The 57,079-nt window shown below is 53.7% G+C and carries 54 protein-coding genes and 7 tRNA genes (1 of these 61 only partly in view); 42 read left to right on the top strand and 19 right to left on the bottom strand.

Going from position 1 to position 57,079, the window contains the following annotated elements; genetic code table 11:
• Positions 1 to 30: 30 nt before the first annotated feature.
• Positions 31 to 1,983 (bottom strand): PTS N-acetyl glucosamine transporter subunit IIABC, encoded by a 1,953-nt coding sequence (nagE, locus tag AC1UKS_RS15420; RefSeq protein WP_482434361.1) that lies wholly within the window; start codon positions 1,981 to 1,983, stop codon positions 31 to 33.
• A gap of 335 nt (positions 1,984 to 2,318) precedes the next feature.
• On the opposite strand from nagE, the gene nagB reads away from it, so the two are divergent.
• The 12 genes from nagB to AC1UKS_RS15480 all read left to right on the top strand — a co-directional run bounded on the left by nagB (position 2,319) and on the right by AC1UKS_RS15480 (position 9,172).
• Positions 2,319 to 3,119: a glucosamine-6-phosphate deaminase gene (nagB, locus tag AC1UKS_RS15425; RefSeq protein WP_013201295.1), complete on the top strand. Its 801-nt coding sequence runs from the start codon at positions 2,319 to 2,321 to the stop codon at positions 3,117 to 3,119.
• Positions 3,120 to 3,148: 29 nt separating this feature from the next.
• Entirely contained in the window at positions 3,149 to 4,297 is a 1,149-nt protein-coding gene (gene nagA, locus AC1UKS_RS15430; RefSeq protein WP_105759487.1) for an N-acetylglucosamine-6-phosphate deacetylase, read from the top strand.
• Between the two features lie 7 nt (positions 4,298 to 4,304).
• A complete protein-coding gene (gene nagC / locus AC1UKS_RS15435) occupies positions 4,305 to 5,525 on the top strand; it encodes a DNA-binding transcriptional regulator NagC (protein ID WP_013201293.1) in 1,221 nt (406 codons plus the stop codon).
• Positions 5,525 to 6,310, top strand: coding sequence for an HAD-IIA family hydrolase (locus AC1UKS_RS15440; protein WP_265911733.1), 786 nt, complete (start codon positions 5,525 to 5,527; stop codon positions 6,308 to 6,310). Before nagC ends, AC1UKS_RS15440 begins: the two co-directional genes overlap by 1 nt.
• A 282-nt stretch (positions 6,311 to 6,592) precedes the next feature.
• Complete coding sequence (gene asnB, locus AC1UKS_RS15445) at positions 6,593 to 8,260, top strand: asparagine synthase B (RefSeq protein WP_482434363.1); 1,668 nt, start codon at positions 6,593 to 6,595, stop codon at positions 8,258 to 8,260.
• Positions 8,261 to 8,479: 219 nt separating this feature from the next.
• Positions 8,480 to 8,556 (top strand) — tRNA-Met (locus AC1UKS_RS15450).
• An 8-nt stretch (positions 8,557 to 8,564) separates the two neighbouring features.
• Positions 8,565 to 8,649 (top strand) — tRNA-Leu (locus tag AC1UKS_RS15455).
• 23 nt (positions 8,650 to 8,672) lie between these two features.
• Positions 8,673 to 8,747, top strand: a tRNA-Gln gene (locus tag AC1UKS_RS15460).
• Positions 8,748 to 8,784: 37 nt separating this feature from the next.
• Positions 8,785 to 8,859: transfer RNA gene (locus tag AC1UKS_RS15465), tRNA-Gln, on the top strand.
• Positions 8,860 to 8,900: 41 nt separating this feature from the next.
• Positions 8,901 to 8,977: transfer RNA gene (locus AC1UKS_RS15470), tRNA-Met, on the top strand.
• 7 nt (positions 8,978 to 8,984) lie between these two features.
• A tRNA-Gln gene (locus tag AC1UKS_RS15475) sits at positions 8,985 to 9,059 on the top strand.
• Positions 9,060 to 9,097: 38 nt separating this feature from the next.
• Positions 9,098 to 9,172, top strand: a tRNA-Gln gene (locus tag AC1UKS_RS15480).
• A gap of 122 nt (positions 9,173 to 9,294) precedes the next feature.
• Here the strand turns inward: AC1UKS_RS15480 and ubiF are convergent.
• Positions 9,295 to 10,473: a 3-demethoxyubiquinol 3-hydroxylase gene (ubiF, locus tag AC1UKS_RS15485; protein ID WP_482434364.1), complete on the bottom strand. Its 1,179-nt coding sequence runs from the start codon at positions 10,471 to 10,473 to the stop codon at positions 9,295 to 9,297.
• 112 nt (positions 10,474 to 10,585) lie between these two features.
• Here ubiF and miaB point away from each other — a divergent pair, with 112 nt between their 5' ends.
• From miaB to AC1UKS_RS15530, 9 genes are all read left to right on the top strand, one after another.
• Positions 10,586 to 12,010, top strand: coding sequence for a tRNA (N6-isopentenyl adenosine(37)-C2)-methylthiotransferase MiaB (gene miaB, locus AC1UKS_RS15490; RefSeq protein WP_482434366.1), 1,425 nt, complete (start codon positions 10,586 to 10,588; stop codon positions 12,008 to 12,010).
• A 210-nt stretch (positions 12,011 to 12,220) separates the two neighbouring features.
• Entirely contained in the window at positions 12,221 to 13,282 is a 1,062-nt protein-coding gene (locus tag AC1UKS_RS15495; RefSeq protein WP_053146117.1) for a PhoH family protein, read from the top strand.
• Positions 13,279 to 13,752, top strand: a complete 474-nt coding sequence (ybeY, locus tag AC1UKS_RS15500) for an rRNA maturation RNase YbeY (RefSeq protein ID WP_265911729.1) — start codon at positions 13,279 to 13,281, stop codon at positions 13,750 to 13,752. Before AC1UKS_RS15495 ends, ybeY begins: the two co-directional genes overlap by 4 nt.
• 90 nt (positions 13,753 to 13,842) lie before the next feature.
• Entirely contained in the window at positions 13,843 to 14,721 is an 879-nt protein-coding gene (gene corC / locus AC1UKS_RS15505) for a CNNM family magnesium/cobalt transport protein CorC (protein WP_265911728.1), read from the top strand.
• A 7-nt stretch (positions 14,722 to 14,728) separates the two neighbouring features.
• Positions 14,729 to 16,261, top strand: coding sequence for an apolipoprotein N-acyltransferase (gene lnt / locus AC1UKS_RS15510; protein WP_482434368.1), 1,533 nt, complete (start codon positions 14,729 to 14,731; stop codon positions 16,259 to 16,261).
• 428 nt (positions 16,262 to 16,689) lie between these two features.
• Positions 16,690 to 17,592 carry an amino acid ABC transporter substrate-binding protein gene (locus AC1UKS_RS15515; RefSeq protein ID WP_013201284.1) on the top strand — a complete coding sequence of 301 codons (903 nt, stop codon included), beginning with the start codon at positions 16,690 to 16,692 and terminating at the stop codon, positions 17,590 to 17,592.
• 199 nt (positions 17,593 to 17,791) lie between these two features.
• Positions 17,792 to 18,532, top strand: a complete 741-nt coding sequence (locus AC1UKS_RS15520) for an amino acid ABC transporter permease (protein WP_265911725.1) — start codon at positions 17,792 to 17,794, stop codon at positions 18,530 to 18,532.
• Entirely contained in the window at positions 18,532 to 19,209 is a 678-nt protein-coding gene (gene gltK / locus AC1UKS_RS15525) for a glutamate/aspartate ABC transporter permease GltK (RefSeq protein WP_482434369.1), read from the top strand. The genes AC1UKS_RS15520 and gltK overlap by 1 nt, the downstream gene beginning before the upstream one ends.
• Positions 19,210 to 19,935, top strand: coding sequence for an amino acid ABC transporter ATP-binding protein (locus AC1UKS_RS15530; RefSeq protein ID WP_013201281.1), 726 nt, complete (start codon positions 19,210 to 19,212; stop codon positions 19,933 to 19,935).
• A 35-nt stretch (positions 19,936 to 19,970) separates the two neighbouring features.
• Here the strand turns inward: AC1UKS_RS15530 and AC1UKS_RS15535 are convergent, their stop codons facing one another.
• Positions 19,971 to 20,453, bottom strand: a complete 483-nt coding sequence (locus tag AC1UKS_RS15535; protein ID WP_013201280.1) for a zinc ribbon-containing protein — start codon at positions 20,451 to 20,453, stop codon at positions 19,971 to 19,973.
• Between the two features lie 212 nt (positions 20,454 to 20,665).
• Between AC1UKS_RS15535 and leuS the strand changes: the two genes are divergently transcribed.
• The 13 genes from leuS to lipA all read left to right on the top strand — a co-directional run bounded on the left by leuS (position 20,666) and on the right by lipA (position 34,296).
• Positions 20,666 to 23,248: a leucine--tRNA ligase gene (leuS, locus tag AC1UKS_RS15540; protein ID WP_265911723.1), complete on the top strand. Its 2,583-nt coding sequence runs from the start codon at positions 20,666 to 20,668 to the stop codon at positions 23,246 to 23,248.
• 14 nt (positions 23,249 to 23,262) lie between these two features.
• Entirely contained in the window at positions 23,263 to 23,883 is a 621-nt protein-coding gene (gene lptE / locus AC1UKS_RS15545) for an LPS assembly lipoprotein LptE (protein ID WP_482434371.1), read from the top strand.
• On the top strand, positions 23,880 to 24,911 hold the full coding sequence (holA, locus tag AC1UKS_RS15550; RefSeq protein WP_482434373.1) for a DNA polymerase III subunit delta: 1,032 nt from the start codon (positions 23,880 to 23,882) through the stop codon (positions 24,909 to 24,911). Before lptE ends, holA begins: the two co-directional genes overlap by 4 nt.
• On the top strand, positions 24,904 to 25,560 hold the full coding sequence (gene nadD / locus AC1UKS_RS15555) for a nicotinate-nucleotide adenylyltransferase (protein WP_482434374.1): 657 nt from the start codon (positions 24,904 to 24,906) through the stop codon (positions 25,558 to 25,560). Before holA ends, nadD begins: the two co-directional genes overlap by 8 nt.
• A 116-nt stretch (positions 25,561 to 25,676) precedes the next feature.
• Positions 25,677 to 25,994 carry a ribosome silencing factor gene (rsfS, locus tag AC1UKS_RS15560; protein WP_041691943.1) on the top strand — a complete coding sequence of 106 codons (318 nt, stop codon included), beginning with the start codon at positions 25,677 to 25,679 and terminating at the stop codon, positions 25,992 to 25,994.
• A 3-nt stretch (positions 25,995 to 25,997) separates the two neighbouring features.
• Positions 25,998 to 26,468, top strand: coding sequence for a 23S rRNA (pseudouridine(1915)-N(3))-methyltransferase RlmH (gene rlmH / locus AC1UKS_RS15565; RefSeq protein ID WP_013201274.1), 471 nt, complete (start codon positions 25,998 to 26,000; stop codon positions 26,466 to 26,468).
• 34 nt (positions 26,469 to 26,502) lie between these two features.
• Complete coding sequence (gene mrdA, locus AC1UKS_RS15570) at positions 26,503 to 28,407, top strand: peptidoglycan DD-transpeptidase MrdA (RefSeq protein WP_013201273.1); 1,905 nt, start codon at positions 26,503 to 26,505, stop codon at positions 28,405 to 28,407.
• Between the two features lie 2 nt (positions 28,408 to 28,409).
• Positions 28,410 to 29,522 carry a peptidoglycan glycosyltransferase MrdB gene (mrdB, locus tag AC1UKS_RS15575; protein ID WP_482434376.1) on the top strand — a complete coding sequence of 371 codons (1,113 nt, stop codon included), beginning with the start codon at positions 28,410 to 28,412 and terminating at the stop codon, positions 29,520 to 29,522.
• Positions 29,523 to 29,533: 11 nt separating this feature from the next.
• Positions 29,534 to 30,667 carry an endolytic peptidoglycan transglycosylase RlpA gene (gene rlpA / locus AC1UKS_RS15580; protein ID WP_482434377.1) on the top strand — a complete coding sequence of 378 codons (1,134 nt, stop codon included), beginning with the start codon at positions 29,534 to 29,536 and terminating at the stop codon, positions 30,665 to 30,667.
• A gap of 149 nt (positions 30,668 to 30,816) precedes the next feature.
• Positions 30,817 to 32,028: a D-alanyl-D-alanine carboxypeptidase DacA gene (gene dacA / locus AC1UKS_RS15585; RefSeq protein WP_013201270.1), complete on the top strand. Its 1,212-nt coding sequence runs from the start codon at positions 30,817 to 30,819 to the stop codon at positions 32,026 to 32,028.
• A gap of 133 nt (positions 32,029 to 32,161) precedes the next feature.
• A complete protein-coding gene (ybeD, locus tag AC1UKS_RS15590) occupies positions 32,162 to 32,425 on the top strand; it encodes a DUF493 family protein YbeD (protein ID WP_013201269.1) in 264 nt (87 codons plus the stop codon).
• Between the two features lie 79 nt (positions 32,426 to 32,504).
• Positions 32,505 to 33,164 carry a lipoyl(octanoyl) transferase LipB gene (gene lipB / locus AC1UKS_RS15595; RefSeq protein WP_482434380.1) on the top strand — a complete coding sequence of 220 codons (660 nt, stop codon included), beginning with the start codon at positions 32,505 to 32,507 and terminating at the stop codon, positions 33,162 to 33,164.
• Positions 33,165 to 33,330: 166 nt separating this feature from the next.
• On the top strand, positions 33,331 to 34,296 hold the full coding sequence (lipA, locus tag AC1UKS_RS15600) for a lipoyl synthase (protein ID WP_013201267.1): 966 nt from the start codon (positions 33,331 to 33,333) through the stop codon (positions 34,294 to 34,296).
• A gap of 107 nt (positions 34,297 to 34,403) precedes the next feature.
• Here lipA and tatE read toward each other — a convergent pair whose 3' ends face one another.
• The 6 genes from tatE to AC1UKS_RS15630 all read right to left on the bottom strand — a co-directional run bounded on the left by tatE (position 34,404) and on the right by AC1UKS_RS15630 (position 39,142).
• Complete coding sequence (tatE, locus tag AC1UKS_RS15605) at positions 34,404 to 34,610, bottom strand: twin-arginine translocase subunit TatE (protein ID WP_013201266.1); 207 nt, start codon at positions 34,608 to 34,610, stop codon at positions 34,404 to 34,406.
• A 130-nt stretch (positions 34,611 to 34,740) separates the two neighbouring features.
• Entirely contained in the window at positions 34,741 to 35,511 is a 771-nt protein-coding gene (locus tag AC1UKS_RS15610; RefSeq protein ID WP_265911717.1) for an amino acid ABC transporter ATP-binding protein, read from the bottom strand.
• The gene (locus tag AC1UKS_RS15615) at positions 35,508 to 36,482 is read right to left on the bottom strand and encodes an amino acid ABC transporter permease (RefSeq protein ID WP_482434382.1); all 975 of its coding nucleotides are present in this window, start codon (positions 36,480 to 36,482) and stop codon (positions 35,508 to 35,510) included. Before AC1UKS_RS15615 ends, AC1UKS_RS15610 begins: the two co-directional genes overlap by 4 nt.
• Positions 36,479 to 37,366, bottom strand: coding sequence for an ABC transporter substrate-binding protein (locus AC1UKS_RS15620; RefSeq protein ID WP_482434384.1), 888 nt, complete (start codon positions 37,364 to 37,366; stop codon positions 36,479 to 36,481). Before AC1UKS_RS15620 ends, AC1UKS_RS15615 begins: the two co-directional genes overlap by 4 nt.
• A gap of 19 nt (positions 37,367 to 37,385) precedes the next feature.
• Positions 37,386 to 38,180 carry a deaminated glutathione amidase gene (locus AC1UKS_RS15625; RefSeq protein ID WP_482434386.1) on the bottom strand — a complete coding sequence of 265 codons (795 nt, stop codon included), beginning with the start codon at positions 38,178 to 38,180 and terminating at the stop codon, positions 37,386 to 37,388.
• Positions 38,177 to 39,142, bottom strand: a complete 966-nt coding sequence (locus tag AC1UKS_RS15630; RefSeq protein WP_482434388.1) for a substrate-binding domain-containing protein — start codon at positions 39,140 to 39,142, stop codon at positions 38,177 to 38,179. Before AC1UKS_RS15630 ends, AC1UKS_RS15625 begins: the two co-directional genes overlap by 4 nt.
• Before the next feature lie 134 nt (positions 39,143 to 39,276).
• Between AC1UKS_RS15630 and AC1UKS_RS15635 the strand changes: the two genes are divergently transcribed.
• Positions 39,277 to 40,626: an aminotransferase-like domain-containing protein gene (locus AC1UKS_RS15635; RefSeq protein WP_482434390.1), complete on the top strand. Its 1,350-nt coding sequence runs from the start codon at positions 39,277 to 39,279 to the stop codon at positions 40,624 to 40,626.
• Here the strand turns inward: AC1UKS_RS15635 and AC1UKS_RS15640 are convergent.
• The 4 genes from AC1UKS_RS15640 to AC1UKS_RS15655 form a co-directional block, all read right to left on the bottom strand.
• Complete coding sequence (locus tag AC1UKS_RS15640; protein WP_482437010.1) at positions 40,616 to 41,044, bottom strand: GNAT family N-acetyltransferase; 429 nt, start codon at positions 41,042 to 41,044, stop codon at positions 40,616 to 40,618. The two genes, AC1UKS_RS15635 and AC1UKS_RS15640, sit on opposite strands and share 11 nt — an antisense overlap.
• Positions 41,045 to 41,465: 421 nt before the next feature.
• A complete protein-coding gene (gene cspE, locus AC1UKS_RS15645) occupies positions 41,466 to 41,675 on the bottom strand; it encodes a transcription antiterminator/RNA stability regulator CspE (protein ID WP_004156612.1) in 210 nt (69 codons plus the stop codon).
• Positions 41,676 to 41,826: 151 nt separating this feature from the next.
• A complete protein-coding gene (gene pagP / locus AC1UKS_RS15650; RefSeq protein WP_482434394.1) occupies positions 41,827 to 42,399 on the bottom strand; it encodes a lipid IV(A) palmitoyltransferase PagP in 573 nt (190 codons plus the stop codon).
• Between the two features lie 689 nt (positions 42,400 to 43,088).
• Positions 43,089 to 43,172 carry a small membrane protein YohP gene (locus tag AC1UKS_RS15655; RefSeq protein WP_441316267.1) on the bottom strand — a complete coding sequence of 28 codons (84 nt, stop codon included), beginning with the start codon at positions 43,170 to 43,172 and terminating at the stop codon, positions 43,089 to 43,091.
• 339 nt (positions 43,173 to 43,511) lie between these two features.
• Here AC1UKS_RS15655 and AC1UKS_RS15660 point away from each other — a divergent pair, with 339 nt between their 5' ends.
• The gene (locus AC1UKS_RS15660) at positions 43,512 to 43,757 is read left to right on the top strand and encodes a hypothetical protein (RefSeq protein ID WP_265911708.1); all 246 of its coding nucleotides are present in this window, start codon (positions 43,512 to 43,514) and stop codon (positions 43,755 to 43,757) included.
• 103 nt (positions 43,758 to 43,860) lie between these two features.
• Here the strand turns inward: AC1UKS_RS15660 and AC1UKS_RS15665 are convergent, their stop codons facing one another.
• From AC1UKS_RS15665 to gntT, 5 genes are all read right to left on the bottom strand, one after another.
• Complete coding sequence (locus AC1UKS_RS15665; protein ID WP_482434395.1) at positions 43,861 to 44,502, bottom strand: glutathione S-transferase family protein; 642 nt, start codon at positions 44,500 to 44,502, stop codon at positions 43,861 to 43,863.
• A gap of 37 nt (positions 44,503 to 44,539) precedes the next feature.
• Complete coding sequence (locus AC1UKS_RS15670; RefSeq protein WP_482434397.1) at positions 44,540 to 45,646, bottom strand: hypothetical protein; 1,107 nt, start codon at positions 45,644 to 45,646, stop codon at positions 44,540 to 44,542.
• A 310-nt stretch (positions 45,647 to 45,956) separates the two neighbouring features.
• Positions 45,957 to 46,883, bottom strand: a complete 927-nt coding sequence (locus AC1UKS_RS15675) for a formyltransferase family protein (protein ID WP_482434398.1) — start codon at positions 46,881 to 46,883, stop codon at positions 45,957 to 45,959.
• Positions 46,884 to 46,901: 18 nt separating this feature from the next.
• The gene (gene eptA / locus AC1UKS_RS15680) at positions 46,902 to 48,536 is read right to left on the bottom strand and encodes a phosphoethanolamine transferase EptA (protein WP_482434399.1); all 1,635 of its coding nucleotides are present in this window, start codon (positions 48,534 to 48,536) and stop codon (positions 46,902 to 46,904) included.
• Positions 48,537 to 48,822: 286 nt separating this feature from the next.
• Entirely contained in the window at positions 48,823 to 50,139 is a 1,317-nt protein-coding gene (gene gntT, locus AC1UKS_RS15685) for a gluconate transporter (RefSeq protein ID WP_053146165.1), read from the bottom strand.
• A 309-nt stretch (positions 50,140 to 50,448) separates the two neighbouring features.
• Between gntT and AC1UKS_RS15690 the strand changes: the two genes are divergently transcribed.
• The 6 genes from AC1UKS_RS15690 (at position 50,449) to AC1UKS_RS15715 (ending at position 56,498) form a co-directional block, all read left to right on the top strand.
• The gene (locus tag AC1UKS_RS15690) at positions 50,449 to 50,961 is read left to right on the top strand and encodes a GNAT family N-acetyltransferase (RefSeq protein WP_482434401.1); all 513 of its coding nucleotides are present in this window, start codon (positions 50,449 to 50,451) and stop codon (positions 50,959 to 50,961) included.
• Positions 50,962 to 51,667: 706 nt separating this feature from the next.
• Complete coding sequence (locus AC1UKS_RS15695; RefSeq protein WP_013201252.1) at positions 51,668 to 53,092, top strand: cytochrome ubiquinol oxidase subunit I; 1,425 nt, start codon at positions 51,668 to 51,670, stop codon at positions 53,090 to 53,092.
• 1 nt (position 53,093) lies between these two features.
• Complete coding sequence (gene cydB / locus AC1UKS_RS15700) at positions 53,094 to 54,101, top strand: cytochrome d ubiquinol oxidase subunit II (protein WP_013201251.1); 1,008 nt, start codon at positions 53,094 to 53,096, stop codon at positions 54,099 to 54,101.
• A 97-nt stretch (positions 54,102 to 54,198) separates the two neighbouring features.
• Positions 54,199 to 54,357, top strand: coding sequence for a DUF2474 domain-containing protein (locus AC1UKS_RS15705; RefSeq protein ID WP_482437011.1), 159 nt, complete (start codon positions 54,199 to 54,201; stop codon positions 54,355 to 54,357).
• Between the two features lie 158 nt (positions 54,358 to 54,515).
• Complete coding sequence (locus tag AC1UKS_RS15710) at positions 54,516 to 54,770, top strand: CsbD family protein (protein ID WP_013201249.1); 255 nt, start codon at positions 54,516 to 54,518, stop codon at positions 54,768 to 54,770.
• A gap of 387 nt (positions 54,771 to 55,157) precedes the next feature.
• Positions 55,158 to 56,498 carry a carbohydrate porin gene (locus tag AC1UKS_RS15715; RefSeq protein WP_410173072.1) on the top strand — a complete coding sequence of 447 codons (1,341 nt, stop codon included), beginning with the start codon at positions 55,158 to 55,160 and terminating at the stop codon, positions 56,496 to 56,498.
• Positions 56,499 to 56,598: 100 nt separating this feature from the next.
• Here AC1UKS_RS15715 and fetB read toward each other — a convergent pair whose 3' ends face one another.
• On the bottom strand, positions 56,599 to 57,079 hold the 3' portion of the coding sequence (gene fetB / locus AC1UKS_RS15720) for an iron efflux ABC transporter permease subunit FetB (protein WP_482434404.1). 278 nt of this gene lie beyond the right edge of the window; 481 of the gene's 759 nt are visible here — the last part of the coding sequence; its start codon lies off the right edge, out of view; it ends in the stop codon at positions 56,599 to 56,601.

Below are 57,079 nucleotides of genomic sequence, written 5' to 3' on the forward strand. Positions count from 1 at the left end.
CCCGCCCGTTCATTGTAACGCAATCAGCGTTTAGCCGTTAATATCGAACAGGCGACTTTCACCTGCCACGACGGTTTGACCGGCTACCAGCGTGATGCCGCTGTAGTCATCGATATTGCTGACCACCACCGGGCTGATCATCGAGCGGGCGTTGGCATTAAGGAAGGCCAGATCCATCTCGAGTACCGGCTGACCGGCAGTCACCTGAGCACCTTCTTCCACCAGACGGGTAAAGCCTTTGCCTTCCAGTCCCACGGTATCCAGCCCCATATGCACCACAATCTCAGCGCCGTTCTCTGTTTCCAGACAGAAGGCATGGTTGGTGTTGAAGATTTTCACCACGGTACCGGCAGCAGGAGACAGCACCGTGCTGCTGGTTGGCCTGATCGCCAGGCCATCACCGACCGCTTTGCTGGCGAAGGCTTCATCCGGGACCTGTTCCAGTGCCACAACCTCACCGCTTACCGGCGCAACCAGCGAAGCAATGATGCCTTTAGGGGCGTTAGGCACTGCCTGAGGCGCCACTTTCACCGCCTGAGGAGCAGGTGCTGTGGTGGAGGACCAGGCCGCAATCGGGCCTTTAGCAATCAGTTTCTTCATCACTTCCGCGATGGATTCAGCTTTCGCACCAACAATAACCTGAACGGTTTGTTTGTTCAGCTTAACAATACCGGAAGCACCCAGGCGCTTACAGGCGGCATCGTTGACCAGGCCAGCATCTTTCACCGACAGACGCAGACGGGTAATACAGGCATCAATGATTTGCAGGTTATCGGAACCGCCAATCGCGGCAATATACTGCTGGGAAAGCTGGTTCAGCCCTTCTTCGGTATTGCTGTTGGCTTCACTGTCGACCACGTCCGCGCTGGTATCTTCACGACCCGGGGTTTTCAGGTTGAACATGCGGATCACCGCGGTGAACAGCACAAAGTAGATACCAAATGCCACCACGCCCATCACCAACAGCATCCAGACGTTTTTGCTGGCCGCCGGCAGGTTGTACATTAACGCGTAGTCAATCGCACCTGCTGAGAAGGAGAAGCCGGCATGGATACCCAGTGCGGTCGCAATATACAGGCTGATACCGGTTAACAGCGCATGGATCAGATACAGCATCGGCGCCAGGAACATGAACAGGAATTCCAGCGGCTCGGTCACACCGGTCAGGAAGGCGGTAATCGCCACTGACAGCAGCATGCCACCCACCATTGGACGACGCTCTTTCGGTGCAGCCAGGTACATCGCTAACGCGGCGCCAGGCAGACCAAACATCATGATTGGGAAGAAACCAGACATAAACATGCCCGCGGTGCCATCACCGGCGTAGAAGCGGTTGATATCACCGTGGAATACTGCACCTGCCGCATTATGGAACTCACCAATCTGGAACCAGGCGATGGTATTCAGCACCTGATGCAGACCGGTTGGGATCAGCAGACGGTTAACGAAGCCGAACACGCCAGCACCAAACGCCCCTTCAGACACAATCCATTCACCACCGGCGTGGATAGCGGCCTGAACCGGTGGCCAGATGTAGCCAAACACGGCGGCCAGAATCAGACAGAAGAAGCCGGTCGCGATCGGGACAAAGCGTCGGCCACCGAAGAAGCTCAGGAAGTCAGGCAGCTTGATATCGGACCAACGGTTGTAGGTTGCACCGGCAACCAGCCCGGTAATGATACCGGCCAACACACCCATATTGATCGCTGGGTTGATGGTGACCATTGATTTGGTCAGGATAAAGTAACCTACCGCACCCGCCAGAGCCGCAGCACCGGCATTGTCTTTCGACCAGGTTGACGCAACACCGATGGCGAAAATTAGTGCGAGGTTGTCAAAAATCGCGCCGCCACCTTGAGCGATGAACGGCATATTGAGTAAATCTGGCTGGCCGAAGCGTAGCATCAACGCTGCGACCGGCAGTACAGCGATTGGCAGCTGTAACGACCGCCCTAACCTTTGAAAGAACCCGAGTATATTCACATTTCCCCCTTTGAGATCCGCTAAGCGCAAATAGCCGCTTTCTGTTTTTATCACGGCTAGTTGGTTTCTGTAAGACAGTTTAACCACGGTACGGAGTGTAAAAAGAAATTAATTCGCTTCGCAAATTAATTCGCTCTGTTTGTGACTTTTATCACCTAATCACAGACAAAAATAGCTGTCAGGCTGGCTATCACCTCAAACTTATTTTATGATCCGAATTATCAAGACGGATTTATTCCTCGCCGATACCGGACAGGGCGCGTTACGCTTAAGCCTAACTGATCCCCGGACACCGTCTGACTCCCTTAAAACTGCTTGTTACTATGAGGTGAAACATGAGACTGATTCCTTTAGCTACCCCGACCCAGGTTGGAAAATGGGCCGCCCGCCATATCGTCAATCGCATTAACGCTTTCAACCCGACCGCGGACCGTCCTTTCGTCCTCGGTCTGCCAACCGGTGGGACCCCACTGGAAGCGTACAAGCATTTAATCGATATGCATAAAGCAGGCCAGGTTAGCTTTAAAAATGTGGTGACCTTTAATATGGACGAATATGTCGGCCTGCCAAAAGAGCACCCGGAAAGCTATCACAGCTTCATGTACCGCAACTTTTTCGATCACGTTGATATTAAACCGGAAAACATCAACCTTCTGAATGGCAATGCGCCAGATATTGACGCAGAATGTCGCCAGTATGAAGAGAAGATCCGTTCCTACGGTAAAATTAATTTGTTTATGGGCGGTGTCGGCAACGACGGTCACATTGCTTTTAACGAACCTGCTTCATCTCTGGCTTCACGTACCCGCATCAAAACCCTGACGCATGACACGCGCGTGGCCAACTCACGCTTCTTCGATGGCGATGTGGATCAGGTGCCGAAATATGCGCTGACTGTCGGCGTGGGTACGCTGTTAGATGCCGAAGAAGTGATGATTCTGGTGATTGGCCATGTTAAAGCGCAGGCGCTGCAGGCCGCGGTTGAAGGCAATGTGAACCATATGTGGACTATCAGCTGCCTTCAGCTGCACGCCAAATCTGTGGTGGTCTGTGATGAGCCAGCAACCATGGAACTGAAAGTCAAAACTGTTAAATATTTCCGCGAGATGGAAGCAGAAAACGTCAAAAATCTGTAAACCACGTTGGAATTAGCCGGGAGAAAATTATGTACGCATTAACCCATGGCCGAATCTATACCGGCCACGAAATACTGGATAATCATGCTGTTATCATTGCAGATGGCATGATTGAGCGCGTTTGCGCCCTGAGTGATATTCCTGCTGGCGTTACAACGCGTGACGTGGGTGGTGCGATAATTGCTCCCGGCTTTATCGATCTGCAGCTGAACGGCTGTGGTGGCGTCCAGTTTAATGATGATATCAACGCGCTGAGCGTCGAAACGCTGACCACCATGCAGCAGGCCAATGAACGCTCTGGTTGCACCAGCTATCTGCCAACCCTGATTACCAGCACCGACGAGATGATGAAGCGTGCGGTGGAAGTGATGCGTGCTTATCTGGCGCAAAATGCCAATAAAGCGCTGGGTTTACATCTTGAAGGCCCATGGTTAAGCCCAAGAAAACCGGGCACCCATGACCCTAAATTGATCCGCACGCCCGAGCCGGCGCTGGTGGAGTTTCTTTGCGCTAATGCGGATGTGATCGGTAAAATCACCCTGGCGCCTGAGCAGGTTGACAGTGCGGTGATCCGTCAGCTCAGCGAAGCCGGTATCGTTATCTCCGCCGGGCACTCGCATGCGACCCATGATGAAGCGCGCATCGGCATCAGCGCCGGCGTCAGCTTCGCGACCCATCTATATAACGCCATGCCAACCATTACCGGCCGTGAGCCGGGCCTGATTGGGGCGCTGTTTGATTCGCCTAATGTCTACTGCGGTATCATTGCTGACGGTTTACATGTTCACTACGCTAACATCCGTAATGCCAAACGCATCAAAGGCGACAAACTGATCCTGGTGACCGATGCCACCGCACCGGCGGGTGCATCCATTGACCAGTTCATTTTTGCAGGAAAAACAATATACTATCGCGATGGACTCTGCGTTGACGAGAACGGTACGCTCAGTGGTTCGGCGCTGACTATGATTGAAGCTGTCGCGAACAGCGTTGAACATGTTGGTATCTCACTGGACGAAACGCTGCGAATGGCAACGTTGTACCCTGCACGGGCTATGGGTGTTGAGAAAAAGTTAGGATCGATCGAAGCCGGAAAAGTGGCTAACCTGACTGTTTTCACCCGTGACTACAAAATAATCCAGACTATCGTTAATGGTGACGAAGTCTTAAGCGAGTAGATACTGTATGACCACTGGCGGCCAGGCTCAAATAGGAAATGTCGATTTAGTTAAGCAACTCAACAGCGCGGCCGTTTACCGGCTTATCGACCAGCAAGGGCCGATTTCGCGCATCCAGATTGCTGAGCATAGCCAGTTAGCCCCCGCCAGCGTCACCAAAATCACCCGCCAACTGATTGAACGTGGGCTGATCAAAGAAGTCGATCAGCAGGCCTCTACCGGAGGCCGCCGCGCGATTTCCATCATTACTGAAACCCGCGGCTTCCACACCATCGGTGTGCGTCTTGGCCGCAGCGATGCCACCCTGACCTTATTCGACCTGAGCGGAAAATCGCTGGCGCAGGAAGACTACGCGCTGCCGGAACGCACCCAGGAAACGCTGGAAAATGCCCTCTTCAATGCCATCGCCAGCTTCAGCGAGCAGCACCAGCGCAAGGTGCGTGAACTGATCGCCATCTCGGTCATTCTTCCCGGCCTGGTTGATCCAAATAACGGTGTGATTAAATACATGCCGCATATCCATGTTCATCACTGGCCGTTAGTGGCGAATCTGCAAAAGCGCTTTAACGTCACCAGCTTTGTCGGTCACGATATCCGCAGCCTCGCCCTCGCAGAGCACTACTTTGGTGCATCACGCGATTGTGCCGACTCCATTTTGGTGCGCGTTCACCGTGGAACCGGCGCCGGCATTATCGCCAATGGCCATATTTTCCTCGGCAGCAACGGCAATGTTGGCGAGTTGGGACATATTCAGGTCGATGCGCTCGGTGAACGCTGCCACTGTGGCAACTTTGGCTGTCTGGAAACCATCGCCGCCAATGGTGCTATTGAAAACAGGGTGCGCCATCTGCTCACACAGGGCTACCCCAGCTCGCTGACGCTGGATGACTGTCAGATGCCGAAGATTTGCAAAGCCGCCAACCGGGGCGATGCGTTGGCAGTGGAAGTTATCGATTACGTTGGGCGGCACCTTGGCAAGGCGATTGCGATTGCCATCAACCTGTTCAATCCGCAGAAAGTGGTGATTGCCGGTGAAATTACCGAAGCCGATAAAGTGCTGTTGGCGGCCATAGAGGGCTGTATCAATACTCAGGTTCTGAAAGCTTTCCGCAAGAATCTGCCGGTGGTACGCTCAGAGATTGATCATCGTTCTGCCATTGGCGCGTTTGCGCTGGCGAAACGGGCCATGCTTAACGGCATCTTATTACAACATTTACTGGAAGGTTAATGAGCGCTTTGACCCTGTCGGACAGTGAAACTGCCACAATAAAAAATGTCATCTGCGATATCGATGGCGTACTAATGCATGACAACACCGCCGTGCCTGGCGCCAATGAGTTCCTGCAGCGGATCATGGAAAAAGGCATGCCGCTGGTGGTGCTGACCAACTACCCTTCCCAGACCTCAATGGATCTTGCGAACCGTTTTGCTTCTGCCGGGATCGATCTGCCGGATAGCGTCTTTTATACCTCCGCAATGGCAACGGCCGATTTCCTGCGCCGCCAGGAAGGGAAAAAAGCCTATGTTGTTGGTGAAGGCGCGCTGATCCATGAGCTGTATAAAGCCGGTTTTACCATTACTGACGTCAACCCGGATTTCGTTATCGTGGGCGAAACGCGTTCCTTTAACTGGGATATGATGCATAAGGCCGCCTTCCATGTTGCCAATGGCGCGCGCTTTATTGCCACCAATCCCGACACCCATGCACGCGGCTTTGTCCCTGCCTGTGGCGCCCTTTGCGCCGGGATTGAGAAGATCTCCGGCCGCCAGCCGTTCTATGTCGGCAAGCCCAGCCCATGGATTATCCGCGCTGCCTTAAACAAGATGCAGGCCCATTCGGAAGAAACGGTGATCGTCGGAGACAACCTGCGCACGGATATTCTGGCCGGCTTCCAGGCGGGTCTGGAAACCATCCTGGTGCTGTCAGGGGTTTCCACCCTCAGTGACGTGGACGCCATGCCGTTCCGACCGAGCTGGATTTATCCCTCGGTTGCCGATATCGACATTATCTGAATATCAGCCCGGCCAGCGCGTCGGGCTTTTTATTGCCCTGCCCCTGCTCAAAATTCAGCCACCCCCATCAAATAATTATCGATTCAACAATAAACACCGCGATTCTTTGTGGATCCATCAACATTTACCGCAGGTCAACAGACTATTTTTCAGAGAAAAGCTAAAACGCTTGCTCACATCGATGATATAGAGCATTTTCTTATACATCGGCGATAACTGTCGCTCTGGTTTATTCACGAATCATCATCATCACCGTTCAGGGATGTCGTTAGGGAGTTAGCTATGTGTTCTATTTTTGGTGTACTGGATCTCAAAAGCGATCCTGTTGAACTGCGTAAGAAAGCCCTCGAGCTTTCCCGTCTGATGCGTCACCGTGGCCCGGACTGGTCCGGCGTCTATGCCAATGATAACGCGATTCTGGCGCACGAGCGTCTGTCGATTGTTGACGTCAACAACGGTGCTCAGCCACTTTATAACGCAGCCCATACCCATGTTCTGGCCGTGAACGGTGAGATTTATAACCATCAGGCGCTGCGTGCAGAGCTGAGCGATCGCTACGAATTCCAGACAGAATCAGACTGTGAAGTGATTCTGGCGCTGTATCAGGAAAAGGGCGTTGATTTCCTCGACGATCTGCAAGGCATGTTCGCGTTTATCCTGTATGACAGCGTGAAAAACACCTACCTGATTGGTCGTGACCATATTGGTATTATCCCGCTTTATATGGGCAACGATGAGCACGGCAACCTGTTCGTTGCTTCAGAAATGAAAGCGCTGGTGCCGGTGTGCAAATCAATCAAAGAGTTCCCTCCAGGAAGCTACATGTCCAGCACCGACGGGGAAATCCGCCGTTACTGGCAGCGTGACTGGTTCAGCTATGAAGCCGTTGAACACAATAAAACCGACGCCGTTGAGCTGAAAGATGCGCTGGAAGAAGCAGTTAAAAGCCACCTGATGTCAGACGTGCCTTACGGCGTGCTGCTGTCTGGCGGTCTGGACTCGTCCATCATCTCTGCTGTGACCAAAAAATACGCCGCCAAGCGTGTAGAGGATCAGGATAAAAGCGAAGCCTGGTGGCCGCAGCTGCACTCCTTTGCCGTCGGTCTGGAAGGTTCGCCGGATTTGAAAGCGGCTAAATCTGTTGCTGAACATCTGGGTACCGTGCACCACGAGATCCATTTCACCGTGCAGGAAGGTCTGGATGCGATCCGCGATGTGATCTATCACATTGAAACCTATGACGTGACCACTATCCGTGCTTCCACGCCGATGTACCTGATGTCACGTAAGATCAAAGCGATGGGCATTAAGATGGTGTTGTCTGGCGAAGGGGCTGATGAAGTGTTTGGCGGCTACCTGTACTTCCATAAGGCGCCGAACGCCAAAGAATTCCATGAAGAAAACGTCCGTAAACTGCTGGCGCTGCATATGTTTGACTGTGCGCGTGCCAACAAAGCGATGTCGGCCTGGGGCGTGGAAGCGCGCGTTCCTTTCCTGGATAAAAAATTCCTCGACGTGGCGATGCGCATCAACCCTGCGGACAAGCTGTGCGGCACCAACGGCAAAATGGAAAAACACATTCTGCGCGAATGCTTCTCCTCTTATCTGCCGGAAAGCGTTGCCTGGCGCCAGAAAGAGCAGTTCTCTGACGGCGTTGGCTACAGCTGGATTGATACGCTGAAAGAAGTCGCGGCGAAGCAGGTCAGCGATCAGCAACTGCAGACGGCTCACTTCCGTTTCCCTTACAACACGCCGACCTCAAAAGAAGGCTATTTGTACCGTGAAATCTTTGAAGAGCAGTTCCCTCTGGCAAGCGCTGCTGAATGCGTGCCTGGCGGCCCGTCAGTGGCCTGTTCGTCAGCAAAAGCTATTGAGTGGGACGAAGCGTTCAAAACCATGGACGATCCGTCTGGGCGCGCGGTAGGCGTTCACCAGTCAGCTTACAAATAAGCGACTGCTTTGGGTGAGAAAACGGGCCGCCAGCGGCCCGTTATTTTTGAGAAATTCGCTGATTACCTTCATATTTTGCTGATTTATTCGCCAGGCTGGTTATAAGCCAGACAAACGACAGGTTTCTGGGAAAAAACGCTAAAAAAATTGTTGACGCTAACAGGTCAACTCCGCATAATGCGCCCCGCAACGCCGATGAAGGTAACGCGAAAAAAAGATGGCTACGTAGCTCAGCTGGTTAGAGCACAGCACTCATAATGCTGGGGTCACAGGTTCGATTCCCGTCGTAGCCACCATCTTTTTTGCGGGAGTGGCGAAATTGGTAGACGCACCAGATTTAGGTTCTGGCGCCGCAAGGTGTGCGAGTTCAAGTCTCGCCTCCCGCACCATTTCCAAAACGGTTTTGCACGGATGGGGTATCGCCAAGCGGTAAGGCACCGGTTTTTGATACCGGCATTCCCTGGTTCGAATCCAGGTACCCCAGCCAGTTTTTTCTGATGGTTTTTGTGCTTTGAAACGGACATTGGGATATCGCCAAGCGGTAAGGCACCGGTTTTTGATACCGGCATTCCCTGGTTCGAATCCAGGTATCCCAGCCAGACTGAAAGAACACGATGTACAGTTAGACGCAGTAAAATTAGGCTACTTAGCTCAGCTGGTTAGAGCACAGCACTCATAATGCTGGGGTCACAGGTTCGATTCCCGTAGTAGCCACCAATTTTATTGGGGTGTCGCCAAGCGGTAAGGCACTGGTTTCTGATACCAGCATTCCGGGGTTCGAATCCCTGCACCCCAGCCATAAAAAGACGATTTGCAGCGCAGATCGCAACACCTAATTGGGGTGTCGCCAAGCGGTAAGGCACTGGTTTCTGATACCAGCATTCCGGGGTTCGAATCCCTGCACCCCAGCCAGTAAGTGAAGAAGCCCGCTAAAGCGGGCTTTTTTACGTCTGACGTTTGTCTCTTCTCAAAGACATTTACCAGCACGGAGTGGTGACAACCTGCCACCACAACCCATGAATCTCGCCCGAGAGTTACAATCCCAGCGCGTACTTCAATGCCTGACGTTTCAACACGCCCGAACGTTCTGCCACCATCAGCCCCAGGTTACGCACAATCCGTAAAGGCGCAACCGGCGTGCTGAATGCGAAGTAGAACAGGTCCATGCCACTTTGCATCAGCAGATTATCAGTCTGACGCTTACGTTGATAACGCTTGAGTACCCCTTCCGATGCCCAGTCTTCCGCGCGGTCGCGTGATGCCACCAGCGTATCAATCAGCGCATCCACGTCGCGATAGCCCAGATTAACGCCCTGCCCGGCCAGCGGGTTGATGGTATGCGCGGCATCACCGACCAGCGCCAGCCCCGACAGCACATAGCGCGTGGCGTGGCGGCGAACCAGGGGGAAAGAGCCTGCTGAAACCGGCGTGACCTTTCCCAGACGCGCCGGGAAATGGGTGGCGATCTGCTGGCCAAGCTGCGCCATATTCATCGCCTGAAGCTGGCGTATTCTGGCCGGGCTGTCGTACCAGACCAGCGATGCCCAACGGTCGAACAACGGCAGAAATGCCCGTGGGCCATCCGGCGTAAACTGCTGCCAGGTGCAGTCGCCCGCATCCTGTTCACAGCGCACGCTGATCAACATACAGGACTGTGCGTAATTCCAGCCACGGATCCCCATTCCCGCCAGCTGGCGAACCTGCGAGTTGGCCCCGTCCGCGCCCACCACCAACTTCGTCAACAGCCTGTCACCATTCTCTAAGGTTAACTGCCATCCGCCGTTACCAGGCTGCATCGCCTGCAATCTGGCCGGAGAAATCAGCTCCACCCCCTCCTGCTGCAAGCGTTGCCACAACGCCCGCTGCAATACGCTGTTCTCAACCATATAGCCCAGCTCTGGCAGACCCAGTGACTGCGCATCAAAATTCACCTGCGCCGTGTGCCACTCCCAGGTTTCGAGTTTGCGATAAGGGGTGCAGCGCATTCTTTGTATCAACGGCCATACTTCAAGCTGCTTCAGCAGCGCAACAGACGCGGCACCAATCGCCGAGATCCGCACATCCGGATTGCTGTCGGCGTCAAACTCAGCAGGTTCATGTGGCTCCAGCACTGCGACCTTGAATCCCTGCGCGGCCAGCCCACTGGCCAAAGCCGCACCCACCATTCCGCCACCGACTACGGTGACATCCCATTTTTGCGTCATTTCTGTCATAAAATTCCTGTCCTTGAGGCCATCCGAACGCCCTTCACCTGGCCTTGCCAGGGCTAATTCTGTTACCCTTAGTGTACCGGATTTTTCCAGGCCTATTAGCGGTTACGAGCAGATGACAAAAAAACTTCTTATTAAAACCTGGGGCTGCCAGATGAATGAATATGATTCATCAAAAATGGCGGACCTGTTAAACAGCACGCATGGCTACACCCTGACAGAGGTTGCTGAAGAGGCCGATGTCCTGCTGCTCAATACCTGTTCAATTCGTGAGAAGGCGCAGGAAAAAGTGTTCCATCAGCTTGGGCGCTGGAAACTGCTGAAAGAGAAAAATCCTGAACTGGTGATCGGCGTCGGTGGCTGCGTGGCGTCACAGGAAGGCGATCTGATTCGCCAGCGTGCGCCCTGTGTGGACATTGTCTTTGGCCCGCAGACGCTGCACCGCCTGCCTGAAATGATCAACACCGTGCAAGGCACCAAAAGCCCGGTCGTCGATATCAGCTTCCCGGAAATTGAGAAGTTTGACCGTCTGCCAGAGCCGCGCGCCGATGGCCCGTCGGCTTTTGTTTCGATCATGGAAGGCTGCAACAAATATTGTACCTTCTGCGTGGTGCCTTACACGCGTGGCGAAGAGGTTAGCCGTCCAAGCGATGACATCCTGTTTGAAATCGCTCAGCTGGCGTCTCAGGGCGTCCGAGAGGTCAACCTGCTTGGCCAGAACGTGAATGCCTATCGTGGGGAAACGTTCGACGGCGGGATCTGCTGTTTCGCCGACCTGCTGCGTCTGGTTGCCGCGATTGATGGCATTGACCGCATTCGCTTCACCACCAGCCACCCAATTGAATTCACCGACGACATTATTGATGTCTATCGTGATACGCCAGAGCTGGTGAGCTTCCTGCATCTGCCGGTGCAAAGTGGTTCGGACCGCATTCTGACCTTGATGAAGCGCTCCCATACTGCGCTGGAATACAAGTCCACGATCCGTAAACTGTTGGCTGCGCGTCCGGCGATGCAGATGAGTTCGGACTTTATCATCGGCTTCCCTGGTGAAACCCAGCAGGACTTCGAGCAAACCATGAAGCTGATTGGCGAAATAAATTTCGATACCAGCTTCAGCTTTATCTACTCTGCCCGTCCAGGCACGCCGGCTGCGGATTTACCGGACGACGTCAGTGATGAAGAGAAAAAAGAGCGCCTGTGGCTGCTGCAGCAGCGCATTAACCAGCAGGTGATGAACTGGAGCCGTAGTAAGCTGGGCACGGTTCAGCGTATCCTGGTGGAAAGACTCTCGCGCAGAAACGTGATGGAGCTGGCCGGACGCACCGAATGTAACCGAGTGGTGAACTTCGAAGGGACGCCAGAGATGATTGGTAAGTTCGTCGATGTTGAAATCGTCGAGGTTCATACCAACTCAATGCGCGGCGTGGTGGTGCTGAAAGAAGAACAGATGACCCTGCGTTCGGTCGAGACCCCGTCAGCCGTGATTGCCCGCACACGCAAAGAAAATGAGCTTGGCGTCGGGACTTTCCAGCCTTGAACCCGCGAATAATTGCGGCGGACCTCGCAGGTTCGCCGCAACAAATCATCGGCTTACCCTTGCTTTCCGCAAGCGCAGCCCAAATATCTCCTTCAGTGCTTGCGCCTTTCGGTTGCGCCATAAATACTTTCGTTATGGCCCGGCACCCGACGGCGTTGATAGCCTCTGATTATTCTCCTCAACTGGCCCTGAGCGACCCAAAGGATTAGTTTGAATATTGAAACACGCGAAATTACGTTAGAGCCAACAGACAACACCCGCCTGCTGAGCCTGTGTGGTCCCTTTGATGACAACATCAAACAGCTTGAGCGCCGTCTGGGGATCGAGATCAACCGCCGTGACAACGCTTTTAAGCTGGTGGGTAAAGCGCTGATTGTTGATGCGGCTGCCCGTATACTGCGCGACCTGTATGTGGACACCGCGCCGGTGCGTGGCCATATTCCGGATATCGACCCTGAGCAAATTCACCTGGCGATCAAAGAGAGCCGCGTGCTGGAGCAAAGTGCCGAAAGCATTCCTGAGTTCGGCAAGTCGGTCAATATCAAGACCAAGCGTGGCGTGATCAAGCCCCGCACGCAGAACCAGGCGCAGTATGTCGCCAATGTCCTCGACCACGATATCACCTTCGGCATCGGCCCGGCGGGTACGGGGAAAACCTATCTGGCCGTGGCTGCAGCGGTTGATGCGCTGGAGCGTCAGGAAGTTCGTCGCATCATGTTGACGCGTCCGGCGGTGGAAGCGGGCGAAAAGCTGGGCTTCCTGCCGGGTGATTTGAGCCAGAAGGTCGATCCCTACCTGCGCCCGCTTTATGATGCCCTGTTCGAAATGCTGGGCTTTGAGCGCGTAGAGAAACTGATCGAACGTAACGTGATTGAGGTCGCGCCGCTCGCCTATATGCGTGGGCGTACCCTGAACGATGCTTTTATCATTCTCGATGAAAGCCAAAACACCACTATCGAACAGATGAAGATGTTCCTGACCCGTATTGGCTTCAACTCCAAAGCGGTGATTACCGGCGACGTCACGCAAATTGACCTGCCGCGTAACCTTAAGTCTGGCCTGCGTCATGCGATTGAAGTGCTTTCCGGTGTAGAAGAGATCAGCTTTAACTTCTTCCACAGTGAAGATGTGGTCCGTCACCCGGTGGTGGCAAGAGTGGTAATTGCTTATGAAGCCTGGGAAGCCGCCGATCAAAAACGGCGAGATGCGCAGGCAGAAGAGCGCAAACGTGACGCGCTGGCCCTGCAACAGGCTGCGCAGGAGCAGAAATGAGCACCGTAATTCTCGATTTACAACTTGCCTGCGAAAAACCCGCCGGCTTACCGGCAGAATCTGATTTTCGCCGCTGGCTGGAAGCGGTTTTGCCGCAGTTCCAGGAAGAGAGCGAAGTCACGGTGCGCGTGGTGGATGAAGCTGAAAGCCATGAGCTGAATCACACCTATCGCGGCAAAGATAAACCGACCAATGTGCTCTCTTTTCCGTTCGAAGCCCCGCCGGGGATTGAGCTTCCGCTGCTGGGCGACCTGATTATTTGTCGCCAGGTAGTGGAGAAAGAAGCGGCCGAGCAGGAGAAGCCGGTACTGGCACACTGGGCCCATATGGTGGTGCATGGCAGTCTGCATTTACTGGGCTATGACCATATTGAAGATGACGAAGCTGACGAGATGGAATCGATCGAGACCGAGATAATGCTTGCTCTTGGTTATGACGATCCGTACATTTCGGAGAAAGAGTTCCCCTAAGCAGGCCACTGGCCTGATATGTCCCTGGCCTGTGCAACCGGCAGGCAGGGATACCCCAACACATGACAAGAGTGACCAAACCAAAACGCCATGAGCGATGACCATTCACAGAACAACGACAGTCCCAGTACCAAAAAGGGATTTTTCACCCTTATCCTCAACCAGCTGTTCCACGGTGAGCCTAAAAACCGCGACGAACTGCTGGAGCTGATCCGCGATTCCGAACAGAACGATCTGATCGATCCGGACACGCGCGACATGCTTGAAGGCGTGATGGATATTGCCGAGCAGCGCGTTCGCGACATCATGATCCCCCGCTCGCAGATGGTAACCCTGAAGCGCAACCAGTCACTGGAAGAGTGCCTGGACGTGATCATTGAATCCGCCCATTCCCGTTACCCGGTGATCAGCGAAGACAAAGATCATGTTGAAGGCATTCTGATGGCCAAAGATTTGCTGCCGTTTATGAGCAGCGGATCGTCCCCGTTCAGCGTGGAAAAAGTGCTGCGTCAGGCGGTCGTGGTGCCTGAGAGCAAGCGCGTTGACCGCATGCTGAAAGAGTTCCGCTCCCAACGCTACCATATGGCGATTGTGATCGATGAATTCGGCGGCGTCTCAGGACTGGTCACCATTGAAGATATTCTGGAGCTGATCGTTGGCGAAATCGAAGATGAGTATGACGATGAAGAAGATCGTGATATTCGCCAGCTGAGTCGTCATACCTACACCATTCGTGCGCTCACGCCGATTGAAGACTTCAATGACGTGTTTGAAACCAGCTTCAGCGATGAAGAGGTCGACACTATCGGCGGTCTTGTGATGCAGGCCTTTGGTCATTTGCCTGCCCGCGGGGAGAGCATTGAGATCGATGGCTATCAGTTCAAGGTCGCTATGGCCGACAGCCGCCGCATCATTCAGGTCCACGTCAGAATTCCGGAAAACGCGCCGCAACCGACACTGGAAGAATAATTTTCTTATGGCTATTGCCTCACTGTACCAGCGCCAGCGGGTTCGCCTGCTTTTAGCGCTGATCACGGGTGCCCTTGGTACCCTGGCGTTTTCGCCTTACGATTTTTGGCCTGCCGCGCTGGTGTCACTGGCCGGTTTACTGGCTCTGACCCTCAACCGCTCTACCCGTCAGGCGACGGCGATTGGTTTTGTCTGGGGCATGGGGCTGTTTGGTAGCGGCATAAACTGGGTCTATGTCAGTATCGCTACCTTTGGTGGCATGCCGGGGCCGGTCAACGTGTTCCTGGTGGTGCTGCTGGCGGCGTATTTGTCGCTGTTCACCATGCTGTTTGCCGCCCTGCTTAACCGCTTATTCCCAAAAACCTCGCTGATTCGGCTGGTGGTTGCTGCGCCGGTTTTATGGCAGATAACCGAGTTCCTGCGCGGGTGGATCCTGACCGGTTTTCCATGGCTGCAGTTTGGTTACAGCCAGATTGATGGGCCACTGAAAGGTCTGGGACCGCTATCAGGCGTTGAAGGCATTACCTTCGCGTTGATGGTTATCTCCGGACTGGCGGTGTTTGCTGCGGTAAAACGTCACTGGGTCGCCGGAGTGATTGCGTTGGCGCTGCTGGTGCTTCCCTGGCCGCTGCGTCAGGTTAGCTGGTATCAGCCAATGCCCGAGCGTGAAGTGAATATTGCGCTGGTGCAGGGCAACATACCGCAGTCGATGAAGTGGGATCCGAATCAGCTGATCAACTCGCTGAAAACCTATACCTCACTCAGTCGGCCTTACGTAGGCAAAGCGCCGATTATTATCTGGCCTGAATCTGCCATTTCCGATCTGGAATCTAACCAGCAGCCGTTCCTGAAATCTCTGGATGCAGAACTGCGGGCAAAGGGTAGCAGCCTGATCACCGGGATTGTCGATTCACGTCTGGAACAGAATCGCTACCACGATTACAACTCGATTATTGTGCTCGGCGGGGAAAAACCTTACGACTACTTCAGCACTAACCGCTATCAGAAAAATCATCTGGTGCCGTTTGGCGAGTTTGTTCCGCTGGAAGCGTTACTGCGTCCGCTGGCACCGTTTTTCGATTTGCCGATGTCCTCCTTTAGCCGTGGCGCCTATGTTCAGCCTCAGTTAAAGGTGGCCGGTTACAATCTGACTGCGGCAATCTGCTATGAGATCGTATTGGGCCAGCAGGTCCGGGATAATTTCCGTCCGGATACTGACTTCCTGCTGACCATCTCCAACGATGCGTGGTTTGGCCACTCTATTGGCCCATGGCAGCATTTCCAAATGGCGCGGATGCGTGCCCTGGAATTGGGCAGGCCACTGCTGCGCGACACCAACAACGGCGTCACGGCGGTGATCAATGCTGATGGCGATGCCGAAGAGATGATCCCGCAATTCCAGGCGACGGTGCTTTCCACCAAGCTCACGCCGACTCAGGGCCTGACGCCCTATGCGCGTTTTGGTAACTGGCCAGTATGGATCGTTACCCTGCTGTTTGCGGTGTGTGCGGTGAATACCGGCTTCAGACGTCGCGGTTAGGCGTTAAAGCACGACATCAAAACGCTGAACCTTTGGGTTCGGCGTTTTTTTTTTGCCCTTCTCCTACTCCTGCCTCTAAAAGCAGATCCTGCTGCTAAATGTTTCACCAAAAACATTTTGGCACGACGATTGCAAAACATTACCAGCGAACTCGCTGATTAGTCTGCATAAAGCTTTGCATAAGCGTTATCGCACCATTGTGGCTCAATCATTGCCCCAGGGCGGAGCATTGCTTTTAACAATGCCTTTATTTGGTGCGGCACGCTTCGCAAAAAAGAAACTTTCTTGTTTCATCGTTTTAACATTCGGCTATGTTATGACTATTCAGGGGGCGGTTACGTCCTGGGATAAAAAGAAAAGCAGCAGTTAATAAACATAACATCACAATCGGCGCAATTTTATGACGCCATTAAACGAAGGAGTTGGAGATGAAATTACGGAAATTAGGCTTGTGCCTGGCACTGGCTGGCCTTGCATCCGGTATCGCCCATGCAGAAGACGCATCACAATCTCCCACGTTAGACAAAATCGCTAAAAATGGCGTCATTGTCGTGGGACACCGTGAGTCTTCTGTTCCTTTCTCTTACTACGATAATCAGCAAAAAGTGGTCGGCTACTCGCAGGATTATTCCAACGCCATCGTGGCCGCGATCAAAGCCAAACTGAACAAACCCGATCTGCAGGTGAAAATGCTGCCGGTCACCTCACAGAACCGTATTCCACTGTTGCAAAACGGCACCTACGATTTTGAGTGTGGTTCAACCACCAATAACCTTGAGCGCCAGAAACAGGCCGCTTTCTCGGACACTATCTTTGTTATCGGCACCCGTTTGCTGGTGAAGAAAGGCAGCCCGATTAAAGACTTCCCGGATCTGAAAGGCAAAACGGTTGTCGTCACTTCCGGTACCACTTCCGAAATTCTGCTGAACAAGCTGAATGACGAGAAGAAAATGGACATGCGCATCATCAGCGCCAAAGACCATGGCGACTCCTTCCGTACGCTGGAAAGTGGTCGTGCCGTTGCCTTTATGATGGATGATGCCCTGCTGGCTGGCGAACGTGCTAAAGCTAAAAAACCTGATAACTGGGTGATCGTGGGTACGCCGCAGTCGAAAGAAGCTTACGGCTGTATGCTGCGCAAAGACGACGCCGGCTTCAAACAGCTGATGGATGACACCATTGCGAAAGCGCAGACCTCAGGTGAAGCGTCGAAGTGGTTTGATAAGTGGTTCAGCAACCCGATCCCACCTAAAAACCTCAACATGAACTTTGCCCTGTCTGACGACATGAAAGCGACATTCAAAACGCCAAATGACAAGGCACTGAACTAATAATGAAAATAAGGGTGACCGCTGGTTGCCCTATGATTGTTGAAAACAGGCTCGGACAGACAACAGCCTGAATCATCCGGAACACACATCCGGATAGTCAGGCAAAGGTACGAAGTGGTCGTTCCCCATAACGTGCAAATGAGCCTCTCATCAATCTTCAGGGTAGCTTCGCTACCCTTTTTTTCTTCCGGAGTTATTTATGTCAATCGATTGGAACTGGGGTATTTTCCTGCAACAGGCCCCCTTCGGTAATACCACCTATCTGGGGTGGCTGTGGTCCGGCTTTCAGGTCACCATTGCTGTGTCAGTCTGCGCGTGGATTATCGCCCTTTTGGTCGGTTCGCTGTTTGGTATTCTGCGCACCGTGCCCAACCGTCTGCTCTCCTCTCTCGGCACCTGTTACGTTGAGCTATTCCGTAATATCCCGCTGATAGTGCAATTCTTTATCTGGTATCTGGTGATCCCTGAACTGCTGCCTGAAAGCATTGGCACCTGGTTCAAATCCGAGCTGGATCCCAATATTCAGTTCTTTATCTGCTCGGTGCTGTGCCTCGGCCTGTTTACCGCCGCGCGCGTGTGCGAACAGGTTCGCGCGGCGATCCAGTCGCTGCCATCAGGCCAGAAGAATGCCGGTCTGGCGATGGGCCTGACGCTGCCACAAACCTACCGCTATGTGCTGTTACCAAACGCCTATCGCGTGATTGTGCCGCCAATGACCTCAGAGATGCTGAACCTGGTGAAGAACTCCGCCATCGCCTCGACCATTGGTCTGGTCGATATGGCCGCACAAGCAGGCAAGCTGCTGGATTACTCGGCGCACGCTTATGAATCCTTTACCGCGATTACGCTGGCCTACGTTGGCATCAATATTGTGATTATGCTGCTGATGAGCCTGGTCGAACGTAAGGTTCGCCTGCCTGGCGGCATGGGAGGCAAATAATGTACGAATTTGACTGGAGCACCATTGCTCCTAACCTGCCGTATCTGATGAACGGCATGGTGATCACCCTCAAAATTACCGTGACGGCCATCATTTTTGGCATCGTCTGGGGAACGCTGCTGGCGGTGATGCGTCTGTCGAGCTTCAAGCCTGTCAGCTGGTTTGCCCGCCTTTACGTCAACCTGTTCCGCTCGGTGCCGTTAGTGATGGTGCTGTTGTGGTTCTATCTGGTGGTGCCGAGCTTCCTGCAGAACGTGCTTGGCCTGTCGCCGAAAACCGATATCCGCCTGATCTCGGCGATGGTCGCCTTCTCTCTGTTTGAAGCTGCTTATTACTCTGAAATCATTCGTGCCGGTATTGTCAGTATTGCCGGTGGTCAGGGGAAAGCGGCGCTGGCATTAGGGATGACGCGCTGGCAGTCGATGCAGTTGATTATCCTGCCTCAGGCGTTCCGTGCCATGGTGCCGTTGCTGCTGACTCAGGGCATCGTGCTGTTCCAGGATACCTCTCTGGTTTACGTGCTCAGCCTGGCCGACTTCTTCAGGACGGCCGACACCATCGGTATCAACAACGGCACCGAAATTGAAATGGTGCTGTTTGCCGGTGCTGTCTACTTCGTTATCAGCCTTAGTGCTTCGCTGTTGGTCAGCTATTTAAAGAAAAAAAGGACGGTTTAAATGATTACCCTGAAAAATGTTTCTAAGTGGTATGGTCACTTTCAGGTGCTGACCGACTGCTCAACCGAAGTGAAAAAAGGCGAAGTGGTGGTGGTGTGCGGCCCATCGGGTTCCGGTAAATCCACGCTGATCAAAACGGTCAATGGTTTAGAGCCGATTCAGGAAGGTAAGATTGAAGTCAACGGCACTGCCGTCAACGACAAAAAGACCAATCTGGCGCAATTGCGTTCCAAAGTCGGCATGGTCTTCCAGCATTTCGAGCTGTTCCCGCATCTGACCATCGTTGAGAACCTGACGCTGGCGCAGGTAAAAGTGCTGAAACGTAACAAAGAAGAAGCCCGTCAGAAGGGGCTGAAACTGTTAGAGCGCGTGGGCCTGTCAGCCCATGCTAACAAGCACCCAGGTCAGCTTTCCGGTGGTCAGCAGCAGCGTGTGGCTATCGCCCGAGCGCTGTGCATGGATCCGATCGCCATGCTGTTCGATGAGCCCACCTCGGCACTGGATCCAGAGATGATCAACGAAGTGCTGGATGTCATGGTGGAACTGGCGAATGAAGGGATGACCATGATGGTGGTGACCCACGAAATGGGCTTCGCCCGTAAGGTGGCAAACCGGGTGATCTTTATGGATGAGGGGAAAATCGTGGAGGATTCGCCGAAAGACGACTTCTTTAACAATCCACAGTCCGATCGTGCGAAAGACTTCCTCGCCAAAATCCTGCATTAATCAGCATAGCGGGGCGGAACCTTCCGCCCCGATTTCTACGGTTCAAAAGGTTGTCGCTGGAACTGATCGTTACCGCATTCAGGACAGCGGGTCAGCGTTTCAGGAGTGTAAATCGCCCGGGTAAACTGACATTTCTCACAAACTAAATTCCCCAGTCCCACCACCTCACCGCTTTGATAAACGCCATGATGATTCAGGTCCTGAAAAACTTCGCGCCACTCTAACTGACTTTTATCGGTGATATCGGCCAGCTCTTTCCACACGCTTTCGCGAATAATGCGCATAAACACGCTATCCCCTGCATCATCCTGATTCTCGGTATAGCTGCGGGCAAACTCTTCTAAATCCCTGCGCACGGCTCGGGTGACATCCTCGATCTGGCTGCGGGTCAATTCACCGCGATTGTTCATCCGTTGTCGGGCACTCTCCACAAGAGCATCAATATCATGCTCTCCCCGGTTGATCCTTTCGGTCAGAGAAGAGACCAGTTCCCGATAGTACTGAGCAACCTTGTTCATTTTTTCTCCTAAACGTTCCAATACGTTATGTAGTAATTCTAGCGTCGATCAAAAAAATGCACCCAACCCGCTGTCAAAAATGCCTGCTCTCTTCCAGCTTGTAGAGAAATGCCGTTTGTCAGGGCGGTTACTGTTGTTGCTGCGGGGGCGGATCAGCTATGCTATGCGGATCTGAACGAACTCATAAAGTTTACAAAGGACCACTGGCTGCCATGCAAGAGCAATACCGCCCGGAAGAGATAGAATCCCACGTCCAACAGCACTGGGATGAGAAGCAAACGTTCAAAGTGACCGAAGAGGAAGGTAAAGAGAAGTACTACTGCCTCTCCATGCTGCCCTATCCTTCTGGCCGCCTACATATGGGCCACGTTCGTAACTACACCATCGGTGATGTGATCTCCCGCTACCAGCGTATGCTGGGCAAAAACGTCCTGCAGCCGATCGGCTGGGATGCATTTGGCCTGCCTGCAGAAGGCGCAGCGGTAAAAAACAACACCGCACCGGCGCCATGGACCTACGACAACATTGCCTACATGAAGAACCAGCTGAAATTGCTGGGCTTCGGCTATGACTGGAACCGTGAACTGGCCACCTGTCAGCCTGAGTACTATCGCTGGGAACAGTGGTTCTTCACCAAGCTGTACGAAAAAGGCCTGGTCTATAAGAAAACCTCGGCAGTTAACTGGTGCCCAACCGACCAGACCGTGCTGGCTAATGAACAGGTTATTGACGGTTGTTGCTGGCGCTGCGATACCAAAGTTGAACGCAAAGAGATCCCACAGTGGTTTGTTAAAATCACCGATTACGCTGATGAACTGTTAAATGACCTGGACACGCTGGAAAGCTGGCCTGAGCAGGTTAAAACCATGCAGCGTAACTGGATCGGCCGTTCTGAAGGGGTGGAAATCACCTTTGACGTGGCAGAAAGCACCGAAAAACTGAGCGTTTATACCACCCGTCCAGACACCTTTATGGGTGTGACCTATCTGGCCGTGGCAGCGGGCCATCCGCTGGCTGCGCAGGCCGCCGCGTCGAATCCTGCGCTGGCCGACTTTATTGCCGAATGCCGTAATACCAAGGTTGCCGAAGCGGAAATGGCGACCATGGAGAAAAAAGGCATGGCCACCGGCAAATTTGCCGTGCACCCACTGTCTGGCGAGAAAGTGCCGGTCTGGGTCGCCAACTTTGTGCTGATGGAATACGGTACCGGTGCGGTGATGGCCGTTCCTGGCCACGACCAGCGTGACTGGGAGTTCGCCACCAAGTACAACCTTACTATCAAGCCAGTGATCCTTCATGCTGACGGAAGCGAGCCGGATCTGACCGACGCGGCCATGACCGATAAAGGCACGCTGTTTAACTCAGGCGAGTTTGACGGTCTGTCTTACGAAGCAGGCTTTAACGCCATTGCTGAGAAGCTGGCGGCCAAAGGCGTTGGCGAGCGTAAAGTTAACTACCGTCTGCGCGATTGGGGTGTTTCACGCCAGCGTTACTGGGGCGCACCGATCCCAATGGTGACCCTGGAAGACGGCACCGTGATGCCGACGCCAGAAGATCAGCTGCCGGTTATCCTGCCGGAAGACGTGGTAATGGACGGGATCACCAGCCCAATCAAAGCCGATCCTGAGTGGGCAAAAACCACCGTCAACGGTCAGCCTGCGCTGCGCGAAACCGACACCTTTGACACCTTTATGGAGTCTTCCTGGTACTACGCGCGCTATACCTGCCCGGACTATGACAAAGGCATGCTGGACCCGGCTGCGGCTAACTACTGGTTGCCGGTCGATCAGTATGTCGGCGGTATCGAACACGCCATCATGCACCTGCTCTACTTCCGCTTCTTCCATAAGCTGCTGCGTGATGCTGGCCTGGTGACCTCCAATGAGCCAGCCAAACGCCTGCTTTGCCAGGGCATGGTTCTGGCTGATGCCTTCTACTATCTTGGTGCCAGCGGTGAGCGTAACTGGGTTTCCCCGGTAGACGTGACCCTTGAGCGTGATGAGAAAGGCCGCGTGACCAAAGCTACCGATGCAACCGGCCGTGAGCTGGTTTACGCCGGTATGAGCAAAATGTCGAAGTCGAAAAACAACGGCATTGACCCACAGGTGATGGTTGAGCGCTACGGTGCCGATACCGTGCGTCTGTTTATGATGTTCGCTTCGCCGGCAGAAATGACCCTCGAATGGCAGGAATCTGGTGTGGAAGGCGCTAACCGCTTCCTGAAACGCGTCTGGCGACTGGCCTTCGAACACAGCGAAAAAGGACCGACCGTTGCACTGGATATCGCCAGCCTCAACGACGATCAAAAATCGCTGCGTCGCGAGCTGCATAAAACCATCGCCAAAGTATCCGACGACATCGGCCGTCGTCAGACCTTCAACACTGCCATTGCGGCGATTATGGAGCTGATGAACAAGCTGGCCCGTGCCCCGCAGGAAAGCGAGCAGGACCGTGCACTGATGCAGGAAGCGCTGCAATCCGTGGTGCGTCTGCTGTATCCGTTTACCCCGCATGCCTGCTTCTCATTGTGGCAGGCGCTGGGTGGCGAAGGCGACGTCGACAACGCACCATGGCCGCAGGCAGATGAAGAGGCCATGGTGGAAGATTCTCTGCTGGTGGTGGTGCAGGTTAATGGTAAAGTGCGTGGCAAAATCACCGTTCCGGCTGATGCCACTGCGGAACAGGTTAAGGCTCGTGCGTTGCAGGAGCATCTGGTTGCCAAGTACGTCGATGGCACCACCATTCGTAAAGAGATTTACGTACCGGGCAAATTGCTTAACCTGGTCGTGGGTTGATGTCAGGAGGAATTGTGCGACATCCGATTTTATGTGTGATGCTGGGTCTTGCGGTGTTAATCACCGCAGGTTGTGGCTTTCATCTTCGCGGGACCACGTCGGTCCCGAAAGAAATGAAAACGATGATTCTGGACACCTCCGATCCTTATGGTCCGCTGACGCGTACCGTACGTGAAGAGCTGCGCCTGAATAACGTGACGGTGCTGGATGACAGCAACACCACGGCGATGAGCAAAGGGACGCTGCACAAAACCGTTCCTTCCCTGCGTCTGATGGGTGAGGTTCAGGGTCGTGACACGGCCTCCATCTTCCAGGACGGTAAAACGGCCGAGTACTCGATGTACATGACCGTTAATGCGCAGGTGCTGGTGCCGAATAAAGGCATCTATCCCATCAGCGCGACCGTGTATCGTTCATTCTTTGATAACCCGCTGGCGGCACTGGCGAAGGACTCCGAGCAAAATATTATCGTGAGTGAAATGCGTACCCAGGCGGCTCAACAGCTGGTGCGTAAGTTACTGACGGTACATGCGGCAGAGGACGATCCTTCCATCAATACGCTGGACAGCACGCCTGAAGCCATCGATCAGACCAATCCTGCATCCGGCCTGACAGACAGCTCTCTGGCAAGATGATCAGGATTTACCCTGAGCAACTCAGCGCGCAGCTCCATGAGGGGCTGCGCGCTTGTTACATTCTGGCCGGTAACGAACCGCTTCTGTTACAGGAATCTCAGGATGCGGTGCGGGCTGCTGCGCAAAAGCAGGAATTTACCGAGCACTTCAGCGTGGTCATTGATGCCCATACTGACTGGGATGCAATCTTCTCGACCTGCCAGGCCCTAAGCCTGTTTGCCAGCCGGCAAACGCTGCTGCTAACGCTTCCTGAAAATGGTCCCAACGCGGCGATGGCGGAACAGCTTGTTACCCTCTCCTCACTGCTCCATACCGATATTCTGCTGATATTGCGGGCGTCGAAACTGACTAAAGCGCAGGAAAACAGTGCCTGGTTTAAAGCGCTGAGCGCCAATGCGGTGATCGTGCCCTGCCAGACACCTGAGCAGGCGCAGTTGCCTCGCTGGGTGATCGCGCGTGCCAAAAGCCTCAAGCTGAGCGTGGACGATGCGGCTGTTCAGCTGCTTTGCTACTGTTATGAAGGGAATCTGCTGGCGCTGGCCCAGGCGCTGGAACGGCTGTCGCTGCTCTGGCCAGACGGAAAGCTGACCCTGCCAAGGGTTGAGCAGGCCGTTAACGATGCGGCGCACTTTACGCCGTTCCACTGGGTGGATGCCCTGTTGGCTGGCAAAAGTAAACGTGCTCAGCATATTTTGCGTCAGATGCAGGCAGAAGAGAGCGAGCCGGTGATCTTATTGCGCACCGTGCAAAGAGAGCTGATGATGCTACTGACCTTACAACGCCAGAGGGTGAAAACACCGATCAGAACGCTGTTTGACCAGCATCGCGTCTGGCAAAACCGCCGTCCACTGTTCAGCGAAGCGCTGCAACGTCTTTCTGCACGGCAGCTGAGTCAGGCGATCCATCTGCTGACGCGCATTGAGCTGACGCTCAAGCAGGATTATGGTCAGTCGGTCTGGTCCGATCTTGAAACGCTGTCGTTGCTGATTTGCCAGCGCGGTTTCCCTGAGCATTTCTGCGATGTCTGAATCCCACACGCTGGAAGCGCTGTTCGGCGGCACCTTTGATCCGATCCATTTTGGCCATCTGAAGCCGGTTGAGGTTTTGGCCGCGCAGGTCGGGCTGAAAAAGGTGACGTTATTGCCGAATAACGTGCCGCCTCATCGCCCGCAGCCTGAGGCCAGCCCGTCACAGCGGGTGGAAATGGTGAGGCTGGCGATTGCCAACCTGCCGTTGTTCGACCTGGATCGGCGTGAAATGCAGCGCGATACGCCTTCTTTCACTTTTGAGACGCTTACGGAGTTGCGTGCTGAGCGGGGCGACAAACAGCCGCTGGCGTTTATCATTGGCCAGGATTCTTTGCTAACCTTACACAAGTGGCATCGCTGGGAAGAACTGCTTAGCCTGTGCCATTTGCTGGTCTGTAAACGTCCGGGTTATGACAGCACCATGGAAACCCCGGCGTTACAGCGCTGGCTGGAACAGCATCAAACCCGCCAGGCAGAAACACTGCATCAGCATCCCTGCGGCAGGATTTTTCTGGCAGACACGCCGCTGGTCTCAATCTCTGCGACAGAAATACGCGATCGATTGCACAGCGGGCAATCGTGTGACGATCTGATCCCTCCGGCAGTTTCGGCCTACATCCTTGCTGCAGGTTTATATCGCAAGCCCTGAGCACGTGGTATACTTCGCCGCTAAATTTTCTGGAGCAATCCGGGAACATCTTTTTTCGGTTAGCCACGCCGCCGGCGCAGCACAACCGCTCCGACTCAAAACCCAAGGGGAACCTTTTGCAAGGTAAAGCACTCCAAGACTTCGTCATTGATAAATTAGACGATTTAAAAGGCCAGGACATTGTTGCTGTAGATGTCCAGGGCAAATCAAGTATCACCGATTGCATGATTATCTGCACCGGCACTTCAACGCGTCATGTGGCGTCGATTGCTGACCACGTGGTTCAGGAATCTCGTGCTGCTGGCGTAGAAACCTTTGCCGTTGCAGGTAAAGCTGCCGCTGACTGGGTTGTTGTCGATCTGGGTGAAGTGATTGTTCACGTCATGCAGGAAGAGAGCCGCCAGCTTTACGAACTCGAAAAACTCTGGAACTAAGCTGTGAAATTGCAGTTGGTTGCCGTCGGCACAAAAATGCCGGATTGGGTGCAAACCGGGTTTCTGGAGTATTTGCGTCGTTTTCCTAAAGATATGCCGCTGGAACTGACTGAAGTTCAGGCTGGCAAGCGCGGCAAAAATGCCGACATCAAACGCATTCTTGAAAAAGAGGGCGAAATGATGCTGGCTGCGACTGGCAAAGGGAACCGCATTGTTACCCTGGATATTCCAGGGCAGCCGTGGGAAACGCCCCATTTAGCCACTCAGCTTGAACGTTGGAAGCTGGATGGCCGTGATGTCAGCCTGCTGATTGGTGGACCGGAAGGTCTGTCGCCAGCCTGCAAAGCTGCCGCTGAGCAAAGCTGGTCTCTTTCCGCGCTGACCCTGCCCCATCCGCTGGTACGGGTGCTGGTTGCGGAGAGTTTGTATCGTGCATGGAGCATCACAGCAAATCACCCTTACCATCGGGAATAGGCCATAGGATCAACCGGATACACTGAAACAGCGGATGAAATTACAACGTAACTCTTTTCGTGACTACACTGCCGAACAGTCTCTCTTTGTTCGTCGGGCGCTGATCGCCTTTATCGGCATTATCGTGCTTTCCGGTATCCTGGTGGTCAATCTGTACCACCTGCAAATTATCCGCTACACCGATTACAGTACCCGCTCAAACGAAAACCGCATCAAACTGGTGCCCGTCGCGCCCAGCCGCGGCATTATTTTTGATCGTAACGGCCTGCCCCTTGCGCTCAACCGCACGATTTATCAGATTGAGCTGGTGCCCGAAAAGGTCGATGACCTTGAAAAAACCCTGCTTGCTCTGCGCCCCATTGTCGACTTAAGTGACGAAGACCTTGTCGCCTTTGAAAAAGAGCGTAAGCGCTCACGCCGCTTTACCTCCATCGCGGTTAAAACTGGCCTGAACGATGTGCAGGTCGCCCGCTTCGCCGTCAATCAATATGCTTTCCCCGGCGTGGAAGTGAAAGGCTATCAACGCCGCTATTACCCGTACAACTCTGCGCTGACTCACGTGTTGGGCTATGTATCCAAAATTAACGATCGTGATGTCGAGCGGCTGGATAATGAAGGTAAGTGGCCCAATTATGCCGCCACGCATGATATCGGCAAGCTGGGCATCGAACGTTATTACGAAGAGATGCTGCACGGCAAAACCGGCTACGAAGAAGTCGAAGTCAACAACCGTGGCCGGGTGATCCGTCAGCTTCATGAACAGTCACCTCAGGCCGGCCAGGATATCTACCTGACCATCGACCTGAAGCTGCAGCAATATATTGAGACGCTGCTGGCGGGCAGTCGTGCCGCAGTGGTGGTGACCGATCCGCGCAACGGTGACATTCTGGCGATGGTGTCGATGCCCAGCTACGATCCCAATCTGTTCGTTGATGGCATCAGCAGCACCGATTACAACATGCTGTTGAATGACCCCAACCGGCCGCTGATTAACCGTGCGACGCAGGGCGCCTATCCGCCGGCATCAACGGTGAAACCCTATATTGCCGTCTCAGCGCTGACCGCTGGCGTGATCAACAAAAACACCAGCCTGTTTGACCCAGGTTGGTGGCAGCTGCCGGGCTCCGAAAAGCGCTTTCGTGACTGGAAGCATTGGGGCCACGGCCGCCTGAACGTCACCAAATCCCTGGAAGAGTCTGCGGATACCTTTTTCTATCAGGTGGCTTACGATATGGGTATCGATCGCCTCGGCGAATGGATGAACAAGTTTGGCTACGGGCACCTGACCGGTATTGACCTGGTGGAAGAAACGCCGGGTAATATGCCTACCCGCGAATGGAAACAGAAGCGCTTTAAAAAGCCGTGGTATCAGGGTGACACCATTCCGGTGGGGATTGGCCAGGGTTACTGGACCGCCACGCCGGTGCAAATGAACAAAGCGATGATGACCCTGATTAACGACGGCATCGTGAAAACACCGCACCTGATGCAGTCCAACGTGGTGAATAATGTGCGGGTGCCTTATCGTCAGCCCGACTCACCACCGATTGCGGATATTCACTCAGGCTATTGGGAAATCGCCAAAGACGGCATGTACGGTGTTGCAAACCGGCCTAACGGCACGGCCAGAAAAAGCTTTTCTGACGCACCTTACAAGATTGCCGCCAAATCCGGTACGGCTCAGGTCTATGGCCTGAAAGCCAACGAAACTTACAATGCGCATAAAATCGCTGAACACCTGCGAGACCACAAGCTGATGACCGCCTTTGCTCCGTATGACAAGCCGCGTGTGGCCGTCACCATGATTTTGGAGAATGGCGGCGCAGGCCCGGCCGTAGGGACTATCATGCGCCAGATTTTGGACCATATTATGCTTGGTGATAACAATACCAACCTGCCGGACGCTGCCCCCGTGCCGCCCGGTTATGAGGGTGAATAGACATGAACGATCGTCACCATAAACGCACCATCTGGACCCGAATTCATGTCGATCCGACATTCTTTATTCTGATTTTTGCCCTGCTGGTTTACAGCGCCTTAGTGATCTGGAGCGCCAGTGGCCAGGATCCGGGCATGATGGAACGTAAAATCGGCCAGATCGCCATGGGTGTGGTGATCATGCTGGTGATGGCGCAGATCCCCCCGCGGGTTTACGAAGGTTGGGCACCCTATCTGTATATCATTACGGTGATCCTGCTGGTCGCCGTGGATGCGTTTGGCCACATCAGTAAAGGTGCGCAGCGTTGGCTGGATCTGGGCTTTGTGCGCTTCCAGCCCTCAGAGATTGCCAAAATCGCCGTGCCGCTAATGGTGGCGCGCTTTATTAACCGCGATGTCTGTCCGCCGACGCTGAAAAACACCGCTATCGCGCTGGTGCTGATCTTTATGCCTACGCTGCTGGTCGCCGCGCAGCCGGATCTGGGAACCTCAATTCTGATTGCCGCCTCCGGCCTGTTTGTTCTGTTCCTTTCCGGGATGAGCTGGAAACTGATTGCGGTGGCACTGCTGATGGTGGCGGCCTTCGTGCCGGTGCTGTGGTTCTTCCTGATGCATGATTATCAGCGCGACCGCGTCATGATGCTTCTGGATCCGGAGAGCGACCCGCTTGGCGCGGGTTACCACATCATTCAGTCCAAGATTGCCATTGGTTCAGGCGGGCTACGCGGCAAAGGCTGGCTGCATGGCACCCAGTCACAGCTGGAATTTTTACCCGAACGCCACACCGACTTTATTTTTGCGGTTCTGGCCGAAGAATTAGGCCTGGTCGGCGTCCTGGTGCTGCTGGTACTCTACATTCTGGTGATTATGCGTGGCCTGATGATGGCGGCGCGGGCGCAAACCACCTTTGGTCGGGTAATGGCCGGTGGCTTAATGCTGATCTTCTTTGTGTATGTTTTCGTTAATATTGGTATGGTTAGCGGCATTCTCCCGGTGGTTGGGGTTCCATTGCCGTTAGTCAGCTATGGCGGTTCGGCCCTGATCGTGCTGATGGCCGGGTTTGGCATTATTATGTCGATTCACACCCACCGAAAACTGTTGTCTAAGAGCGTTTAAGAGGCGTAAACATGCGTAAGGATTGGCTTTGGATTGGTCTGGCTTCAGTATTGCTGGCAGCCTGTGCAACCGATGAACAGCAGCAGGCACCCGCACCGCAGCAACCGGCCTACAATGGTCCGGTGGTGGAAATTGGCGGTGCCGAACCCCGTTATGAACCGCAGAATCCCGGCACCAGCCAGGACTACACGGTGAATGGCAAGACTTACAAAATCGTCAAAGATCCGTCTAATTTCAGCGAAACCGGCCTGGCCGCCTGGTATGGCGATGAGGCGGGCAGCAACCGCACCGCAACCGGCGAGCAGTTCGATCCTGATGCGCTTACCGCGGCTCACCCGACGTTACCGCTGCCTAGTTACGTGCGCGTCACTAACCTGGCCAATGGTCGCCAGCTGGTGGTGCGCGTTAACGATCGCGGTCCTTACACGCCAGGCCGGGTTATCGATCTGTCCCGAGCCGCGGGCGATCGCCTGAATATCTCGAATAACACCAAAGTTAAAATCGATTACATCAAGGTCGCGCCGGATGGCACGCTCTCGGGTCCAGGCACCATTGGCACCACCGTGGCCAAACAAAGCTATGCCCTGCCCGCCCGTCCTGATATCGCGGGTGGGATGACCACCCTGGGCGGCGGGATGACCACGATGGGGGGCGATGCCGCCGCCAGTGCCGCGTCACAACCGGCGGCCAGCCAGCAGCAGGCGCCAGAGTCGCGTCCAATTGATAACGCCAACGTCAACAGTGATGACAGCCTGGGCGCACCGGTACGCAGCAGTGGATTTCTAGGTGCCGCGCAGCCGTTACGTTCTGGCGTGCTGGAAGGCAGTGAGCCGGTCGCCGCGCCGGTTGCTGCGCCAGCCGCTGCCGCCGTCGTCGCGGCACCCGCAGCGGTAGCTGCCAGCCGCCCTGCCGCTTCAGGCACCACCTATGTGGTGCAGGTCGGCGCCGTTGGCGATGCAGCCAAAGCCAAAACCTGGATGAATTCCCTGAGCAAACAGTTTGGTGTGCCGGGCGCGGTTGACAGCCACGGCAATGTTTACCGGGTTCAGCTGGGCCGCTTCACCTCTCGCCAGCAGGCAAGCGCCTTGCAGCAGCGGTTATCGAGCGAAGCGAAGCTCACTTCATTTATTACCGTCGCACCCTAACGAAATGTCATACTGACCGGCATGCAGTGCGGGCTAACAGGCTGAAAGTGCTGTTAACCTGCATGGTAAAGACGAGTGCCGGGCAGGACTGCTTTTGCTATAGTGAGTCACTTTTTTTAACTTAGCCGATGGATGTTGTAGTCCTAAACATGAACAATCTGACCTCCTACAAACTGATCAAACGCCTGACGGCGGGATCGCTGATTGCCCTCAGCCTGACTTCCTTCGCCCACGCCGACGACGTGAACATTAAAACAATGATCCCAGGCGTGCCGGATATCGATGCGGAAGCCTATGTACTGATCGACTACAACTCAGGCAAAGTGCTGGCAGAGAAAAATGCCGACGCTCGCCGTGACCCAGCCAGCCTGACCAAAATGATGACCAGCTACGTGATTGGTCAGGCGGTCAAAGCCGGTAAAATCAAGCAGGATGATATGGTTACCGTGGGCAAAGATGCCTGGGCAACCGGTAATCCGGTGTTTAAAGGCTCTTCCCTGATGTTCCTCAAGCCAGGCGATCGCGTTGCGGTTTCCGAGCTGACGCGCGGCATCGTGCTGCAATCCGGTAATGATGCCTGTGTGGCAATGGCGGACTATGTTGCCGGTAGCCAGGATACGTTTGTTGGTCTGATGAACAACTACGTTAAAGCACTGGGCCTGCAGAACACCCACTTCCAGACCGTTCATGGCCTGGATGCGGATGGCCAGTACAGTTCGGCGCGTGATATGGCGCTGATTGGCCGTGCACTGATTCGTGACGTGCCGGACGAGTACGCGGTGTATAAAGAGAAAGAATTCACCTTCAATAATATCCGCCAGATGAACCGTAACGGTCTGCTATGGGATACCAGCCTGCAGGTTGACGGCATCAAAACCGGTCACACTGAAGCCGCGGGCTACAACCTGGTTGCCTCGGCCACCGAAGGCCAGATGCGTCTGATCTCCGCCGTGATGGGTGGTCACACTTATAAAGGCCGCGAAACCGAAAGCAAAAAACTGCTGACCTGGGGCTTCCGTTTCTTTGAAACCGTGGCACCGCTGAAAGCAGGCAAAGAGTTTGCTTCTGAGCCAGTATGGTTCGGCACCAGTGACCGTGTGCAGCTGGGTGTGGAAAAAGATGTCTTCCTGACCATCCCTCGTGGCCGCATGAAAGATCTGAAAGCCAGCTACACGCTGAGCAACACCGAACTGCATGCGCCGCTGGCGAAAAACCAGGTTGTCGGCACCATCAACTTCCAGCTGGATGGCAAAACCATCGAACAGCATCCGCTGGTAGTGTTGAACGATATGCAGGAAGGTGGCTTCATCGGTCGCATCGTCGATTACATTAAGCTGATGTTCCATCACTGGTTTGGCTAAGCCCGTCATGCCGGCAAGCATTTGGGCAGTAATGCCCCCTTGATTTCGGCGTGAATGCACCCCATATTTGAGTTATCTGTAGACTCCCGCTACGCACAGCGGGAGTCTTTGTTTTGGCGTTACCGGAGCCCCTATGAAAACCAATCTTAAAGAACTGCTCGAATTCCCAACTCCTTTTACTTACAAAGTAATGGGACTGGCGCAGCCGGAACTGGTTGATCAAGTAGTTGAAGTTGTTCAGCGCCATGCGCCGGGTGACTACTCTCCGGACGTGAAGCCAAGCAGCAAAGGCAACTACCACTCCGTCTCGATCACCATTACCGCCACCCACATTGAGCAAGTGGAAACGCTGTATGACGAGCTGGGCAAAATCGAAATTGTCCGCATGGTGCTGTAAAAACTCTCGCTGACAGCGGGCATGGATCTGCTCATTGTCAGCGTTATACTGCCCTTCTGTTCTCAACAGGACTGACGTTTTGCCTCACGATACCCTACTCATCCGCCAGCTGGGCTTACAGCCCTGGGCCCCCATCTCTCAAGCCATGCATGATTTTACTGACCAGCGCGGTGAGCACTCTGCCGACGAAATCTGGCTGGTCGATCATCTTCCGGTCTTCACGCAGGGTCAGGCAGGCAAAGCCGAGCATCTGCTGGGTCCGGGCGATATTCCGGTGATGCAAAGCGATCGCGGTGGCCAGGTGACCTATCACGGACCCGGCCAGCAAATCATGTATGTGATGATCAATCTGAAGCGCCGGAAAATTGGCGTCAGGCAGCTGGTGACCGCCCTCGAAGATACGGTGATTGCCACCCTCGCCCATTTTGGCGTGGAAGCGGCGGCCAGAGCCGATGCACCGGGTGTGTATGTGCAGGGTAAAAAGATCTGTTCGCTGGGCTTACGCATTCGTAACGGCTGCTCGTTCCATGGCCTGGCGCTGAATGTCGATATGGATTTGACGCCGTTTCTGCGCATCAATCCCTGCGGCTATGCCGGGCTGGAGATGACGCAGCTTAGCGCGTTGAAAGCTGGCGTGACGCTGGCCGATGTGCAGCCGCTGTTAATCACGCATTTTGCCAGACTGTTGAACATCACTGACGTTCGCTGGCAGGCCGCCGATAACCTTATGGAAAAGTAACCGTCCGTGCGGATTTACAATTACGTCACATTTAATCGGTCTGGCTGGCTGAAACTGCCGCGCCGAGATGATATAATTTTTGCGCTTTATCAAAAAAAGTTGAACACAAGATCACTTATTTGAGTTTTATGCGGATCGCGCATGCCAACCTGGAACTTGCAAGATTATGAGTAAACCCATTCAGATGGAACGTGGTGTTAAATACCGCGACGCAGACAAAATGGCGCTTATCCCGGTTAAAACCGTGATCACCGAGCGCACGGAGATTTTACGCAAGCCGGAGTGGATGAAAATCAAGCTCCCCGCGGACTCCAGCCGCATCCAGGGCATCAAAGCTGCGATGCGTAAAAATGGCCTGCACTCCGTCTGTGAAGAGGCTTCCTGCCCTAACCTTGCAGAATGTTTCAACCACGGCACAGCCACCTTTATGATCCTCGGCGCAATCTGTACCCGCCGCTGCCCGTTCTGCGACGTGGCCCACGGACGTCCGGTTGCCCCGGATCAGAATGAGCCGCTGAAACTGGCGCAGACCATCGCCGACATGGGATTACGCTACGTGGTGATCACCTCTGTGGACCGTGATGACCTGCGTGACGGTGGTGCTCAGCACTTTGCCGACTGCATTACCGCCATCCGCGCCAAAAACCCGACCATCAAGATTGAAACGCTGGTGCCGGACTTCCGTGGCCGTATGGATCGCGCGCTGGAAATCCTCACCGCCACGCCGCCAGACGTGTTTAACCACAACATGGAAAACGTGCCGCGTGTTTACCGTCAGGTGCGCCCTGGCGCTAACTACGACTGGTCACTGAAGCTGCTGGAACGCTTTAAAGAAGCGCACCCAGACGTGCCGACTAAATCCGGGCTGATGGTTGGCCTCGGTGAAACCAACGCTGAAATCGTGGAAGTGATGCGCGATCTGCGTCGCCACGGCGTGACCATGCTGACCTTAGGTCAGTACCTGCAGCCCAGCCGCCACCATCTGCCGGTTCAGCGCTATGTCAGCCCTGCGGAGTTTGATGAGATGAAAGATGCGGCGATGGAGATGGGCTTTACCCACGCTGCCTGCGGACCGTTCGTCCGTTCTTCTTATCATGCGGATATGCAGGCGAAAGGTCTGGAAGTGAAATAAATTGGCGGGTGAGGTGACTTGCCCTGCGTTACAATAATTTACATTATTGCAACACAAGCAAAAAACGGATGACCCTGTCATCCGTTTTTTTATGCCTGAGCGGGCGATTAATCTTTGTGGACAACCTGCTCTGCTGGCTTTTCGTCAACAACCGGCGCTTTTTTAGCGGAAGTGTCGTCGTCGCTCATCGCCTTTTTAAAGCCTTTGATCGCTGACCCCAGATCGCCACCGAGAGAACGTAACTTATTGGTTCCGAACAGCAACACGATCAGAGCACCGATAATCAGCAGTTTTGCAATACTGATACCTTCCATACACACCTTCTTTTTTAACCTGACCAATAACAAGGCCAATAACGATAAAGTGTATTAACGCGCAGATCGCCGGTCAATACAACCGCAATCTGTAACAGAGTGCTCTGTACAGAATACTCTCGCGATAATATCAGATAAACCGGCTGAGGAAAGCCTGGAATCGGGGATGCTCAGGATTCACCAATACCTTCTCAGGTGGCCCCTGTTCAACCACCACGCCCCCATCCATAAACACCACCCGATCGGCCGCCTCGCGGGCAAAGCCGATTTCATGGGTCACCACCACCATGGTTAACCCCCGATCGGCAAGGGTGCGCATGGTGGCCAGCACCTCGCCAACCAGTTCCGGATCCAATGCCGACGTTGGCTCATCAAACAGCATCAGCTTGGGACGAATGGCCAGCGCGCGGGCAATCGCTACGCGCTGCTGTTGTCCGCCGGAAAGATGACGCGGCCAGGCATCTGCTTTGTCGCTCAGCCCCACCGTTGCCAGCAGCTCTTTAGCATGGCGCGTCGCGGCGTCACGTGACTCTTTGTGCACGCCAATCGGCGCTTCAATAATATTCTGCAGCACGGTCATATGCGGATAAAGATTGAACTGCTGAAACACCATGCCGATCTCCTGGCGCTGGCGGTCAATTTTACGCGCCGACAGACGCTGTAAAACCCCCTGTTTCAGCTCATAGCCAATCTGCTGGCCGCCCACCATAATTGAGCCGGCATTCATATCTTCAAGATGATTGATGCAGCGCAGGAAGGTCGATTTACCGGAGCCGGAAGGCCCGAGGATCACCACCACTTCGCCCGGCATCACATCCAGATCGATGCCTTTCAGCACTTCATTATCACCGTAACTTTTCTGTACGTTACGTGCCCGAACCAGCGGCTGCATTTCACTCATACATCCTCCTTACGGACTAATGGGCGGTTAACCATTGGCGTTGTTTTACTGTCCGCTGGCGGCTGGCGACGTTTAGTCGCTGAGACCGAGCGACGCACGCCGCGCGAGTAATATCGCTCAATGAAAGACTGCCCGACATTGAGAATCGAGGTGATAAACAGATACCAGATCACCGCCACCATCAGCATCGGGATCACTTCAAAGGTCCGGTTATACACTGACTGCACCGAATACAGCAGATCGCCCATCGCGATCACGCTGACCAGCGAGGTGGCTTTAATCATGCTGATCAGCTGATTGCCGGTCGGAGGAATGATCGAGCGCATTGCCTGAGGAATGATAATCCGGCGCAACGCGCGCGCGCGGCTCATGCCAAATGCCTGTGTGGTTTCAACCTGGCCGTTGTCCACCGACTGCAGCCCGGCACGAATAATCTCGGCCATATAGGCCGCTTCATTCAGTGCCAGCCCGGCAATCGCCGCGGTTAACGGAGTGATCAAATCGTTGGTGTTCCAGCTGGCGAAGATCGGGCCATCGAACGGAATACCCAGGGTGATCTTTGGAAACAACGTCGACATGTTGTACCAAAAAATCAGCTGCACCAGCAGCGGCGTGCCGCGGAAGAACCAGATATACAGACCGGAAAGGCCGCGCATCAGCGGGTTATCCGACAGCCGGGCGACCGCTAACAGCAGACCCAACAGGGTGCCGAGAACCATCGACACCACCGTCAGTCCCAACGTTACCTTTAAGCCGCTCAGCACCGAGCCTTCGGTAAACCACTGCAACACCACGTGCCACTCGAAATTGGGGTTAGTGGCCACCAGCCAGCTGAAGTTGGCGGCAATCACCAGCACCACAATCCATGAGGCCAGGCGTCCATAACGCGGTGCGCTGCGGGCAAAGGCCACGTCGCGCTGTTCCACGTCTGCCGTTTCCCTGGCTCGTGAATCTGTGGCGCTTTTTGTCATTTCGCCGCCCCTTTCGCCAGGTTAACCCCCGGTGCGCTGATCATGTTGCCGTCCAGCTTCCACTTTTTCATGATCGCCGCGTAGGTGCCGTTGGCGAACAGTTCTTTATAACCGTCGAGGACCACTTTCCCCAGTTCAGAATCCTTAGGCACCACGGTGCCCTGGAAGATATCGCCAAAACCATTTTTCTTGCCCTGGCCGGTTAACTCCAGCTGGCCGTGCGCCTGATCGACGAAGTACACCAGCGGGGCCTGAGAAGAGAAGAAGGCATCGGAACGTTTAGAACGCACCGCCAGAATCGAGGAAGGCTGGTCGGTAAATGACTGGACGGTCACCGGCGGTTTGCCCGCATCTGTACAGACCTGAGATTGTTTGCGGATCACCTGCTCAGCAGAGCCGGCAGCCATCACCGCAATCCGCTTACCACAGGTATCGTCGAGGCCGTTGATTTGTGCCGGGTTGCCTTTTTGCACGGCGAACACCACAAACTCCTGCACAAAGTCGATAAAGTCATTTTTTGCCTGGCGATCCGGATAATCGCCAATCGGGCCAATAGCTAACTGATAGCGACCTGACTTAATGCCAGCCAACACGCCTGACAGACCACTTACCGTGGCATGTTCGATTTTGATGCCCAGCAGTTGTGCCAGTGCTTCGGTTAAATCGGCAGACGCGCCGGTCATGGTGGTCGGGCCTTCAACGATCTCATAAGGCGGGAAGGAACCGTTATTTACCGAGATCATTTTCCCAGCGGTTTTAATATCCGCCGGTAAACGGTCGTGTAAGGCCCGATCGACTTTCTGCGCCGGAATGGCGTCTGCGGCCTGGGCAAAACCTGCACTTAATCCCAGAGCCAGTGCAATGGCGGTCGCTATTTTTTTCATTATAAATTTCCCCGGTGTCTTATTGTTTATTCAATTCAGGACGCGCGAAACGGCGGTTTTCCAACACCGGCAGCACGTGGCGCGCATGCGCAATACGGGCCGGATCTAAATCGGCAAAGACCAGCGCCGGGGCTTCAGCGGCTTTGGCAATCGCCACGCCGAGCGGATCCACTACCAGGCTGTTACCGATATTGCGCGGACCACATTCACCGACCGCCACCATATAGCAGGTATTTTCGAGCGCGCGGGCGGTGACCAGCACTTCCCAATGCATCTCTTTCAACGGGCCTTTAACCCAGGCGGCCGGCAGCACCAGCACATCCGCACCGTCCAGCACCAGGCGACGCGCCTGCTCCGGGAAACGCACGTCGTAACAGGTCATCAGGCCAACGTTCATGCCAGCAACCTCAACCAGCGGCGGAACCTCATTGCCTGCCGTGACGTTGCGGGATTCCTGCATCGCAAAGGCATCATAGAGATGCAGCTTGTCGTAGCGGGCAATGATTTCGCCATTACGGATAGCGATCAGCACGTTCAGCGCACGACCATCGGGCGTGGGCACGTGGACGGTCATCATCGTGGTCAGCGTGTTGCCACGGCTGGCGGCATAGACTTCCGTCAGGAACGGGCCATCGAGCGGCTGTGCGGCCTTCAGCACCAGATCAGGATCGGCAATATCACGCGCCAGCACGCCTTCCGGCAACACCAGCAAATCGGCACCGCCGGTCAGCGCCTGGGCCATTAAACCGGTGCAGGTCACGGCATTTTCCTGCCATTCGCGGCTGACGGCGAACTGTCCTAATGCAACTTTCATCGTATTGATCCTTGGGTTACGGCCGGGAACAGATCCTCAGGCGTGAGACATTGAGAAGTGATTCCCTGCTCAAAAAGCTCTGTGCCGAAGTCGGCAATCATCTTCTTGTTAGCGTCAAAACCATTTGCGTTCCAGTCGGCAGGTAAATCCTGCGCGGTGCGTCGCAAATCATCCAACAACCAGGGGGTGGTATCGGCATATTTTTCGCGCTTGTCATTCCACATTTTGGCCGATTGATCGATCAGCTCGCTGAGCTGCTGTGGGATGTCCGGATGGGCTTCAGCAAAGGACGATTTAAAGGCCAGCAGGTGATGGCCAGGGATATAGCCAACGCGGTTGAAGTAATCCAGTTCTGCCTGACGGAAATCAGTCTGCAACTGGCGCAGGCCAGAGCCTTTCAGGAAGAAACCCTGTGGCATAAACGGCGTAAAGACGGCATCCAGTTCACCCGCTCGCAGCAGGTCGATCAGCGGGTGCTCGCCGGGTGCAGCTTCAATGCGGCCCGGACGGCCAAAACCGTTCAGACGGTCAACGACGGGATGGTCAGCCGTCAGGCGACCGGCAAACCAGTAAGCATCATCAATATCGACGCCAGCTTCACGCAGTACCGCACGGGTCCAGGTATTGCCGGAATCCTGCCAGCCGGTCACGCCAATTTGGGCTCCCTTCAACTGCGCAAGAGAGACGATCGGGTTGTCTTCGGTAGTGATGATGCAACGCTGGCGGAAGCCACGCATCAGGATGTGGGGCAAAGCCAGTAAGGAACTGTCACCTTTTGCCCTGCCCTGAGCATAGCGGCTGAAGGAAATCTCTGCCGCGTCATACTCGCTGCTGGTCGCCAGGTCGCCGACCAGCGTACCCACGCGATGCACTTCCAGCGCAAACCCCTGCGGTTTGATATCGCCCAGCGCCAGCGGCGTGAAGTAATCCCAATCTCTAACTGCCAGTCTGATCGTGACCATCTTTATCTCTCTCTGCCCTGAAGAGCGCCGGAACGGGGCGCGTAATTTGTGTGCAATTACTGCTTGAATTCGATACTAGATCGATAATAATAGCTGTACAATAATTTCTTTGTTACTGAACAAACGGATTTCTTATGACCTCAACGCTGGACCTGCGCTGGTTTGCTGAACGCCTTACCGATGCTTCTGTTAAAGGAATTGCCGGAGTGACGGCGGGCTTGATTCGCGAAGGGCAAATCCCGATAGGCACGCATTTGCCTTCGGTTCGCGATCTGGCAGAAGCGTTAGGCGTCAGTCCGGCGACGGTTTCCGCCGCCTGGGGACAGTTAAAGCGGCAGAAGGTAATTGCCGGGAAAGGCCGCAGCGGCGTGTGGGTCTGTGGCAATAACGTCACGCCTAGACCGGTGCGTTTCGAGAAGATCGGCAATTATGGCGACAATATCCGCGCCGATCTGGCCATGGCTTCCCCCGATCCGGCGTTAATGCCCGATCTGCAGGAGGCGATGCGACAGGGCGTTCTCTGCCCACAGCTCAACAGCTACCAGCGCGATCCGATTTCGCAGCCGTTGCTGGAGGCGATCAAACCCGACTGGCCTTACCAGGCCGACGCCTGGCTGGCAACCGAAGGTGGCTTTGCGGCGATGAACACCCTTGTGCAAACGCTGTTTTCGCCGGGAGAAAAGGTAATCATTGAGGATCCCACGGCCACCAGGCTGCTGGATATTCTGGACAATATTGGCGCCGAAGTGATGCCGCTGGCCTGTGATGAGCACGGCCCGCTACCTGGCGCATTGGCGATGTTACTGAACAAAGGCGCAACTGCTTTTATCTATCAGCCGAGGACGCACTCTGCCACCGGTCATACGGTCAGTGAAGCGCGCAGCGAAGCGCTGGCGAAAGTGTTAATGGGCACGCGAACGTTGATTGTGGAAGATGATGGCATCGGCGAATTGTCGGTGCATCCGGTCTGGAGCCTGGGCCGTTATTTCCCGGAACGCACCCTGCACGTCCGTTCTTATTCCAAGGCTTACGGACCCGATCTGCGGCTGGCGGTCCTTTCTGGCCCGTCTGAGCACCTCAAGCGTATTCAGTCATGGCGCAATTTTGGCGCCGGCTGGACCAGCCGCATCACTCAGCAGGCAGTGGCATGGATGATTAACGATCCCGCGACCCAACAGCAGATACAGCAGGCGAAAGCGATTTACGCCAGGCGTCGCCGCCAGCTGCTCAGCGCGCTGGCAAAGCGAGGCCTGGCGCTGCCGGACCGTGATGGTCTGAGTATTTTTATGCCGGTGCAATCGGAGCAGTTTGCGATGATCACGCTGGCGGCACGCGGCATTGCCGTCCTGCCAGGGGAACGCTGCCGCATTGCAGGGATTCAGTTTATCCGCGTCAGCATCTCAATGATCCAAAGTGACCGCATTGAGAGTATTGCCGACGCTCTGCTGCTGGCCAGTGGGCTGGACAGTAACGCTATTCGTTGAGGTCTTTGATCAGATAACGGGGAGATTCGCTGTAACCTTCCCTGGCATAAAACGCGTTGGCTTTAATACGGTGCGCATTGCAATGGACTTCCATCCGGTCGCACCCCCGCTGCTTTGCCACCTGTTCCGCATGCTGCAGCAACTTTTGTCCTGCGCCTTTGCTGCGCTCACCTTCTGCCACGCAGAAGTAGCTTACGCGGGCAAAATCACCGGCCAGCGCCAGCTGTGGAATAAAGTGTAAAGACAGGAAACCCAGCACCGTGTTGCCATAAACGGCAACCAACAGTTTCTCAGTCTGGTCATCAATCAGCTGTGCAAGACGCCGTTCAATAAACCCTTCCGTGTTCTCATAGCCCAGTTCGGCTAACAGGGCACTCAGGGCAAAACTGTCATTGGCTTCCGCCAGACGGATTTTCATCACGCTTCCTCCAGTTATGAGCCTATGCGGGGCCCTCTCGCCTATGTTTATAGCTTGCCCGGCAGGATAAGCAAGTGTCAGAAACCGGGCGGTTGTTACAGACCCGCAGCCGCATTTCTGGCCAGCAGGCAAATCGGCGGGATCCCGTTGGCCAAAACGCGTTTATTAATGTTTCCTTAATAATGTTTCGCCACACTCTTTGATAAAACCAGCCAAAGAGTTGACCCAATGAATATCTTGCCAAAAAACCTGAGTGAAGCTGTTGCTGTGACCGTGAGCCTGGTGGCGGCTGCCCTGTGGCTTAGCCAGTATTTCGCCCGCTAACCGCCGAACCGACTGCCCCTTTCACCTGCGGAAAGGGGTGAAAATAACGCAAAAAAAACCCGCCAATCGGCGGGTTTTTAGAATTCTGTCTGGTAACTTAAATAGCGGCAACGTTAGCAGCAGATGGGCCTTTGGCACCGTTGGTGATTTCGAACTCTACGCGCTGACCTTCAGCCAGAGTTTTGAAACCATTGCTCTGGATGGCAGAGAAGTGAACGAACACGTCTTTGCTACCATCTTCAGGAGTAATGAAACCGAATCCTTTGGACTCATTAAACCACTTAACGCTACCTTTAATCTTAGACATCTATATTACCTTTACATGAAAAATGGACACTAAACTGTGTCGGTGGTTAGTACAGCAATTGCCGAGGCTTTTGTCCAGTCACCCACCGCGAAAAAGTGATAAATATCGCCTTTTTTGAAGATACGTCATACTTTCGCCACGCTTCCCGCAGCTAAAACTGCCAGCGGAACCAGGCGAAGTAAACGTTTCCGTTATTGTAAGTGCCTGGTATATAAGTCATCTGGAACGTCGCCTTACTGTAACCTATTGATGCTAAGGGCAGCACTAAGGGGATCGGAATGTACTTCCAGTTATCACGCGCCGTGACCCCGGCGGTGTAGCCTAAGCCAAGGCGGAAATCCCGATCGTTCAGCGGTCGCCAGGTCTTTTCCCAGCCATAACCCCCGATCGGCTCCCACTTGTTATAGGAGTCCTTAAACGCCATCAGATAGAGGCCGTTCCAGTTCCCTTTCTCATCGTAATGGGAAATCCCACCACCGGCGCCCCAGGGACGTTCGTTGTATCTGTCGGTTTTTTCACTGTCGTAGGTCAGCCGGTTATGCCAGGTCACGGCGGGAAGATACAAATCGTAGTTATCAGGGGTGTTCCAGGTTTCGCTGACATTGTCAGTAAACGCCGTCCAGGTATTTGAGATACCGGTCGCCAGGGTAATCGCCCCGGCAAAAGGCGCAAAACACAGACTGGACAGGGCCAGCAAGAAAAAGGGGAGTTTTAGTGACTTCACTGAATAATCTACTGTTCACATGGTGTTGAAAAGACGCTGTAACTAACGGCAATCAGAAGCAATCCAAATGTCGTTCCGTCGTAAAAATAGCCATTATACCGATGCCGCTTAAACGCTTGCTGAATGTGCCTGCTTTATTTTTATGCAGCTAACGGGCATCTGGCTCAATTTTTTCTGAAGGCCATTTTAACAATGCCTTGCCACGCTTTCTCCAGGATGAATCCCAGGCAGGCGTAGTCATATGCTTACCGTCATGAGCGAAACCTCCTCAGTCGCGCCTGCTAAGGATCCTAGGTGAGCCAAATTAAATCCCGTCCTAAGAAAAATCCTTAATCGTAAAACGTGAAACAATCACCTACACACTATAAGGTCATCCTTATTAATCAATTTGTTACCGGTGAATATCACCTGAGTTTACTGATAAGTATAATTTATCAATGCGCGGTTTTATTTTGGTAAACTCGGACAACGCTTAATGCAAGGAGGTGAGAGCTGGTGAGAATTCGCTGCTTTAAATGTGGTGAGGATAAGATAGTCTTTACCACCCAAGGTGATCGGTTTGGCCAACACCATGGTGCACGTTGTGCAACCTGTAAAAAGCCTATCAGTCTTAGTGACCTTTTTTTCAGAAACGCCATAATACACATTGAAGAGGTGACAGCGCGCAGAACTCCACTGCCACCTGAGTCTTAGAACAGAATTTTGAACACGCCTGTGATGGTCAATAAACCAACAATAAAAATAATCGCAATAATCCAGAGTATTAGTTTCATTCCATTTTCCTCAGCCACAGTAAAAAGTCACTACGATGTAGTGGCTTGAGTATAGAAGAAGATTTTTTCCTTTGCGCAATCGGCACCTCACGCCAGCCAATAAAGCCCGTTCAGACACTTAGCGTCCAGACACCAAATTAATGCTTAATTGTCATAACGTTAACCAAATATATGACGTTAAAATCCCCTACCCGATTTTTTTCGCGATGACGGTCACGCTCTGCGTTTTCTTTACGCTTCTTCCCAGGAAGTCACTGCGCGGCGGGACTAAACTGATCGGTGTCATTTGCTATGGACTCACTTGCTATGACTTTTACAAGACGTTAACAAGGAGATCTTATGAGCACAATTAACAGCAGCATGGGCCGCTATAGCCTGAAGGCCAAAAACACCGGCAATTACATCAGAGGATCAATTGCCATCAATGACGAAGGCGGATCACAAATTACGCTTCAGGAGTTTAATGAACATTACCTGGACGACGTGGTGAACAATGTAATCTATCCCGTTACCGGCGGTAATCGGGTGATTGCCAATGCCTTCAGAGATGAGATGGTAAAAGCAGGCTTTGTTCAGCCGCATTAGCGCTGGCATTATTGATTAAGGGCCCTTATATCAGGGCCCTTTTTTTATCGGCAACGTCGCGGCTTTTGGATCGTCTCCCCAAGAAATCAGGCAGTGCAGGCACTCAGGTGACGCGTAATTCCTCGTAGGAAACCACCACATGTTCGACAAAAGCGGGCCGTTCCAGCAGGCGCTGGTAGTACGCCTCGATGGCCGGGAAGGGGGTTCGGGCTAATGCAATATCGAAATAACGGAACAGCAGATGGCCAAACTGAATATCGGCCAGCGTCAGTTCATTTCCCGCCAGATACGCGTGTTGGTTTAACTGCGCCTCAGCAATTTCCAGTTTGCTATTCAGCACTAACAATGCCGCCGCAATGGCCGGATAATCGCGATCTTTTTCCGCCGTTCTGACCACTCGCCAGAACAGGGGAGCAGTGAAGCTGTGGGCCACGTTGATCTTGGCCCACTCCGCCCACTTATCCACTGCCGCGCGTTGTGCAATATCCGCGGGCCAGAATGTCCTGTCAGCATAACGATTGGCGAGATAACGCAGGATAGCGCCGGTTTCCCATAGCGTCTCCCCTTCCCCGTCACGGATCACCGGTACGGTGCCATTCGGGTTCATGGCCAGGAATTCAGCCGTGTCGTTGCCACCGTACTTATGACCAATATCCACCCGTTCACAGGGTAATCCCAACTCAGCAATGCACCACATCACCGCCTGCACGTTGGAAGAGGTTTTTCTGCCCCAGACTTTCAGCATGACGTTATCCTTATGCCGTTAATAACAGGTTTGGTTCTCAGCCCGCGGGAGTTTGCCCCTCCGCCTTTTGCAGCAGCTCTTCCGCTGGCTCATCATCCGATTCATCATTTTGATAGTTTCTTCGTAAGCGCTTGCTCACCAGAAACACCGGCGTGGCAAGGAACAGCAACAGGCTTCCGGCCATGCCACAGACCAGCAGGCTGATACAGCCGGTAATCCCTCCGCCCGCGGTAAGCCCGGCCACCACCAGCGACAGGATAAAGAAGAACGACAGCGTCAGGCTGACCGGCCAGATATTGGTGATATCCATATCGCTGAGCGCCATTTTCACCGGTTTTTTGGCCGCTTTTTCCGCCAGCTTTTCCGCTTCAATCGCCTCTTTAACCGCATTCAGATCGACACAAGGCGCAATAAAGTCTTCCGCGGGTTGCGGATGATACAGCGCATCGAAAATACGGTCGACCGGCGGAAATGTCACTGGCCAACTGCCGCTGTGCACACCATAGGTGGTTAATGCTGGCAAGGTGATGCGCGGCCATTGAACCGGTTGAAGATAACGGTCGTTAAACACCACCCAACTCTGCCGCGTCTGGCCTTTGGTGACGTGATAAAGACGGAAACGGTCGGCCGGAGGATAGTTCAGATTACTGACCCGCGCGGTGATAAAGGGGATATGCCGCAGACGACAATAGTTCACCCGGCTTTGCCCCTGTGCCGCCAGCAGTAGCCCAAGTGAAGGCAGGAAATACCATGAGGTACTCTCCGCCGCCATCGGACCGTCCAGGTGCTCAAGGAGTTTCGTTTCACTGGTGGCGCTCAAATGCTCTGGCCACCAGCGCCAGCTGCGCCCAATGACCCGCTCCGTCGGCACGCGGAAAATGCCCAGCGGTTCGGTTTCCGCCGGCAACTTGGCGAAGGGAAAAATTTTGCTGAAAAAGGTCAGGGCATCATCCGGCCCGTCCCATTCACCGCTGGCTTCAAGGCCGTGAAGGTTGGCCGTCAGTTCTCCCCAGCCTGTTTTCCCGAGCATATCGATCTGATATTTGGTGTCCGCCAGGCGTTTTCCTAGCCGCAGTATTTCCTGCGGGATCCCCTTTAGCGGCAGCTCGGGGAGCGTCGGCTCCTGAATCTGTTCATTTTCCATACTGAATACATCCCCAAAGGCAATTGCCCACAGACCTGTTTAATAAAAAGGATAATTAACCGTGAAACGCAGAAGGCGTTTGAGAAAGGTGTTGGGTGGCCTGCGCCGAAAATGGGGCAAATTGACTTAAGGTCGTTTGTTATTTTTATAGCCGGTCGAAATTTGGCTTTAGTCAAAAAACCAAATACTATCAAGGTGATAGTATACTTAGCAAAGGTGTTTTTTGGCAACTGCCTTGAATGGGATTAGGGGGCTGGGGCGGCATTAGCGAATAAAAGGAGCCGATAAACGGCTCCAACTTATAACGAATTCAGCGAGCTAGCGATAAAACCAGGCCGTTGGTTAAGGACATTTTATGACTTAATTCAGCACCTGAGAGGCACTTACCATCGCTCATTTGCGCCGAAACGATCTCGAGTTGCCCCTCACCGCAGGCTATAACCAACGGGTTACTGCTGATAACCGTTGCGGCTGCGTAATCTGAACGCTCGGCACTAAAGCGGCTTTTCCACACGATGAATCGCTGCCCACGGGCAAAGGTGAATGCACCCGGCCAGGGATCCGCCAGGGCACGCACCAGATTATGAATGTTCATCGCGCTGTCAGCCCAGTTGATCTGGCCATCTTCCGGCTTTCTTCTGCCAAAGCGGCTGGCCTGGCTTTCATCCTGTTGCCGCTCGATAAGTTCTCCCGCCAGCAGCGACGGCAGCCAACGGGCTAACTGGATCCCCGCAGTGCTGACCAGCTTGCAGTGCAGAGAGTAAGCATCATCCTCAGCGGTGATAGCGGCCCGCTGCTGCGCGAGGATCGGGCCTGTATCCGGCGTTCCAATCATTCTGTGCAGGGTTACGCCGGTCTCCGTTTCCCCTTTTATCAGCACCCAGTTCAGATGTGCCCTGCCGCGATAGGCCGGCAGGAGTGAGGCATGCACATTAAAAGCGCCTGATTTAGCGCTATCAAGGATCGTCTCACTGAGGATCTGCCGGTAAGAGAAGCAGAAAATCATATCCGGCGCGAACGCCTGGATCTGGCCGATAGAGGCAGGCAGGTTGACATCCTCGGGCATATACACCGCAATGCCCTGTTCCTCTGCAGCCTGTGCCACCGAGCCGTGGAAGTGATTTTCACCCACCGCGTCTGGATGGGTGAAGACCGCCAGCACCTCAATCCCGGCCTCAATAAGCGCTTTCAGCCCGGCGCAGCCCATATCGTGATAGGCAAAGACGATCGCTTTCATCAACGCTCACTCCCTCGATCAGCGGCAGCTTGCAAGAATGTCATCAGACGGCACATATTCTTTGGTCTCGGTCCCCGTGAGCCCCAGCATGGTGGAGAACAGATTATCCTGAGAATAGCTGTTGTTCGCCGCCTCTTTTTTCAGACAGGACTCATTAATACCAAAGCGTTTTTTGTAATCTTCCGACAGCCAGATCAGCATAGGCACATGCTTTTGCTGAACCGGCGCAATGGCATACGGCATACCGTGCAGATAGACGCCACTTTCACCCAACGACTCGCCGTGGTCGGACAGATACACCAGACTGGTAGTGAAATTCGCATCGTTCTGCTTCAACACAGTGATGGCTTTATCGACGATAAAATCGATATACAGAATGGTGTTGTCATAGGTATTAACCAGCTGCTCGCTGCTGCAGGTCTGGATCTCGTTCGTATCACAGGTTGGCGTGAACTTACGGAAGCTGGCAGGGTAACGATGATAGTACGTCGGGCCATGGCTGCCGATGGTATGCAAAACAATGACGCCGTTGCCTTTCAGATTTTTAATGTAATCGTCGAGCTTATTAAAGAGGATCTCATCGTGACACTCGCCCTTGATGCACATGTCCGGTAAATCCAGGCTGGTGACATCTTCATGCGGAACACGATCGCAAGCACCCTTACAGCCACCGTCATTCTCTTTCCACAGGACGTTAATCCCCGCGCGCTGAATCACATCCAGCAGGCCTTCCTGATGACTGGCCAGTTCTTCATCGTAATGGGCTCTGGGCATATTCGAGAACATGCACGGCACAGAAACCGCCGTGGCGGTGCCACATGACGTCGTATGCGGGAAATAGACCACGTTATCTTTCGCCAGCAACGGGTTGGTATCACGGCTGTAGCCAGATAAAGAGAAATTATCGGCACGCGAGGTTTCACCGAGCACTAAAATGGTCAGAGTCTTCTTAGGGCCGGCCAGCATTTTTGGATTTTGTTTCGCATCTTCGCCTATTTTCACCAGTGGCAGATTATCCAGCTTGTGGTGAGAATAATAAGAATAGGACGCGACGATGCTGTTGGAAGGCGAAAGGGATTTCACCAGCTCTTTATCGTTACGGAATAACGAGGCGTAATCTTTATAAAAGAAGGTGGCAACGAGGGCAATCAACGCCACAGAGACCACCAGGCTGGCCAGACGAAAAACCAAGCTCTTCCACACCGGCTGCGTTTTTTTGATTTTTATCCAAAACGCCACAATCACCATCAACAGGCCAAGGACGAGGATGGCGAATAACAATTGCGGGGTCACTAATGCCAGCGTTTCAGAAGGCGTGGTATCCAGCATATTGGTTATCATAGAACGATCGATGATAATCCCATAATTCATAATGAAATATTGGGCGGATGCCGAGACCAGAATAAAAATAGCAATCAGAATGCGATCGAGCCATAAAAAGGAGGCAATGGTTAGCAGGATATTAATCACGCTAAATGCCACCACCGGCATCGATAAAAAGACCAACACGTTATGGAATGAGGTCAGCTGCAGGTTGGCCATCACCTGCCGGTAATAGGCAATATTAAGAAATACGGCGATATAAACGGAAAACAACATCAGGAAGGCAACCCGACTGAGCGTGGGCCGTTTTAGAATCGATGACAGTAACATAAGCAACGCTGGTCCGATAAACGTCAAAAGTATTGCACTAATATTACATTTTTAAGATTAGGACAACCTTAAGCGCACTGAGTTATGGGGCCTGAAACTGCCGTAAACGCTTTTAAATCAAAATATTAAAAAAAATAATCATTTGATTTAATTCAATAAAAAAACAGTACCACCTCGATCCACCCGCCCATTCGCGTAGAAAACAGACAACCAACAGACTTAATTTTTTTTAATGCTTTTTACGGAATTGTGATCAAAGGCCTGCCCTTACAGGCAGGCCAGCAGCTTACACCACGTTCTGCAGCAGCAGGCAGCCGATTAAGCCGCATAGCGAAATCACCGTTTCCAGACCCGACCAGGCACGAATGGTTTCGCCGATAGTCAGGTTGAAATACTCTTTGAACAGCCAGAAGCCGGGATCGTTAACATGCGAGAAGATCACGCTACCGGAACCGACGGCAATCACCATCAGCTCAGGGCTGACGCCGGTGGTGGCGATAATCGGGGCGACAATGCCACCGGCAGTAATCGCGGCAACGGTTGCAGATCCCAGCGCAATACGCAGTGCAGCGGCAATCGACCAGGCCATCAGGATTGGCGAGATGGTACTGCCTTCCATCATGCCGGCGATGTATTTATCCACGCCACTGTCGACCAGCACCTGCTTGAATGCCCCACCACCGCCGATAATCAACAGCATCATAGCGATGATTTTGATTGAGTCGGTCAGCGTCTGCATCACTTCATCCATAGTGCGGCCGCGGTTCAGCCCAAAGGTGAAGATCGCGATCAGCACCGCAATCAGCGTTGCCATGATCGGGTCACCAAAGAACTCGGCATAGGCCAGCAGCGGATGCCCTTTTGGCAACACCATCTCAGCAACTGCACGCAACGCCATCAGCACCACCGGGACTAACGCGGTCCAGACGCTGACGCCAAAACCTGGCATCTCGGCTTCGGTGAAGGTTTTCTTGTTATACAGACCTTCCGGGATTGGCTTATCAATGCTCTTCAGGAAACGGGTGTAGACCGGGCCCGCCAGGATCACCGTAGGGATCCCCAATAGCGTACCAAACAGCAGCGTTTTACCCATATCCGCGTGGAACAGCGTGGCGATAGCCGTTGGTCCGGGGTGCGGAGGCAGGAAGCCATGGGTGACGGACAGCGCCGCCGCCATCGGGACGCCAACGTACAGTAAAGGTACGCGCGCAGAAGCCGCGATGGTCAGCACCAGCGGCAACAGCAGCACAAAGCCCACCTCGTAGAACAGCGCGAAGCCGACGGTAAACCCGGTCAGCACCACCGCCCATTGAATGTGTTTGGTGCCGAATTTGGCAATCAGCGTGGTGGCAATGCGCTGCGCACCGCCACAGTCCGCCAGCAGTTTGCCGAGCATCGCGCCGAAGCCCATGATCAGCGCCAGGCTGCCCAGCGTGCCGCCGACGCCAGCTTTGATCGAACCAATCACTTTGTTAACAGGCATTCCCTGCATCACGCCGACCGCCAGCGCGACCAGGATCAGGGCAATGAATCCATTCAATTTCAAGCGGATCATCAGCAGCAGTAACAGCACTACGCCAATCGCAACGATGACTAATGGCATAAACATTCTCCGGTGTGTGGCCCGGATGCGTCATCAGGGTCACATTAATCTTTCCCGCCTTGCTCAGGGCGTGACGGGTATCAGTGTCAGGGTATTCAACAAAACTCACGAGGTGTTACCGGGAACATGTTAACGGTAACATCCCAACGCTGATATGCTTCGGCAGCGAGAAATTTACATTTTGAGATGAAGATCAAACTTTTGACACATGCCATGTCATCAGGATTTTTTCTCTTACTTTGCGCATCGTTACGCTATGCCATTGCTGTTAATCTGTTTTTCTTCGTTATATGCAAAGGATCGCCAGACATGAAACTTCATCACGCCACCCTTGCGGATGCAGAGCACCTCTCATCGGTTGGCACGCGTAGCTACTACCACCACTTCGCCAGTCTGTGGCATAACCCTGCGGAGATGGATGCGTTTGTTCAAAGCCAGTTCTCGAGTGAATCGATTACCCGTAGCCTGCAAAAACCCGATACTGACTGGTTCTGGATAGAAGTGGCTGGGGAAGCAGTCGGCGTCTGTCTGGTGAACTGGGCCTTGCCGGTGGCAGAAAACCAGCCTGACGGCGCTTACCTCAATAAGATCTATATCCTGCCGGAACACACCGGGAAGGGTTATGGCGCAGGCGTTATCGCACACATTGAAGCGCTTTGTCGGCAAAAACACAAAGCTTACTACTGGCTGGAAGTATTGAAGGAGAATCCCGGCGCCATGCAATTCTACCAACGCCAGGGATTTACCTTTTTAAGGGAAGAGCTGTTTACCAGTCCCAGTCAACAAAGCGTGGTGTATATCATGATCAAGCGGTTGTCTTAGGCGGCGTCTGCCGTTTGTGAATTCACACAACGGCTGGCCACATTTTGACCCAAGACAAGAAAACACGTTTTTCGTAAGGTATAAATGTAACAAAATGATTCTATGTGAATCAAAATAAGAAATTAAGGTTTAACATTTACACGGTTTTTCATAGCAAGTGATGACGCAGTGAAACCTGACCATTGTTGATAACATTCAGCGGGTGAATATTTAATTTCAAACACCCTTTAAAATAACAATAAAATAACATACCCCTTTTCGGGGTGATGTTTTTTGTCATTAATTTCCCATTTGTGCGCTTGTTCGAAGAATTGAATCTCTAAAAAGTTATAGCAACGCGCTCATACATAATTAAAAGTCGCGCGCTTTTTTACAATACGTCGCCCTTCCCTCTCCCTGACGGGGATTGATAAAAGCCCTTCCGGCCCTAAAGAAACAGTATTCTTACATTGCGGCATCATTCGGCTACTCTTATTTAACAGCGCGTCAAAATATTTTAACCTGATGATGAAACAATTCATCGCAAAGATCCGCGCTGTTATAGGCAGATTTACTATTACTGTAGCTACTCCTTCACCTGATTTGGTCTCAGGATCAATCCTTCGATGAAATACCCGTTTAGCGGCGGCTGAATGTAGCCCGCTTGTTAAATGTCGGTAAATAAAAAAGAAAGGCAGTTTTTTATTATGTTAGATCGAGGTAAGCAATGTTTGGATTAGATGCGTTCCACCTGGCAAGGATACAGTTCGGGTTTACCGTTTCCTTCCATATCCTCTTCCCGGCCATCACTATCGGCCTCGCCAGTTTCCTGGCGGTGTTGGAAGGGCTATGGTTGAAAACCAAAAACCCGGATTATCGCGACCTGTACCATTTCTGGTCAAAAATCTTCGCCGTTAACTTTGGTATGGGCGTGGTGTCCGGCCTGGTCATGGCGTATCAGTTCGGCACTAACTGGAGCGGCTTCTCGCAGTTTGCCGGTAGCGTGACCGGTCCGCTGCTGACTTACGAAGTGCTTACCGCGTTCTTCCTCGAAGCGGGCTTCCTGGGCGTGATGCTGTTCGGCTGGAACCGCGTGGGTCCGGGCCTGCACTTCTTCGCGACCTGTATGGTTGCGTTAGGCACCCTGATCTCGACCTTCTGGATCCTCGCCTCGAACAGCTGGATGCAAACCCCGCAGGGTTATGCCATTCAGAACGGCATTGTGGTCCCGGTTGACTGGTTCAAGATTGTCTTTAACCCGTCCTTCCCGTTCCGCTTGCTGCATATGTCCACCGCGGCGTTCCTTGCCAGCGCCTTCTTTGTTGGCGCGTCTGCGGCGTGGCACCTGCTGCGTAAAAACGACACGCCGGCCATCCGTAAAATGCTGTCGATGGCCATGTGGATGGCGCTGATCGTTTCGCCAATTCAGGCGATGCTGGGCGATGCCCACGGTCTGAACACCCTTGAGCATCAGCCGGCGAAGATTGCCGCGATTGAAGGTCACTGGGAAAACCCACCGGGTGAGCCAACGCCGTTGGTGCTGTTCGGTATTCCCGACATGGAACAGGAAAGAACCAAGTATGCGGTTGAAATTCCGTATCTGGGCAGCCTGATCCTGACCCACAGCCTGCACAAGCAAGTGCCTGCGCTGAAGTCATTCCCGAAAGAAGATCGTCCTAACTCGACCATCATCTTCTGGTCGTTCCGCGTGATGGCCGGTCTGGGCATGCTGATGGTGTTCCTTGGCTTCGCCAGCCTGTGGCTGCGTTTCCGTAACCGTCTTTACACCTCACGTCCGTTCCTGTGGTTTGCACTGGCGATGGGTCCATCAGGTCTGATTGCACTGTTGGCGGGTTGGTTCACCACTGAAATCGGCCGTCAGCCGTGGGTAGTTTACGGTCTGCTGCGCACCAAAGATGCGGTATCTGCCCATGGCGATCTGCATATGAGCATCAGCCTGATTGCCTTTATCGTGGTCTATATGTCGGTGTTCGGCGTGGGTTATACCTACCTGTTCAACCTGATCAAGAAAGGCCCGCAACCGGGTGAAGGTGACCACACGCCAGACGGCGGTCCGGGTACCCATCACACCCCTTCACGTCCGCTGTCAGCCGTGCAGGAAAAATTAAATTCGCCGGAAGAGGGGAAATAACGTGGGTATCGATCTTCCTGTAATCTGGTTCACCATCATCGTTTTCTCGACGCTGATGTATATCGTAATGGATGGTTTCGACCTCGGTATCGGCATCCTGTTCCCGTTTAATAAGGACGCTACCGAGCGCGACATGATGGTTAACACCGTCGCACCGGTGTGGGATGGTAACGAAACCTGGCTGGTGCTGGGCGGCGCGGCACTTTACGGTGCCTTCCCGCTGGCTTACGCGGTGATCATTGACGCGCTGTCAGTGCCGTTAACCGCCATGTTGATTGGTCTGATCTTCCGTGGCGTGGCGTTTGAATTCCGCTTCAAAGCCACTGAAGAGCACCGTCCGTTCTGGGATAAGTCGTTCATCGTCGGCTCTTATCTGGCCACCTTCAGTCAGGGTGTGGCGCTGGGCGCGATCATCAACGGTTTCAGCGTGACCAACCGTGCTTACAGCGGCCCGGAACTGGGTTGGCTGACGCCGTTCTCATTGTTCTGCGGTCTGGGTCTGGTTGTGGCGTATGCGCTGCTGGGCAGCACCTGGCTAATCATGAAAACCGAGAACGAGCTGCACCGTAAGATGACGGCACTGGCTAAGCCGATGCTGCTGGCGCTGCTGGCGATCATCGCCGTGGTCAGCATCTGGACGCCGCTGGAGCATGCCAACATCATGCAGCGCTGGTTTACCCTGCCGAACCTGTTCTGGTTCCTGCCGGTGCCGGTGCTGGTGCTGCTGGCTTCCTGGGGACTGTTGCGTTCCCTGAAGCGTCATGCTCACTACTCGCCGTTCCTGCTGACGCTGGCGCTGGTGTTCCTGGGCTTTACCGGCCTCGGCATCAGCATCTGGCCGAACATTATTCCGCCGTCCATCACCATCTGGCAGGCGGCCTCACCGCCGCAGAGCCTTGGCTTTATGCTGGTTGGTGGTCTGCTGATCATCCCGGTGATCCTGGTGTACACCTTCTGGAGCTACTACGTGTTCCGTGGGAAAATCAAAGCAGACGAAGGCTACCATTGATTTAACGGCAATCTGATAACCACAAGAGAGCCAGATGCAGGTTAGCGACTGACGCGCCTGCATCTGGCACGCTTCGGGATATTTTGGAGACACGATGATGATTGAAGCTCAACACACCCAACAGGTGGTAAAACCACGGGCGTGGAAACGCGTACTGTGGATGCTAGCCATTTACGCCGGTAGCGTGATGGCGCTCGGCGTAGTGGCGATGCTGTTCCGCGTGATGATGACCGCTGCTGGCATGAAGTCACATTGAACCTCTGATTGCCAGTTAATTGCCAGGGGCCGACAAATGTCGGCCCTTTTTCTTTACAATGGTCATAAATAGTCACATAACCGAGGCGGCATAAGACGCAGGATGGTCTAAGCTTTTAAACGTTCATGAGGAAATCATGCCATCAAGAAGGAGACAGTATGAGTTTATTAGATAAAGCATCAGACAAAGCTGACGAAGCGCTGGGTAAAGGTCAGGAGCAATTTGGTAAAGCTGTCGATTCTCCCGAGCATGAGTTCAAAGGCCGTGTGCGCCAGGGCGCAGCTAAAGCCTCTTATGCCGTTGATGACGCGCTCGACTGCGTGAAAACCAAGACGCAGGACGCCCCATTTGTTTCGCTGGCGATTGCCGCTGGCGTGGGCTTCCTGGCCGCGAAGATTTTTGGTCGCCGCTAGTCCGCTCGCCGCGTCGCCAGACGGCGCGTTGAAAGTTAAAAGGCCGACATTTTCGGCCTTTTTTTCTGCCCGCTACTCCGCTCCCTGCCCCGCTTTTCCCGGCCGCTTCCGCTTTCGCGATTGCTAAATTGTGATCCGATTAAAACTTCTATAACTCATTACTACCAGGCTAATAATTTCAGCACTAATTAGAACACCTTTCCCGCCAATTAATGCTTTCATTCCTTCTGTTAAGGCCGTTATTCCCGGCTTATGTCAGCACGTCCCCCCTGAACAGATCCCCTGAGCAGGAGAAAATGCTTAACAAAGCAGCGTGGCCGCGACGCACCCTGTTCAATAAATAACCTTTTGGACAGCGCTATCACTATAAGAAAGAAGGTGTTTCACATGAAAAGCAAGCAACCAAAAACCACGTTAAAAAGATCGGTGGCGTTCTGTGGTTTAGGACTGATGCTGGCGTCAGGATCTGCACTGGCAGATTTCGCGCCGCTCAGTATGGATTCTCCTTACGCATTTGGTGACTGGGAGGGTTCCCGCACCCAGCTGAAAAATGACGGGGTGGATTTCCAGGTGAACTACACCATGGAATCCGCCAGTAATTTCTCCGGCGGCTACAACCAGTCAACCACCGCGCGTTATACCGACCAGTGGGCGTTCGGAACGACCCTGGATCTGGAAAAGCTGCTGAACTGGAATGACACGCAGTTCCAGGCGACCATCACCAGCCGTAACGGTCAGGACTTAACGCAATATATTAACGATCCGCGTTCGGGTGGCCTTTCCTCCGTGCAGGAAGTGTGGGGACGAGGACAAACCTGGCGCCTGACGCAGTTCTGGTTGAATAAAGGCTTCTTTGATCATGCCGTAGAAGTGAAAGCGGGACGGGTTACGGTTGGTGAAGACTTCGACTCCTTTGACAGCAACTTCCAGAACCTGGCATTTGGTAGCGGCCAGGCGGGGAACTGGCGTGGCGACCGCTGGTATAACTGGCCGGTCTCCCAGTGGGGCGGACGCGTGAAGTTTAACTTCACGCCAGAGCTGTTCTTCCAGGTGGGTTTCTATAATCAGACGCCATCGAACTACGATACCGGAAACGGTTTCCGCCTCGATACCAGCCCAACGCTGGGGAATATGGTGCCGGTGGAACTGGGCTGGAAACCGGCCTTTGGCGCCGACAAGTTGCCGGGTAATTACCGTGTCGGGATGTACTACTCCTCGGTGCGCGGCGATAACTACAGCAGCTACAACAATGGTCAGTACGGCGAAGATAACCACTCTTACGGCGGCTACCTGCTGTTGCAACAACAGCTGACCGCGATGGAAGGCGACAACACGCGCGGTTTAGGGGTGACGGTCCAGGCCGTAATGAACGACCAGAAAACCTCGAAGACCGACAACTATCAGTCCGTCTCCTTCGTCTGGAAAGGACCGTTTGATGCCCGTCCGAAAGATGAGATCGGGGTCGGTGCCGCGCGTATTCACGTCAACAATGATTACGGCAATATGCTGCGCAAAACCAATCAGGAAAACGGGGTTAATGATTACGACAACCCAACTTACCTGCCGATCCAGAGTGGATCCGAATATAACTATGAGATCTATTACAACGCTCAGGTCACCAACTGGCTGAAACTGCGTCCAAACCTGCAGTACGTGGCTTCTCCAGGTGCGGTCAGCGAAGTGAAAAACGCTTTCGTTGGCGGTATCAGCGCCAATATCAACTTCTGATCCTCGCGCGTCAGGCGGATCGCTCGATCCGCCTGCTGCTCTTCCCCGCATCAACACCCTGGCCTGTTCGACATACCTCAGCCGCAAACATCAGCCCTGACTAGCGTAGCTGTGCGCGTGCCGTGTAAAAGCGGCGGTAGGCGAGATAGCCCGCAATAATCGTGGAGATGCTGGCCGTCCCCAGCAGCATAAAGGTCACCATGATCTGGTATTTGATCGCTTTAACCGGATCGATACCGGCAAAAATCAGCCCGGACATCATGCCCGGCAAGCTGACCAGCCCCACGGTTTTAGCCGCATCAACCGTTGGGATCATCGCCGCACGAATGCTGTCGCGGATCAGCGTGCCCGATGCGGTTTTGACTGAAGCGCCCAGACTCAACATCTCCTGAATTTTTTGACGATTGTCGGCAAAGCGCTGGTTCAGATTGCTGTAACAAAGCCCCACCGCCACCATCGCATTGCCGGCAATCATCCCTGAAATCGGGATCACCTGCATTGGCATAAATTCAATAGAGCCACTTAACACCAGGATCACCAGCGTCAGCGTGGTGCTGGCGGTAATGGCGATAAAGGAGAGC

It is taken from the genome of Erwinia sp. AK-PDG3-5, assembly GCF_056821705.1.

Excerpts from the sequence above, each read along its gene's own strand:
- nagB (WP_013201295.1), top strand. The coding sequence starts at position 2,319 with ATGAGACTGATTCCTTTAGCTACCCCGACCCAGGTTGGAAAATGGGCC.
- nagA (WP_105759487.1), top strand. The coding sequence starts at position 3,149 with ATGTACGCATTAACCCATGGCCGAATCTATACCGGCCACGAAATACTG.
- nagC (WP_013201293.1), top strand. The coding sequence starts at position 4,305 with ATGACCACTGGCGGCCAGGCTCAAATAGGAAATGTCGATTTAGTTAAG.
- AC1UKS_RS15440 (WP_265911733.1), top strand. The coding sequence starts at position 5,525 with ATGAGCGCTTTGACCCTGTCGGACAGTGAAACTGCCACAATAAAAAAT.
- asnB (WP_482434363.1), top strand. The coding sequence starts at position 6,593 with ATGTGTTCTATTTTTGGTGTACTGGATCTCAAAAGCGATCCTGTTGAA.
- ubiF (WP_482434364.1), bottom strand. The coding sequence starts at position 10,473 with ATGACAGAAATGACGCAAAAATGGGATGTCACCGTAGTCGGTGGCGGA.
- miaB (WP_482434366.1), top strand. The coding sequence starts at position 10,586 with ATGACAAAAAAACTTCTTATTAAAACCTGGGGCTGCCAGATGAATGAA.
- ybeY (WP_265911729.1), top strand. The coding sequence starts at position 13,279 with ATGAGCACCGTAATTCTCGATTTACAACTTGCCTGCGAAAAACCCGCC.
- corC (WP_265911728.1), top strand. The coding sequence starts at position 13,843 with ATGAGCGATGACCATTCACAGAACAACGACAGTCCCAGTACCAAAAAG.
- lnt (WP_482434368.1), top strand. The coding sequence starts at position 14,729 with ATGGCTATTGCCTCACTGTACCAGCGCCAGCGGGTTCGCCTGCTTTTA.
- AC1UKS_RS15515 (WP_013201284.1), top strand. The coding sequence starts at position 16,690 with ATGAAATTACGGAAATTAGGCTTGTGCCTGGCACTGGCTGGCCTTGCA.
- AC1UKS_RS15520 (WP_265911725.1), top strand. The coding sequence starts at position 17,792 with ATGTCAATCGATTGGAACTGGGGTATTTTCCTGCAACAGGCCCCCTTC.
- gltK (WP_482434369.1), top strand. The coding sequence starts at position 18,532 with ATGTACGAATTTGACTGGAGCACCATTGCTCCTAACCTGCCGTATCTG.
- AC1UKS_RS15530 (WP_013201281.1), top strand. The coding sequence starts at position 19,210 with ATGATTACCCTGAAAAATGTTTCTAAGTGGTATGGTCACTTTCAGGTG.
- AC1UKS_RS15535 (WP_013201280.1), bottom strand. The coding sequence starts at position 20,453 with ATGAACAAGGTTGCTCAGTACTATCGGGAACTGGTCTCTTCTCTGACC.
- leuS (WP_265911723.1), top strand. The coding sequence starts at position 20,666 with ATGCAAGAGCAATACCGCCCGGAAGAGATAGAATCCCACGTCCAACAG.
- holA (WP_482434373.1), top strand. The coding sequence starts at position 23,880 with ATGATCAGGATTTACCCTGAGCAACTCAGCGCGCAGCTCCATGAGGGG.
- nadD (WP_482434374.1), top strand. The coding sequence starts at position 24,904 with ATGTCTGAATCCCACACGCTGGAAGCGCTGTTCGGCGGCACCTTTGAT.
- mrdA (WP_013201273.1), top strand. The coding sequence starts at position 26,503 with ATGAAATTACAACGTAACTCTTTTCGTGACTACACTGCCGAACAGTCT.
- mrdB (WP_482434376.1), top strand. The coding sequence starts at position 28,410 with ATGAACGATCGTCACCATAAACGCACCATCTGGACCCGAATTCATGTC.
- rlpA (WP_482434377.1), top strand. The coding sequence starts at position 29,534 with ATGCGTAAGGATTGGCTTTGGATTGGTCTGGCTTCAGTATTGCTGGCA.
- dacA (WP_013201270.1), top strand. The coding sequence starts at position 30,817 with ATGAACAATCTGACCTCCTACAAACTGATCAAACGCCTGACGGCGGGA.
- ybeD (WP_013201269.1), top strand. The coding sequence starts at position 32,162 with ATGAAAACCAATCTTAAAGAACTGCTCGAATTCCCAACTCCTTTTACT.
- lipA (WP_013201267.1), top strand. The coding sequence starts at position 33,331 with ATGAGTAAACCCATTCAGATGGAACGTGGTGTTAAATACCGCGACGCA.
- tatE (WP_013201266.1), bottom strand. The coding sequence starts at position 34,610 with ATGGAAGGTATCAGTATTGCAAAACTGCTGATTATCGGTGCTCTGATC.
- AC1UKS_RS15610 (WP_265911717.1), bottom strand. The coding sequence starts at position 35,511 with ATGAGTGAAATGCAGCCGCTGGTTCGGGCACGTAACGTACAGAAAAGT.
- AC1UKS_RS15615 (WP_482434382.1), bottom strand. The coding sequence starts at position 36,482 with ATGACAAAAAGCGCCACAGATTCACGAGCCAGGGAAACGGCAGACGTG.
- AC1UKS_RS15620 (WP_482434384.1), bottom strand. The coding sequence starts at position 37,366 with ATGAAAAAAATAGCGACCGCCATTGCACTGGCTCTGGGATTAAGTGCA.
- AC1UKS_RS15625 (WP_482434386.1), bottom strand. The coding sequence starts at position 38,180 with ATGAAAGTTGCATTAGGACAGTTCGCCGTCAGCCGCGAATGGCAGGAA.
- AC1UKS_RS15630 (WP_482434388.1), bottom strand. The coding sequence starts at position 39,142 with ATGGTCACGATCAGACTGGCAGTTAGAGATTGGGATTACTTCACGCCG.
- AC1UKS_RS15635 (WP_482434390.1), top strand. The coding sequence starts at position 39,277 with ATGACCTCAACGCTGGACCTGCGCTGGTTTGCTGAACGCCTTACCGAT.
- AC1UKS_RS15640 (WP_482437010.1), bottom strand. The coding sequence starts at position 41,044 with ATGAAAATCCGTCTGGCGGAAGCCAATGACAGTTTTGCCCTGAGTGCC.
- cspE (WP_004156612.1), bottom strand. The coding sequence starts at position 41,675 with ATGTCTAAGATTAAAGGTAGCGTTAAGTGGTTTAATGAGTCCAAAGGA.
- AC1UKS_RS15655 (WP_441316267.1), bottom strand. The coding sequence starts at position 43,172 with ATGAAACTAATACTCTGGATTATTGCGATTATTTTTATTGTTGGTTTA.
- AC1UKS_RS15660 (WP_265911708.1), top strand. The coding sequence starts at position 43,512 with ATGAGCACAATTAACAGCAGCATGGGCCGCTATAGCCTGAAGGCCAAA.
- AC1UKS_RS15665 (WP_482434395.1), bottom strand. The coding sequence starts at position 44,502 with ATGCTGAAAGTCTGGGGCAGAAAAACCTCTTCCAACGTGCAGGCGGTG.
- AC1UKS_RS15670 (WP_482434397.1), bottom strand. The coding sequence starts at position 45,646 with ATGGAAAATGAACAGATTCAGGAGCCGACGCTCCCCGAGCTGCCGCTA.
- AC1UKS_RS15675 (WP_482434398.1), bottom strand. The coding sequence starts at position 46,883 with ATGAAAGCGATCGTCTTTGCCTATCACGATATGGGCTGCGCCGGGCTG.
- eptA (WP_482434399.1), bottom strand. The coding sequence starts at position 48,536 with ATGTTACTGTCATCGATTCTAAAACGGCCCACGCTCAGTCGGGTTGCC.
- gntT (WP_053146165.1), bottom strand. The coding sequence starts at position 50,139 with ATGCCATTAGTCATCGTTGCGATTGGCGTAGTGCTGTTACTGCTGCTG.
- AC1UKS_RS15690 (WP_482434401.1), top strand. The coding sequence starts at position 50,449 with ATGAAACTTCATCACGCCACCCTTGCGGATGCAGAGCACCTCTCATCG.
- AC1UKS_RS15695 (WP_013201252.1), top strand. The coding sequence starts at position 51,668 with ATGTTTGGATTAGATGCGTTCCACCTGGCAAGGATACAGTTCGGGTTT.
- AC1UKS_RS15705 (WP_482437011.1), top strand. The coding sequence starts at position 54,199 with ATGATTGAAGCTCAACACACCCAACAGGTGGTAAAACCACGGGCGTGG.
- AC1UKS_RS15710 (WP_013201249.1), top strand. The coding sequence starts at position 54,516 with ATGAGTTTATTAGATAAAGCATCAGACAAAGCTGACGAAGCGCTGGGT.
- AC1UKS_RS15715 (WP_410173072.1), top strand. The coding sequence starts at position 55,158 with ATGAAAAGCAAGCAACCAAAAACCACGTTAAAAAGATCGGTGGCGTTC.